The 56,893-nt window shown below is 60.4% G+C and carries 53 protein-coding genes and 1 other RNA gene (2 of these 54 cut by a window edge); 37 read left to right on the forward strand and 17 right to left on the reverse strand.

Translation table 11 applies throughout. From position 1 onward, the window contains the following. Positions 1-2,070 carry the 5' portion of a S9 family peptidase gene (locus GTP23_RS19655; protein WP_161036653.1) on the reverse strand. Its footprint begins 141 nt before the window's first position, so only the first 2,070 of its 2,211 coding nucleotides appear in the window; it begins with the start codon at positions 2,068-2,070; its stop codon lies off the left edge, out of view. Between the two features lie 141 nt (positions 2,071-2,211). Next, positions 2,212-3,603 (reverse strand): MATE family efflux transporter, encoded by a 1,392-nt coding sequence (locus GTP23_RS19660; RefSeq protein ID WP_161036654.1) that lies wholly within the window; start codon positions 3,601-3,603, stop codon positions 2,212-2,214. Positions 3,604-3,785: 182 nt separating this feature from the next. Between GTP23_RS19660 and GTP23_RS19665 the strand changes: the two genes are divergently transcribed. The 10 genes from GTP23_RS19665 (at position 3,786) to GTP23_RS19710 (ending at position 12,502) form a co-directional block, all read left to right on the forward strand. Beyond that, positions 3,786-4,493 carry a beta/gamma crystallin family protein gene (locus tag GTP23_RS19665; RefSeq protein WP_161036655.1) on the forward strand — a complete coding sequence of 236 codons (708 nt, stop codon included), beginning with the start codon at positions 3,786-3,788 and terminating at the stop codon, positions 4,491-4,493. 46 nt (positions 4,494-4,539) lie between these two features. Then, on the forward strand, positions 4,540-4,878 hold the full coding sequence (locus tag GTP23_RS19670) for a beta/gamma-crystallin (RefSeq protein WP_161036656.1): 339 nt from the start codon (positions 4,540-4,542) through the stop codon (positions 4,876-4,878). A gap of 728 nt (positions 4,879-5,606) precedes the next feature. After that, positions 5,607-6,572, forward strand: coding sequence for a hypothetical protein (locus GTP23_RS19675; protein WP_161036657.1), 966 nt, complete (start codon positions 5,607-5,609; stop codon positions 6,570-6,572). Then, positions 6,569-7,606 carry a hypothetical protein gene (locus GTP23_RS19680; protein WP_161036658.1) on the forward strand — a complete coding sequence of 346 codons (1,038 nt, stop codon included), beginning with the start codon at positions 6,569-6,571 and terminating at the stop codon, positions 7,604-7,606. Before GTP23_RS19675 ends, GTP23_RS19680 begins: the two co-directional genes overlap by 4 nt. A 68-nt stretch (positions 7,607-7,674) precedes the next feature. Beyond that, positions 7,675-8,289, forward strand: a complete 615-nt coding sequence (locus tag GTP23_RS19685) for a hypothetical protein (protein WP_161036659.1) — start codon at positions 7,675-7,677, stop codon at positions 8,287-8,289. A gap of 73 nt (positions 8,290-8,362) precedes the next feature. Beyond that, positions 8,363-9,328 carry a zinc ribbon domain-containing protein gene (locus tag GTP23_RS19690; RefSeq protein ID WP_161036660.1) on the forward strand — a complete coding sequence of 322 codons (966 nt, stop codon included), beginning with the start codon at positions 8,363-8,365 and terminating at the stop codon, positions 9,326-9,328. A gap of 67 nt (positions 9,329-9,395) precedes the next feature. After that, a complete protein-coding gene (locus GTP23_RS19695) occupies positions 9,396-10,715 on the forward strand; it encodes an SPFH domain-containing protein (protein WP_202412258.1) in 1,320 nt (439 codons plus the stop codon). 15 nt (positions 10,716-10,730) lie between these two features. Continuing rightward, on the forward strand, positions 10,731-11,084 hold the full coding sequence (locus GTP23_RS19700) for a DUF4339 domain-containing protein (protein ID WP_161036662.1): 354 nt from the start codon (positions 10,731-10,733) through the stop codon (positions 11,082-11,084). A 2-nt stretch (positions 11,085-11,086) separates the two neighbouring features. Continuing rightward, the gene (locus tag GTP23_RS19705; protein ID WP_161036663.1) at positions 11,087-11,431 is read left to right on the forward strand and encodes a hypothetical protein; all 345 of its coding nucleotides are present in this window, start codon (positions 11,087-11,089) and stop codon (positions 11,429-11,431) included. Between the two features lie 165 nt (positions 11,432-11,596). Continuing rightward, a complete protein-coding gene (locus GTP23_RS19710) occupies positions 11,597-12,502 on the forward strand; it encodes a DnaJ C-terminal domain-containing protein (protein ID WP_161036664.1) in 906 nt (301 codons plus the stop codon). A gap of 82 nt (positions 12,503-12,584) precedes the next feature. Here GTP23_RS19710 and GTP23_RS19715 read toward each other — a convergent pair whose 3' ends face one another. Further along, positions 12,585-13,559 (reverse strand): LysR family transcriptional regulator, encoded by a 975-nt coding sequence (locus GTP23_RS19715; RefSeq protein ID WP_229256190.1) that lies wholly within the window; start codon positions 13,557-13,559, stop codon positions 12,585-12,587. A gap of 118 nt (positions 13,560-13,677) precedes the next feature. Between GTP23_RS19715 and GTP23_RS19720 the strand changes: the two genes are divergently transcribed. The 4 genes from GTP23_RS19720 (at position 13,678) to GTP23_RS19735 (ending at position 18,842) form a co-directional block, all read left to right on the forward strand. Next, positions 13,678-14,289 carry an FMN-dependent NADH-azoreductase gene (locus GTP23_RS19720; protein WP_161036665.1) on the forward strand — a complete coding sequence of 204 codons (612 nt, stop codon included), beginning with the start codon at positions 13,678-13,680 and terminating at the stop codon, positions 14,287-14,289. Positions 14,290-14,448: 159 nt separating this feature from the next. Beyond that, the gene (locus tag GTP23_RS19725; protein ID WP_161036666.1) at positions 14,449-15,312 is read left to right on the forward strand and encodes a cysteine hydrolase family protein; all 864 of its coding nucleotides are present in this window, start codon (positions 14,449-14,451) and stop codon (positions 15,310-15,312) included. Then, positions 15,309-16,502 (forward strand): nicotinate phosphoribosyltransferase, encoded by a 1,194-nt coding sequence (pncB, locus tag GTP23_RS19730; protein WP_161036667.1) that lies wholly within the window; start codon positions 15,309-15,311, stop codon positions 16,500-16,502. The genes GTP23_RS19725 and pncB overlap by 4 nt, the downstream gene beginning before the upstream one ends. Before the next feature lie 27 nt (positions 16,503-16,529). Continuing rightward, positions 16,530-18,842, forward strand: coding sequence for a putative bifunctional diguanylate cyclase/phosphodiesterase (locus tag GTP23_RS19735; RefSeq protein ID WP_161036668.1), 2,313 nt, complete (start codon positions 16,530-16,532; stop codon positions 18,840-18,842). Here GTP23_RS19735 and GTP23_RS19740 read toward each other — a convergent pair whose 3' ends face one another. Together GTP23_RS19740 and GTP23_RS19745 are read right to left on the reverse strand one after the other, a co-directional pair. Continuing rightward, the gene (locus GTP23_RS19740; protein WP_161036669.1) at positions 18,843-19,145 is read right to left on the reverse strand and encodes a hypothetical protein; all 303 of its coding nucleotides are present in this window, start codon (positions 19,143-19,145) and stop codon (positions 18,843-18,845) included. 40 nt (positions 19,146-19,185) lie between these two features. Then, positions 19,186-19,485 (reverse strand): antibiotic biosynthesis monooxygenase family protein, encoded by a 300-nt coding sequence (locus GTP23_RS19745; RefSeq protein WP_161036670.1) that lies wholly within the window; start codon positions 19,483-19,485, stop codon positions 19,186-19,188. A gap of 262 nt (positions 19,486-19,747) precedes the next feature. Here GTP23_RS19745 and ssrA point away from each other — a divergent pair. After that, positions 19,748-20,107, forward strand: a transfer-messenger RNA (tmRNA) gene (gene ssrA, locus GTP23_RS19750). A gap of 289 nt (positions 20,108-20,396) precedes the next feature. Here the strand turns inward: ssrA and GTP23_RS19755 are convergent. After that, positions 20,397-20,846 carry an STY0301 family protein gene (locus GTP23_RS19755; protein WP_161036671.1) on the reverse strand — a complete coding sequence of 150 codons (450 nt, stop codon included), beginning with the start codon at positions 20,844-20,846 and terminating at the stop codon, positions 20,397-20,399. Further along, on the reverse strand, positions 20,843-21,256 hold the full coding sequence (locus GTP23_RS19760) for a BPSL0067 family protein (protein ID WP_161036672.1): 414 nt from the start codon (positions 21,254-21,256) through the stop codon (positions 20,843-20,845). The genes GTP23_RS19755 and GTP23_RS19760 overlap by 4 nt, the downstream gene beginning before the upstream one ends. 438 nt (positions 21,257-21,694) lie before the next feature. On the opposite strand from GTP23_RS19760, the gene GTP23_RS19765 reads away from it, so the two are divergent. The 3 genes from GTP23_RS19765 to GTP23_RS19775 all read left to right on the forward strand — a co-directional run bounded on the left by GTP23_RS19765 (position 21,695) and on the right by GTP23_RS19775 (position 23,362). After that, positions 21,695-22,270, forward strand: coding sequence for a PAAR domain-containing protein (locus GTP23_RS19765; protein ID WP_161036673.1), 576 nt, complete (start codon positions 21,695-21,697; stop codon positions 22,268-22,270). Between the two features lies 1 nt (position 22,271). Next, a complete protein-coding gene (locus GTP23_RS19770) occupies positions 22,272-22,832 on the forward strand; it encodes a transglycosylase SLT domain-containing protein (RefSeq protein WP_161036674.1) in 561 nt (186 codons plus the stop codon). A gap of 203 nt (positions 22,833-23,035) precedes the next feature. After that, entirely contained in the window at positions 23,036-23,362 is a 327-nt protein-coding gene (locus GTP23_RS19775; protein WP_161036675.1) for a hypothetical protein, read from the forward strand. Between the two features lie 102 nt (positions 23,363-23,464). Here the strand turns inward: GTP23_RS19775 and GTP23_RS19780 are convergent, their stop codons facing one another. The 3 genes from GTP23_RS19780 to ompA all read right to left on the reverse strand — a co-directional run bounded on the left by GTP23_RS19780 (position 23,465) and on the right by ompA (position 25,677). After that, positions 23,465-24,157, reverse strand: a complete 693-nt coding sequence (locus GTP23_RS19780; protein ID WP_161036676.1) for an HAD family hydrolase — start codon at positions 24,155-24,157, stop codon at positions 23,465-23,467. A gap of 14 nt (positions 24,158-24,171) precedes the next feature. Further along, positions 24,172-24,867, reverse strand: a complete 696-nt coding sequence (gene ubiG / locus GTP23_RS19785) for a bifunctional 2-polyprenyl-6-hydroxyphenol methylase/3-demethylubiquinol 3-O-methyltransferase UbiG (protein ID WP_155434655.1) — start codon at positions 24,865-24,867, stop codon at positions 24,172-24,174. A gap of 90 nt (positions 24,868-24,957) precedes the next feature. Continuing rightward, positions 24,958-25,677, reverse strand: coding sequence for an outer membrane protein OmpA (ompA, locus tag GTP23_RS19790; protein WP_161036677.1), 720 nt, complete (start codon positions 25,675-25,677; stop codon positions 24,958-24,960). A gap of 446 nt (positions 25,678-26,123) precedes the next feature. On the opposite strand from ompA, the gene gyrA reads away from it, so the two are divergent. The 17 genes from gyrA to GTP23_RS19875 all read left to right on the forward strand — a co-directional run bounded on the left by gyrA (position 26,124) and on the right by GTP23_RS19875 (position 45,385). Beyond that, a complete protein-coding gene (gene gyrA, locus GTP23_RS19795; RefSeq protein ID WP_155434657.1) occupies positions 26,124-28,769 on the forward strand; it encodes a DNA gyrase subunit A in 2,646 nt (881 codons plus the stop codon). Positions 28,770-28,877: 108 nt separating this feature from the next. Then, positions 28,878-29,429 (forward strand): DUF2059 domain-containing protein, encoded by a 552-nt coding sequence (locus GTP23_RS19800; protein ID WP_161036678.1) that lies wholly within the window; start codon positions 28,878-28,880, stop codon positions 29,427-29,429. A 10-nt stretch (positions 29,430-29,439) separates the two neighbouring features. Beyond that, on the forward strand, positions 29,440-30,537 hold the full coding sequence (serC, locus tag GTP23_RS19805; RefSeq protein ID WP_161036679.1) for a 3-phosphoserine/phosphohydroxythreonine transaminase: 1,098 nt from the start codon (positions 29,440-29,442) through the stop codon (positions 30,535-30,537). Positions 30,538-30,540: 3 nt separating this feature from the next. Further along, positions 30,541-31,614: a prephenate dehydratase gene (gene pheA, locus GTP23_RS19810; protein WP_155434659.1), complete on the forward strand. Its 1,074-nt coding sequence runs from the start codon at positions 30,541-30,543 to the stop codon at positions 31,612-31,614. Between the two features lie 148 nt (positions 31,615-31,762). Further along, the gene (gene hisC, locus GTP23_RS19815) at positions 31,763-32,872 is read left to right on the forward strand and encodes a histidinol-phosphate transaminase (protein WP_161036680.1); all 1,110 of its coding nucleotides are present in this window, start codon (positions 31,763-31,765) and stop codon (positions 32,870-32,872) included. 57 nt (positions 32,873-32,929) lie between these two features. Continuing rightward, positions 32,930-33,832, forward strand: a complete 903-nt coding sequence (locus GTP23_RS19820; protein WP_161036681.1) for a prephenate dehydrogenase — start codon at positions 32,930-32,932, stop codon at positions 33,830-33,832. A 24-nt stretch (positions 33,833-33,856) separates the two neighbouring features. After that, positions 33,857-35,170, forward strand: coding sequence for a 3-phosphoshikimate 1-carboxyvinyltransferase (aroA, locus tag GTP23_RS19825; protein WP_161036682.1), 1,314 nt, complete (start codon positions 33,857-33,859; stop codon positions 35,168-35,170). Between the two features lie 5 nt (positions 35,171-35,175). After that, positions 35,176-35,841 (forward strand): (d)CMP kinase, encoded by a 666-nt coding sequence (gene cmk / locus GTP23_RS19830; protein ID WP_155434663.1) that lies wholly within the window; start codon positions 35,176-35,178, stop codon positions 35,839-35,841. 172 nt (positions 35,842-36,013) lie between these two features. Continuing rightward, positions 36,014-37,693, forward strand: coding sequence for a 30S ribosomal protein S1 (gene rpsA, locus GTP23_RS19835; RefSeq protein WP_155434835.1), 1,680 nt, complete (start codon positions 36,014-36,016; stop codon positions 37,691-37,693). A gap of 9 nt (positions 37,694-37,702) precedes the next feature. After that, positions 37,703-38,008: an integration host factor subunit beta gene (locus GTP23_RS19840; RefSeq protein ID WP_161036683.1), complete on the forward strand. Its 306-nt coding sequence runs from the start codon at positions 37,703-37,705 to the stop codon at positions 38,006-38,008. A gap of 156 nt (positions 38,009-38,164) precedes the next feature. Further along, positions 38,165-38,467, forward strand: a complete 303-nt coding sequence (locus GTP23_RS19845) for a LapA family protein (protein WP_155434665.1) — start codon at positions 38,165-38,167, stop codon at positions 38,465-38,467. Positions 38,468-38,476: 9 nt separating this feature from the next. Then, positions 38,477-39,652, forward strand: coding sequence for a lipopolysaccharide assembly protein LapB (gene lapB / locus GTP23_RS19850; protein WP_161036684.1), 1,176 nt, complete (start codon positions 38,477-38,479; stop codon positions 39,650-39,652). Positions 39,653-39,665: 13 nt separating this feature from the next. Then, complete coding sequence (locus tag GTP23_RS19855) at positions 39,666-41,033, forward strand: UDP-glucose dehydrogenase family protein (protein WP_161036685.1); 1,368 nt, start codon at positions 39,666-39,668, stop codon at positions 41,031-41,033. Positions 41,034-41,043: 10 nt separating this feature from the next. Beyond that, positions 41,044-41,985, forward strand: a complete 942-nt coding sequence (gene rfaE1 / locus GTP23_RS19860) for a D-glycero-beta-D-manno-heptose-7-phosphate kinase (protein WP_161036686.1) — start codon at positions 41,044-41,046, stop codon at positions 41,983-41,985. 114 nt (positions 41,986-42,099) lie between these two features. After that, positions 42,100-42,459, forward strand: coding sequence for a ComEA family DNA-binding protein (locus tag GTP23_RS19865; RefSeq protein ID WP_161036687.1), 360 nt, complete (start codon positions 42,100-42,102; stop codon positions 42,457-42,459). Positions 42,460-42,599: 140 nt separating this feature from the next. Beyond that, complete coding sequence (locus GTP23_RS19870; protein WP_161036688.1) at positions 42,600-43,982, forward strand: M28 family peptidase; 1,383 nt, start codon at positions 42,600-42,602, stop codon at positions 43,980-43,982. A gap of 65 nt (positions 43,983-44,047) precedes the next feature. Beyond that, positions 44,048-45,385, forward strand: coding sequence for an MBL fold metallo-hydrolase (locus GTP23_RS19875; protein ID WP_161036689.1), 1,338 nt, complete (start codon positions 44,048-44,050; stop codon positions 45,383-45,385). 45 nt (positions 45,386-45,430) lie between these two features. Here the strand turns inward: GTP23_RS19875 and GTP23_RS19880 are convergent, their stop codons facing one another. Next, positions 45,431-47,194: an FAD-dependent oxidoreductase gene (locus GTP23_RS19880; RefSeq protein WP_161036690.1), complete on the reverse strand. Its 1,764-nt coding sequence runs from the start codon at positions 47,192-47,194 to the stop codon at positions 45,431-45,433. A 272-nt stretch (positions 47,195-47,466) separates the two neighbouring features. On the opposite strand from GTP23_RS19880, the gene cysM reads away from it, so the two are divergent. Further along, complete coding sequence (gene cysM / locus GTP23_RS19885; RefSeq protein ID WP_161036691.1) at positions 47,467-48,369, forward strand: cysteine synthase CysM; 903 nt, start codon at positions 47,467-47,469, stop codon at positions 48,367-48,369. 59 nt (positions 48,370-48,428) lie between these two features. Here cysM and GTP23_RS19890 read toward each other — a convergent pair whose 3' ends face one another. From GTP23_RS19890 to GTP23_RS19915, 6 genes are all read right to left on the reverse strand, one after another. Then, positions 48,429-48,767, reverse strand: a complete 339-nt coding sequence (locus GTP23_RS19890) for a hypothetical protein (protein WP_155434673.1) — start codon at positions 48,765-48,767, stop codon at positions 48,429-48,431. Positions 48,768-49,191: 424 nt separating this feature from the next. After that, positions 49,192-50,313, reverse strand: a complete 1,122-nt coding sequence (gene mltB, locus GTP23_RS19895; protein WP_161036692.1) for a lytic murein transglycosylase B — start codon at positions 50,311-50,313, stop codon at positions 49,192-49,194. Further along, positions 50,304-52,304 carry a transglutaminase TgpA family protein gene (locus tag GTP23_RS19900; protein ID WP_161036693.1) on the reverse strand — a complete coding sequence of 667 codons (2,001 nt, stop codon included), beginning with the start codon at positions 52,302-52,304 and terminating at the stop codon, positions 50,304-50,306. Before GTP23_RS19900 ends, mltB begins: the two co-directional genes overlap by 10 nt. Beyond that, positions 52,301-53,314 carry a DUF58 domain-containing protein gene (locus GTP23_RS19905; RefSeq protein ID WP_161036694.1) on the reverse strand — a complete coding sequence of 338 codons (1,014 nt, stop codon included), beginning with the start codon at positions 53,312-53,314 and terminating at the stop codon, positions 52,301-52,303. Before GTP23_RS19905 ends, GTP23_RS19900 begins: the two co-directional genes overlap by 4 nt. A 5-nt stretch (positions 53,315-53,319) precedes the next feature. After that, positions 53,320-54,240, reverse strand: coding sequence for an AAA family ATPase (locus tag GTP23_RS19910; protein WP_161036695.1), 921 nt, complete (start codon positions 54,238-54,240; stop codon positions 53,320-53,322). Between the two features lie 73 nt (positions 54,241-54,313). After that, positions 54,314-56,320 (reverse strand): alpha/beta hydrolase family protein, encoded by a 2,007-nt coding sequence (locus GTP23_RS19915; protein WP_161036696.1) that lies wholly within the window; start codon positions 56,318-56,320, stop codon positions 54,314-54,316. A gap of 135 nt (positions 56,321-56,455) precedes the next feature. On the opposite strand from GTP23_RS19915, the gene GTP23_RS19920 reads away from it, so the two are divergent. Next, positions 56,456-56,893, forward strand: the 5' portion of a protein-coding gene (locus tag GTP23_RS19920) for a histone deacetylase family protein (protein ID WP_155434679.1). The gene runs 489 nt beyond the window's last position; only the first 438 of its 927 coding nucleotides appear in the window; its start codon is at positions 56,456-56,458; the stop codon falls past the right edge of the window.

The raw sequence follows: 56,893 nt of genomic DNA on the forward strand, positions 1-56,893 counted from the left end.
CGCATCGATCATGCGCGTGGTGTTGGTGAACAGCACGTTGTCATCGGCCATGCCGTGGATCAGCAGCAGTGGCGATTTCAGGCCATCGAGGTGGGAGTACACGCCGGCCGTGACATAGCCTTGCGGATTCTCTTTAGGCGTGCCCATGAACTGTTCCGTGTAGTGGGTGTCGTACAGCGCCCAGTCCGTCACTGGTGCAACGGAGACGCCCATGGCGATCTTGTCCGAAGCCTGCGCCAGCAGGCGCAGCGTCATGAAGCCGCCATAGCTCCAGCCGAACACGCCGATGCGCTTGGCATCCACATAGCTCTGCTGGCCCAGCCATTCGATACCGGTCAGCTGGTCTTCCACTTCCACTTTGCCCAGATCGTGGTAGTTGGCATCGGTGAAAGCGCGTTCGCGGCGCGACGAACCACGGTTGTCCAGACGCCAGACGATGAAGCCCTGCTGGGCCATGTACTGGTCGAACAGATTGCCCCAGCGGCGTGCAACGTGCTGCGAGTGCGGGCCGCCGTAGGTGGACAGGTAGACCGGATACTTCTTCATCACGCTAAAGCCCTCAGGCTTGATCATCGAGTAGTACAGGGTCTGGCCGTCTTTCGATTTCAGCGTGCCGTATTCGGTTTTCAGGTGGGCATCGAGGTATTTGCCATATGGGTGGCTGGCATTGAGTTCATTGCGCTCCAGCCAGCTCACCATGCTGCCATCCGGACGGCGGATGCTCACTTGCGGCGGCAGGTCGGGATTCGAATAGGTATCGACAAACACTTCGCCATTGCGCGCAAAGGCGGCATCGTGCCAGCCGTCGCCCTGCGTCACGCGGGCCGGCTTGCTGGCGCTGCTGCCATCGAGTTTCAGCGCATAGGTCTGGCTGTCCACTACCGCATCGCGGTTGGACTGCACGAACACGCGGCCGCTCTTTTCATCCACGGCCAGTACGCGGTCTATGCCCCATTCGCCGCTCGAAATGGCGTGCTGCAGTTTGCCGCTCATGTCGTACAGATACAGGTGCTTGCGGCCCGTGCGTTCGGACGACCAGATGAAGCGGTCGCCGGACAGGAAGCGCAGGTCGTCGAAGATGCTGACCCAGGTCGGCGAAGTCTCGGTCACCAGCACGCGCTGCGCCAGCGTGGCGGCATCGACGGCGATCAGTTCAAGCTTCTTCTGGTCGCGGCTCTGGCGCTGGAACAGCAGGGCCTTGGCGTTGCCGCTCCAGTCGGCACGTACCAGATAGATGTCGGGATTGCTGCCCAGATCGACGTTGCGGATTTCGCCCGTGACTGGCGAAACGATGTGCAGGCTGACCAGCGCATTCGGATCGCCGGCAGCAGGGTAGCGCTGCTCGACCACGTCGGTGCGGTCGGCAAAGATTTCGAAACGGCGTGCCACGGGTACTGGTGCTTCGTCATAGCGCTTGTAGGCGATGGCGCTATCGTCCGGGGCCCAGTAGTAGCCACTGGTCTGGCCCATTTCTTCCTGCGCCACGAATTCGGCTTCGCCGTTATGCACGGTGTCCTTGCCATCGGTGGTCAGCTGCTTTTCCTTGCCCGTGCTCAGATCGATCACATACAGGTTCTGGTCGCGCACGAAGGAAACGTAGCGGCCTTTCGGCGAAATTTTCGGATCGAGCACATTGCCACTGGCGACCATGCGCGCTGCATCGGGCTTGCTGGCATCGATCAGATACAGGTTGCCGGCTATCGGCACCAGCAGCTGCTTGCCGTCAGGCGACCAGCTGTAGCTGAGGATGCCTTTCAGGCTGGCCGTGCGCTCGCGTTCGCGGCGGGCTTTTTCGGCAGCCGACAGGTTCTCGTCCGGCACCAGTATTTTGGAATCGACCAGACGGTGGGTGGACTTGTCCTTGAGGTTGAATTCCCACAGGTCGAGCTGGAACTGGTTGTCTTCGCGGCCGCGCAGGAAAGTCACGCGGGCGCCGTCGGGCGACACTTTCAGGCTGCGCACACCGGGGCCGCTCAGCGACGGGTCGGAATGCAGTCGGTCTAGCGTGAGTTTTTCAGCAGAAGCCTGGGCTCCGGTCAGGAGTGCCAGAAAACAGAGTATGAAGCGCATGGCGGGAAATAGTCTCAGGTTGACGGAATCCGAGACGATACCAGAGCGGGACTGTCATGGCGAGATGGCAATGTTCTGAATCTACGGGCGAAAACCGTTTTTCCTTCGGCGTCCGGTATGCGGATTTCGCCCCCTGTGCGGCTACTGCGGCTGGCCCTGCGCACGCTGCAGCGACAGCCGGTGCAAAGCCCAGCTCAGCAGCAGAGCGGCCACTGTCAGGCCGATTACCAGTGCGATCCAGAAGCCCTGCGCCGCCATGGGCTGGGCCGGACGCCAGGGCAGCCATTCCGGCGCCAGCCCCAGCCAGCAACCGAGCGGCAGGGCAAAGCCCCAGAAGGCCAGTAGCTGGATCTGCATGGGCTGGCGCGTTACCTTGTAGCCGCGGATGGCACAGGAGGTGGCCACCTGAGTGGCGTCGGACAGCTGGAACAGCGCGGCCAGCAGCAACAGGGAAGCGCACAGGGCCTGTACGGCCAGGTCGGAAGTGTAGGCGGCAGCAATCTGCGTGCGCGCCAGCACGATGAACAGGGCCGACAGGGCACCGAAGGCCAGCGACATGAACACGCCCACCCACGCCACAAAGCGGGCCCGCTGCGGATTGCCTTCACCCACGGCATGGCCGACGCGGGTGATCAGGGCGATGCCGAAACTGAGCGGCACCATGAACACCAGTGATGTGAAATTGAGGGCGATCTGGTGTGCCGAAATCTGCACGGCACCGAAGCGGGCGACCAGCAGGCTGATGGAACCGAAGGCACTGACTTCGGCAAAATAGGTGATGCCTATAGGCAGACCGAGCTTGAGCATATTGCGGATTTCCGGCCAGTGCGGGCCTTCCCAGTGGGTGAACGGGTAGGTGGCACGGTAGGCCGGCGCAAAGCGCATCCACGCCAGCATGGCAAACAGCATCAGCCACATGCACAGGGCAGTGGAAATGGCGCAGCCTACGCCGCCCACGGCGGGCAGGCCCCAGTGGCCGAAAATCAGCAGCCAGTTGCTCAGCACGTTAAAGGCCAGCCCCAGCAGGGCGATCACCATCACCGGCTTGGTCTGGTTGATGCTGGTGCTGTAGCCATACAGGGCACGGTAGGCGGCAAATGGCGGCAGGCCGAAGCTGATGATGTGCACGAACAGGGAGGCCTGCTCATGCACATAGGGCGTCAGCTGCAGGTGCTCGAACAGCAGCGTGGCCAGATTGGCCAGCAGCATGGCCAGCACACCGATGCCGGCTGCCTTCCATAGCGACTGGCGCACGGCATGGGGAATCTTACCCAGCTCGCCACCGCCCACATCGTGTGCGACGATGCTGTTTATCGCCATCATGATGCCGCTCACCGTCACCAGAATAATCGACCAGATCGAGGTGCCCAGCGCCACTGCCGCCAGTTCGTCGGCACTGGCGTGGCCCGTCATGGCCACATCGGCCACGCCCATGCCCACGGTGGCCAGCTGGCCGATCAGCATGGGCCAGGAGAGGGCCCACAGTGCAGCGATTTCGTGACGGAGATTGTGCGGGGTAAATTTGTGCGGCATAGGCAAGAGTGGCGCGACGGCAAAGCAGTTGTGTGGCGGTCATTCTAGCGCGCAGCCTGCGGCTTTGTCTTACAAATTCTTGCAAATTGAGCATGGCCGGCCGTCAGCCTGTGCGCTGGCTTGCGCGTTAGGGGTGCATGGCAACTTGCCAGTGTGCCGATACCTAGCTCATACTCACGATCATGAAAATCTCTCTGCTCCGTTTTATCCGCGCCGCCTTCGTGCTGGCGCTGCCCGTCGCCGTCGCCCAGGCTGGTGAAATCACGCTGTACACCCATGCCAATTTCAATGGGCCGGCCATCACGCTGCGCGGCGAAACGCCCGATCTGGTGCCCTACAATTTTAACGACCGTGCTTCCAGCGTGGTGGTGCGTTCCGGCACGTGGCAGCTGTGCGAGCATGCGGATTTCCGTGGTCGCTGCATGGTGGTCGAACGGGGCGAATATCCGGTGCTGGCCGGCTTTAACGACATGATTTCGTCGGCGCGTGAAATCGGCGGTCGCGGCGAGTGGAATGGCCGCAATGACCAGAACGAGCGCAACGAACACAATGACCGCTGGGACCGCAACGACCGCAATGACCGTGGCGAGCGTCACGGCCGCCGCTGGGAGCGCGACGACGAGCGTAGCCATGGTTATGGCCGCGAACCGATAGAGCTGTTTTCCCAGTCCGGCTTCAATGGTGCCCGCCTCGGCATCCGCAACGAAGTGCGCACGCTGGTCGATTACGATTTCAACGATCAGGCGGGTTCCATCATCGTCAATGAAGGACGCTGGGAACTGTGCGAGCATGCCGATTTCGGCGGCCGCTGCATCGTACTGGAACCGGGCCGCTACGAATACCTCGATAACATGAATAACCGCATTTCCTCGCTGCGCCGTATCCGCTGAGCGGGATGCGCTATCATGCAATCCAGTTAATCGTCCGGGAGCCGTGATGAGGAAACCGCTGTTCGCTGCGTTCGCCCTGAGTGCCAGCCTGTGCGCGCAGGCCGGCGAAATTACCTTGTACACGCGGGCGAATTTCGGCGGTCCGGCCATCAAGCTGCACGAATCCGAGCCCGACCTCGACAAGCTCGGTTTCAACGACCGTACTTCCAGTGTGGTGGTGCAGAGCGGCCGCTGGCAGGTGTGCGAGCACAAGCAGTACAAAGGGCGCTGCAAGCTGCTGGAGAAGGGCGAGTATGCCCAGCTACAGGATTTCAATAATATGATGTCTTCGGTGCGCGAGCTCGACGAGCTGGCGCAGCATAAGAGTCAGCCTGACCGTCCCTAAATCTCCCGTGCCGGCGGGCCGTGCGGCTCTTCTTCGCTTCTGGCGTTTCATGATGCGCGAGTTTGAATGGGCGCATGCCTCCTCAAGATCAAGTACGGCCGGCCTGGGCACATCTGCCTGCGCCGCTTGTGGCAAAACTTCCGCATCCAGACTTATTACGCAACACCGAGAATATCGCAGTAGTCGATATTGACGTAATAATGAGCTAACAGTTTATCGGATGGCGCATACCTTAAAGCATTGATTTTAAAAGTGCCGATCACAGACGGCTTCTGATCTTTAAAATCAGTGTGATTTTTGGAGAGAATCTGGCACGCAGAAAGAATGCCGAAATATCGTCTTGATAGTGTTGCTAAAGAAAATCATTCTGGCTACACTGCTATAAAATTTGTAGCGATATGCGGATCATTCGCTCGGCTTGTGCTGCCTTATCCTGGCGATTGTCCGGATGATCGCTGTCATGCTAAGAAAATGGTTCTAATTTTTATAACTATTTTTTAATAGCCGCTGGCGGGTACGATTTAATGCGCAAATATATTATTTCTGTTGCATCGCTTATTCTCTTCCAGAGTATTCCAGTCCATGCCGAGCCAGTCAGTGTTTCGATTGCCGGGTTTGCCTTTGCGGGTAGTTACGATCGCGCGCCGGAACGTTTTCCTATTACCTATAAACTCTTTTCTGCCCAGCAGTCAGCCGCGCAGCATGCAGGCTCCTACACGGCTCTGGTGGTGGAAAAGGCCTCCGCGCTCAAGAATCCTGATTTCAAGTTCACTCCCGGCGAATTAGTCGCGCTCAATAACGACCGCAGCCTGATGGCGGCGCTGGTATTGACGGGGGAAACCATAGCCACCGAACGTTACGGCGCCTACTACAAGACGTTTGTAAATCTGCGTGGCGATACGATGATTTTTGATTACAAAAACAAATCCATCGTGCGTAACTGTCCCGTCAGCGTGGTGCTGTTCGATGCTACGCCCCAGCCACCGAGCGAGCAGCGTCTGGCGGGCTTTGTCGATAACCTGATCCGCCGGCCAGATGAGCGTGGCCTGATCAGCCAGTTCGACCGCTGCCTGCAGCAGGCCAGCCTGCCGCGCGATGGCGTGCGTACGGTGCAAGTGCGCAGCAGCGAAGTGAGTGCCGAAGCACTGGCGGCGTTCCCGCCTTCGCTGCGCGAGCATCCCGAGGCGGTGCGCGCGATTCTGATGGATACCCTGGCTTCGACGCTGACGGCACGCACCGGCATTTCCATGCTGCCGTCCAGCATAGGCCATGCGGTAGGAGGCGTGATGTCCATGCGTCTGCAGAATGGCGATGACATCAAGATCAAACTGGCGGAAGGCGATTACGTCTTCGATATCAAGCTCAACAAATTTGCCAAGATCAAGACGGCGGAAACCAATGTGAGTGCCACCTATGTGTATGGCGCCTATATGCGGGTCAACTTCTCCGAGCCGCTGCTGAATACGGCGTTTATCAGCACGGATCTGAAAAATGGCGAGGTCGCGGTTCTGCCGGCCGGCCAGATCAGCAACGATGATTTCGCCGCCTACCAGGATGCGATCCGGGGCCTGTACAACAAATTTGCCGACGCACTGGCCCAGCCCGGCTCCACATGGCTCAAGACTGCTGCCTCCGAACCAGCTATCGAGGCACAAATGGCCGCCGCCCGGGAAACTTTGAGGAAGACCAAATGAAGAAAATCAGTCTCTGTATCGCTGTGCTGCTGTTCCCGCTGTTGGCGCTGGCGCAGATCGTTGAATCCAAGGGCGCGGGAACGCTGTCCTATTCCGGGCCTAGCGTACCCCAGGAAGTCAAGGACAAGGCGTATGTGAAGGCCCAGGTGTCCGCCATCGAACGCTATTTCGCCGCCAGTGGCGAGGCCGAAGCGCAGAATTTCGACGCTATTCAGGACAAGATCGAAGAGAACCTGGAGAAGTTCATCCTCAATACCACCGTGCTCAACGAGCAGGATATGGGCAGCCAGCATAAATATTCGGTGGCCGTGCGGGTGGAGCTGAATCTGGCCCGCCTGCGCAATACCCTGCGTGCCTCCAGCGCTGCCGGCAAGGCGAATAACGGCGCCAAGTCGCAGCTGGTGTATCTGTTTGTCGGCCGCGAGGCGGCCAGCGTGCGCACTTTCGATGCGCGCGTATTGCAGCGCACCGAGGCAGAAGTGACCCGGTCGGGTTCGGCCAAGGGGACCGAGCGCGCCGCGGTGCAGGTGGAATCGGGCGGCAGCTCGCAGCAGAAAGCGGATGAAGTCAATTATCGCCTGCTGCCGATCACCAATACGGCGACGGCCATTACCAATCTGTTTTCGCAAGGCGGCTATCAGGTAGTGGATCCGGCCTATGTGATCGGCGATGGCGATTTCAAGGCAGTCAACAAGGACTTCTCCAGCGGTAATGACCTGAGCCCCGCCACGCTGCGCTCGGTGGTTGCAACGCTGCGTAAAAACCGCATTCCCTATCTGGTCATCGCCACCCTCGACGCCGGCGCTCCCAGCAAGGATCCGGCCACGGGACTGGCCCGCAGCGCCGTCAATGTGACAGCACGGGTGCTCGACCTGAGCAACCAGTTCCCGCGCGAAGTGGCCTCGGTGCCAGCCAAATCGTATTTCGGCGTCGGCCCGGACAATTCCGTGGCACGCGATCAGGGGCTGAAAGAAGCGGCGCTGGCAGCAGCGCGCGAAGTGATCAGTCGTCTCAATGCGGTAGGGGTGCAATAAACATTCTGGGGCCCGCTCATATGCTGACGGAGCGAGGCCGGTTTTGATAGTCGGCGGGAGATGTAGATATGCGTAAGAACATTTTGGGAACGATGCTGGCGCTGGCCATGGTAACGCTTGCAGCTCCTTCATATGCCCAGTTTGGCGGCCTCGGGAATGCGCTCGGCGGCGGCAGTAGCAGCAGTGGTGTATCGGCAGACAGCCTGGTCAAGAGCTACGTCGGTGGTGCCCAGCAGGTGATGAATGCGGATACCTTTTTCCTGAAAGCGCTGGGGCGCAAGGAAGAGGCCGAGCGTTCCGAGCTGGAAGCAAAAAACCTGACCAGCGGCGCCACGGTATCGGCCTTGCAGGATGCCGCCAAGGTGCAGTCGGAAAGCAGCAAAGCGCTGCAGGCTGCAATGGGCGGTGAAAAAGTCACCATGAGCGCAGACAGCAAGAAGTTATATGCCCAGGGTCTGGTGGAACTGGTCAAGGGCCTCAAGACCTATGTCGGCATGAGCGGCGATCTGAAAGGCTTCAAGCCTAGCGTCAGTTCGCTCGGTTCCGGCGCGGCGGCGGCTGCTTTCATCATCAAATCGATGCCGGACACCCTGTCCGGCCTGAAAGGGACGCTGAAGCGTTCGATCGACTTTGCCAAGGAAAACAAGATCGAAATTCCTACCGACGCGACCAACATGCTGTAAAGCCTGAAGGCGCGGCTGCAAGCGCGGCCGCGCCTGATTTTCCCTAACTCCCTTATCATCGAGAGCGATGCCCATGAGTTCCTCTGCCGACTTTTCCTCCACGCAGAAACGCGGAAACATCCATAAATGCCCTAGTTGCGGCGCCCAGTTGTCGGCCTTTGTTTCGGCATGCCAGTCCTGTGGCCACGAATTTACTGATATCGAGGCGAATCGTTCCATCACCGCGCTGACTGACCGTTTCGAGCAGATCGAGCGCGAAGCGGATGAACGCGGTCTGAGCGGCCGCAATCGCGAGAAAGCCATACTGGAAAAGCGCGCCCGCGTGATCCGTGATTTCCCCGTGCCGAATTCGCGCGAGGATTTGCAGCAGCTGATGTTCTTCATCCAGCCCAAGATTGTTGCCAGTGTCCAGCCTGATCCGAATATCGAAGACTGGCGCAGCAAATTTATCGAAGTGCTCAATCGTGCCCGCAACGCCTACAAGGACGACGCCAATATGCTGGCCGAATTCGATCGCGTCGAAGCCAGCCTGAGCGCCTCGGTGGGCGAACACCTGCAGATCAAGGCGAAACGCAATCCGCTGCTGTTTGCCTTGCTGGGCGGGGTGGTCATCCTCGGCGCTGTCGCTGCCGTCAGCTCGCAGATGGACAGCCGCAAGCAGCACCAGTGCGAAGAACAATATACCCAGGATGCCCAGAGCGAACAGGCGCGGCTGGAGAAGCTGATGCAGAGCGCGGAGCAGAGCTATCAGGGTAAAGCTTACCCTCAGGCGCAGGCCGTGGCGGGCAAGGTGCGCTGGGAACTGGCCGCTACCACCTGCAAGGTGGAGGAGAACCAGAAGGCCGGCTCGCTGTGGGATGAGAAGCGCGCCGGGTTGCTGGCCATGATCCAGAAGTCGGTCGACGCCGATCAGGCCGCAGCGCAGGCGGCGGCGGACCGGGTTTCGGCCGAGAAGCAGGCTGTCGAGCAGAAGGAAGCGCAGGTAGCCCGCATCAAGGCGGAAAAAGAGCAGGCGCAGGCTGTCGAGAAAAAGTGGTAGCACGGTATAGCTGTTGACGGGAGGAAGGCGAGAGATGGGCATATTCGGTAAAAAAAGCGAAGGCGGGATGCTGGATGTCATCCGCTGTGACCAGCAGGATTACCTGATCTGGAAGTGGAGTCCGGGCGGGGTGGTAAATAGCACCAGCAAGGAAAATGCGATACGCTGGGGCAGCAGTCTGCGTGTCAAGGATGGCGAAGTGGCGGTGTTTGTGTACAAGCAGCAGGACGGCGCCACCCAGGATTTCATCGTCGGTCCCTACGACGAGACCATCAAGACGGCCAACTTCCCCGTCATCTCCAATCTGATCGGGCTGGCCTATGCGGGCCAGTCGCCGTTCCAGGCCGAGGTGTATTTCATCAACCTGCAGGGGCAGCAGGACATACCGTTCGGGGTGCCTTATTTCCAGGTGGCGGACCCGCGCTATCCGGACTTCCCGGTGCGTATGGCCGCCCGTGGTTCGATCAAGTTCAACATCACCGACTACCGCGCCTTTATCAAGCTGCATCGCCTGATCAGCTTCGATATCAAGCAGTTCCAGACGCTGGTCCGCGATGCGGTGATCAAGTATGTCAAAGGGATCATCAACAACGTGCCGATCGATCATGGCATCCCCGTGCTGCAGATCGAACGCAAGCTGCTGGAGATTAATGATCTGATCGAGCCGCGTATCGCGCGCGCTTTCAAGGATGATTTCGGGGTGAATCTGGTGCGCTTCGACCTGTCCACCATCGAGGTGGACAAGGAGAGCGAAGAGTACGTGGAACTGCGCAGCATCAGCGCGAATCTGGAAGTGCAGATGCGCCAGAAGCAGAACGAAATCAATATGCGCAACCTCGACCAGACGCAGGCGATCAATGCCCACAATATGGAAGAGAGCTTGCGTATCCAGCGCGAAGCAGCAGAGAAATTCCAGTCCCTGCAAACGGAAACCCAGCATCTGGCCGCACACCAGATCAACCAGCAGACCAGGGTGCTGCAGGCTGCCGCAGAAAATCTGGGCAGCATGAGCACCATGCCTGGCGCGGGCGCAGGCGCGGGCTTTAATCCGGTGGGCATGATGACGGGCCTGGCCGTGGGCGGCGTGATGGGCGGCCAGATGGCCAATATGATGAACGCGGCCGGCCAGACCATACAGCAACCGCCACCGCCACCGCAGATCCAGTACAACGTCAGCGTGAATGGCGCCAGTACCGGCCCGTATAACTTCCCTCAGCTGGAAGCGATGGTCAGGGCCGGCCAGCTGACAACCCAGATGCATGTGTGGAAACCGGGCATGGCCGGCTGGGAACTTGCCGGTGCCGTGGCCGAACTGGCAGCGCTGTTTGCGCCTGCACAGCCGCCGGCACCGCCACCACCACCTCCGCCACCGCCACCGATGGCTTGAAACGGGAGACCGCGTATGAACGACGATAATTTTTTCTCGATTAACCGGCTGGTGGAATTCGGGCTAGGCGTGGCAGTGGCCAGGCAGATGACCGAATCCATGAACCAGGCGCTGAGCGCGACCCGGATTCCGGGCATCCATACGCCGCCGGCAGCGCCCACGCTACACCACTACCATGTGCTGCTCGACGGTAAGCCTGCCGGGCCCTTTACGGAGCAGGAGCTATCACGCCTGATTACCAGCGGGCAGTTGAGCAAGGATAGTCACGTCTGGCGGCCCGGCATGGCGAAGTGGGACAAGGCCGAGAACGATGCTTATATTCTGCGGCTGGTGGCGTTGTCGCCGCCGCCGTTTTCTGCGGAGGGCTAACGATGCGCATACATCCGGTGAATTTTCTGATCGCTCTACTGATCAGTGCATTGCTGACGCTGGGGCTGGTATCGCTCGATGCGAATCTGCTGAAAGGGGCAATAGGGATAGGCAGTTTTATTTTCTCGGGCACCACGCTGGCGCTGGCGCTGGGCGTCACTATCGAGAATGCCCGGGCGGCAGTCAATCTGAAAGTGCTGTCGCTGCTGTTCTTTGTGCTCGGCCTGGGCGTGAATCTGCTGTTTGCGTTCCTGTGGTCTTCGCTGGTGGGTTATGTCATCTGCTGCGGCATCGCCTATCTGGTCTATCTGCTGCTGGCCCAGTCCCTGTACGGGGCCAGACAGTAAGCGGGCGCTCACGGCGCTGACTGGCACGATGGCGATCTGCTGCTGTGCGTCGCCGCAGCAGAAGATCGATACGCCAGCATGGCCGTGCTCAAGGTCTGGTAGTATCAGCTTGCACGTTTGGCATTCTTGCCCGGGCGTGGCATATGCTAATACGGAGCGCGCGAAGTGGAATACAAGGATTACTACCAGACGCTGGGTGTAGCCAAGACGGCAAGCGAAGACGAAATCAAGAAGGCTTACCGCAAGCTGGTACGGAAATACCATCCCGATGTCAGCAAGGAAGCCAATGCCCAGCAAAAGACCCAGGAGCTGAACGAAGCCTACGGCGTGCTGGGCGACGCGGAAAAGCGCGCCGCCTACGACGATCTGGGGCGTGGCCACCACTACCGTGAAGGCCAGCAGTTCCGCCCGCCGCCGGACTGGGGCCGCACCCATGGCGGTGGCGGAGGCTTTGGCGGCATGGATAGCGATTTCTTTGCCGACCTGTTTGCCAATCTGGGCGGCGGCCGGCGCCGTCAGGCACCACCGCGCAAAGGCGACGATAGCCATGCCAGCATCGCCATCGATGTGATGGACAGCTATCAGGGCGCCAGCCGCAACATTACCGTCTACGTGACGGAAGCCGATGGCTACCGCAGTGAACGCACGCTGACGGTGAATATCCCCAAGGGCATCAGCGCGGGCCAGCAGTTGCGTCTGTCCGGTCAGGGGCAGGGCGGTGCCGGTGGCCCCGGCGATCTGTATCTGGAAGTCGAGTTCCGTCCCCATTCGCGCTACCGCGTCGAAGGGCGCGATGTGTATGCCAGCGTGCCGGTAACGCCGTGGGAGCTGGCGCTGGGCGGTGAAATCGAAGTGAACACGCCGTCCGGCAAGCTGACGGTGAATGTGCCGGCCGGTTCGCAGACGGGACGCAAGCTGCGCCTGCGCGGACGTGGCCTGCCGGCCAGGGAGGCGGGCGACCTGTACTTGCTGCTGGAAGTGGTGCTGCCACCGGCCACCAGCGAGAAAGGCCGCGCCGTGTATGAAGCCATGGCACGCGATCTGGCCTTCAATCCGCGCGCCGGCGATTGACACGCTGGCATAGGCGCGCTGGCGGTGGTGCGGGCGGCTGGCGCAAGATATCAGCTCAGCGCCGCACGCTACGTGGGCCGGATTAGCGCCGGCGTAGCGTCAGCGGTGCCGGTGCGCGCTGCGGCGCGGCCGCACATTCGGCCTGCGCTGCATCGGGCGCCGCATCTTCCAGCTCGAGGAATTGCTGCATCAGCCAGCGCGTGGCCGGTCCCGGTTCCTCGTCGCCACGGCGGATCACGTACAGCGGAAAGCTGAAGGAACTGCCTTCGCTTACATCGAGCTGCACCAGCTTGCCGTTATCCAGATCCCACTGAATGAATTCGACGGGCATATTGCCCCAGCCTATGCCGCTGCGCAGCAGCGCATGTTTGGAACTGAGGTCACCCAGCCGCCAGTCACGCAGCGCGCGCACACCGAAATCCTGTCCCTTGGTCAGCGTACTGCGGTCGGTCAGCACCAGCTGGGTATGTTCGCGCAGCACGTCGTTGGGTATCTTGCCCTTGATCTGGGCCAGCGGGTGCTCGGGCGAGACCACCGGCACCATGGTGACAAAGCCGCAGCTTTGTCTTTCGATCGTGTCCGGTGCACCGGGCATCCAGCCGCTGATGCCGATGTGGCACTCGCGCTCCATCACCAGCTGGGTCACAGCGCCCAGCGCTTCCGTGCGCAGGCGCATGGCCACAGTGGGGAACTCGTTCTGGAAAGCGTGCAGGATGCGCACCAGTTTGCAGGTCGAGAACATCACGTCGACCACCAGCGAGACTTCCGCTTCCAGTCCGGCCGACAGGGCTTTGGCACGCGCGCGCATGCCATCCACCTTGAGCGAGACGGCGCGTGCATCGGCCAGCAGGGCCTTGCCCGCTTCCGTCAGCACCGGTTTGCGCTTGCTGCGGTCGAGCAGGGCGATGTTCAGCTGGTCTTCCAGATTGGCGATGGTGTAGCTGATCACGGACTGGGTGCGGTGCAGGGCGCGTGCCGCATGGGCAAAGCCGCCATGGTCGATGACGGCAATGAAAACACGGAGCTGGTCTAGCGAGGGCAGGCCGGGATCGCGCATGGTGTACTTTCTGTTATCGATTTTATCGATGAATATGATTTAAATTAAGCCTATTTCGTCGATAATAAACTCGAACTATCATGCCTGCAATCCCTCTCCCTTTGAAAAGGAATTGAACATGGCAAACTTACTTCACATCGATAGCAGTGTACGTCAACAAGGTTCCCTATCGCGCCAGCTGGGCGGCGAATTCCTCGCCAAATGGCAGGTCGCCAATCCGGACGGTAAAGTCGTTACGCGCGATCTGGCCGCCAACCCCGTGCCGCACTTGACCGAACAGATGCTGGGTGCTTACTTCACGCCGGCCGAGCAGCGCAATGCCGAGCAGGCCCACACCATCAAGACGTCCGATGCGCTGGTGGACGAACTGCTGGCCGCCGACACCATCGTGATCGGCGCACCGATGTACAACTTCTCCGTACCCTCGGGCCTGAAAGCATGGATAGACCACGTGGCCCGCGCTGGCCGCACCTTTAAATACGGCCCTAACGGCCCTGAAGGTCTGGTGCACGGCAAGAAGGTGATCGTATTCGTCGCCTCGGGCGGCGTCTACAGCGCCGGTCCTGCCGCCGCCTATGACCACGTCACCACCTATCTGCGCACCGTGCTGGGCTTCCTCGGCATGACCGATGTCAGCTTCATCGTGGCCGAAGGCGTGGCCATGGGCGAAGCGGCAGTGGAAGCTGCACTGAGCCAGAGCCGCAACCAGCTCGAGGCAATAGCCGCCTAAGCTGTCTAGACAACACAGTCCAACTCCCTGGCGGTTGCGTGCCGCAGGGAGTTTTTTTGTTTTGAGCGTGCGGTTTGTTCTGCGATTTTCTCCGTCTTCGTTGATAATTGCGGTTACGCAAGGTTCGTTCTGCATTTCTGTGTCTGTTCTGGAGTCCCCATGTCGAGGAAGTTGCATTTGCTGATCATCGATCCGCAAAATGATTTTTGTGATCTGCCGGCGGCCTATTGCCCGGTCGATCCCGTCAGCGGTCAGGTGCGCGCGCCCGCGCTGCCCGTCGCCGGCGCTCATCAGGACATGCTGCGTCTCGCCCGGCTGATCAACTACGGCCGCGAAGCGCTGAGCGACATCAGCATCACGCTCGATTCGCACCACCGCTACGACATTGCCCACCCCACCTTCTGGCAGCGCGCCGATGGCAGCGCTGTCACGCCGTTCACTGAAATCAGTGCGGCGACCGTGCGCGCCGGCGAATTCCAGCCGCGCCAGCCGGTTGCGCTGCCCCGTGTGCTGCACTACCTCGACCAGCTGGAAGCGACGGGACGCTACCGTCTGATGGTCTGGCCGCTGCATTGCGAAATCGGTAGCTGGGGCCATAACGTGCATGAAGACGTGCGCCAGGCCTACGCCCAGTGGGAAGATGCGCAGCAGCGCGTGGTGCACAAGCTGAACAAGGGCAGCAATCCGTGGACCGAGCACTATTCGGCCGTGATGGCGGAAGTGCCCGATGCCGACGATCCGGCAACGGCACTGAACACGGCATTTATCGCCCGGCTGGCCCAGTCCGAGCGCATCTACGTGGCCGGCGAAGCGGGCAGCCACTGCGTCAAGGCCACGGTGGAGCACATCGTCGCCCACATCGGTGCCGACAAGGTGGCGCGGCTGGCCCTGATTACCGATTGCATGAGCCCCGTGGCGGGCTTCGAGGCCGCCTATCAGGACTTCCTGCTAGCCATGCAGGCACGTGGCGTGCGCCTATTGAGTGCAGCGCAGGCACAGGCGGAACTGGTGGCCAGCGCATGACGGCGCCGGTAGTCCGCAGTCTGCTGGAAACAGACCTGTATAAATTCACCATGTGGCAGGCGCTGCTGCATGGCCACCCCAACTCGCACACCGAGTACGAATTCGTCTGCCGCAACCAGCCGGTTTATCCGCTCAGCGAGCTGCGGGAAGAACTGGAGCGCGAGCTCGATCATCTGTGCAGCATGAGCTTTAGCGACGAGGAATTGCGCTACCTGCGTACGCTGCGCTACATCAAGAGTGATTTCGTCGACTTCCTCACCGTGTTCCGCTTCCAACGCCGTTTCATCACGGTGGGCACGGATGGCGATACCCTGACCATACGCGCCAGCGGACCGCAGGTGCACGTAATGGGCTTCGAAATCTACGTGCTGTACATCGTCAACGAGCTGTATTTCCGCCGTTTCGACCAGAGCGCAGCACTGGCCGAGGGGCGCGCCCGCCTGCAGGCCAAGGTCGCCGCGCTCAAGGCCTTCGGCCAGCAGCCGGCACGGCGTAATCCCTTCGAGTTCTCCGATTTCGGCACCCGCCGGCGCTATTCGGGCGTCTGGCATGATGAGGTGGTGCAGTGTCTGGCGCGCCAGGTGCCCGAGTATTTCAAGGGCACCTCGAATGTGTATCAGGCCATGCGTTTCGGGCTGGTACCTATCGGCACCATGGCGCATGAATACATGCAGTCCTTCCAGGCCTTCGGCGTGCGTCTGCGCGACTTCCAGAAAGCTTCGCTGGAAGCCTGGGTGCAGGAATACCGCGGCGATCTGGGCGTGGCCCTGACCGATGTGGTGGGCATGGATGCCTTCCTCAATGACTTCGACCTGTATTTCGCCAAGCTGTTCGACGGCCTGCGCCACGATTCCGGCGATCCCGTGGTCTGGGGCGAAAAGGCGCTGGCCCACTATGCGCGCCTGCGCATCGACGCCAACACCAAGCGGCTGGTGTTTTCCGACGGCCTGAATCTGCACAAGGCGTTCGAGCTGTACGGCCATTTTGCCGACCGCATCATGACCGGCTTCGGCATCGGCACCCATCTGACCAATGACATGGGGCTGGAGCCGCTCAACATCGTCATGAAGCTGGTGGCCTGCAATGGTCAGTCGGTGGCCAAGCTGTCCGATTCACCCGGTAAAACCCTGTGCAAAGATGAAACCTTCCTGGCCTATCTGCGCCAGGTTTTCCAGCACCATAACAGTTGAATGGCCTAGAGCAGATACGTCGTTAAGATGACAGTCACCCACTACCTATACCTGATCAATGCAGGGGTGTTCAGCATCATGGGCAGTTGCTTGCTGCTGATCTGGCGCCGTCACCGCAGCCAGACCTTTGCGCGCGATATGGGGCTGGCCACGCTGTGCGCTGTACTGCTGCCTATGAGTTATCTGCTGCATCTGCTACTGCCAACGCAGCTGACGCTGCTGCCGCCGTTGCTGGCGCTGCTGGGCGCCATACCCAGCCTGCTGTTCCTCGCGTCTGGCGTGCTGCGACTGGCCGGGCGCAAGCTGTCGCCGTTGCCGGCCATTACGCTGGCGGTGCTGGCGATCTTGACACTGATGCTGCCCCAGTCCGGCCACAAGCTGTTCTACTGGCCGATGGCGTACATGCTGGTGCTGTGCGTGATGGGGGCGCTGGTGATACGCTGGCTGTGGCGGCTGGAGGGACTGGAGCGCTGGGTGGGCCCGTTGCTGATTCTGCTGGGCCTGAACCAGCTGTTCCTGATTATCTATGCCGAACAGGGGCTGGCCGCCAACATCCTGTGGGCCACCCTGATCCGTACCGCAATCGGCGCGATATTCGCGCTGGCCGCGCTGGAAGGCGCGATCCGCGAATCGGCGCGGCTGGCCGTGCGCTTCCAGCAGATGACGGAACATACGGTGCAGGGCGTGCTGGTGACGGACAGCGAACGCATACTGTACGCCAATCCGGCCGTGCGTAATCTGTACGGCGTGCCGCTGGGGCAGGGCGCCTATGCCAGCCTGCGCGAGCTGCCGGCCGGGCTGTTCTGCGAGCAGACCATGCTGCGTTTCCACCAGATGCTGCAGACGGGCCAGCAGGATGTGGCGCACTGGGAAGACCGCTGCGAAGTGGCGGGCGGCCGTACGCTGGAACTGCGCTTCGAAGCCTGGCGGGTGGAATGGGATGGCCAGCTAGCCACGCAGATACTGATTACCGACGACAGCGAACGCAATGCCAGTGCACGCGCCCTGCTGCATCAGGCTAGCCACGACGAGCTGACGGGCCTGCCCAACCGCAGCGTGCTGATGCGCCACCTGCGCGAGTACTGCTATCTGGCCGACGGCTCCATGCAGTGCACGCTGGTAGTGCTGAATATCGACCGCTTCAAACTGTTCAATCAGAGCCAGGGCGATCTGACGGGTGACCAGCTGCTCAAGGCGTTTGCTGCCGCACTGGCGCAGGCGCTCGGTGAAACGGGCGAGCTGATGCGGTTAGGTGGTGACGAATTCGCCATCATCGATCCTTCCGGCGGTGACTTGCGCGGCATTGCCGAGCGCCTGCGCACGGCCTGCATGCAGGCGCTGAAAGTGCCGGGCGGCGAATACTTCATCGACGCCTCGATGGGCATGGCCGTGTTCCCCACCCATGCCGACAGCGCCGAAGCCCTGCTGCGCGCGGCCAACGCCGCCATGTATCAGGCCAAACGCACGCCGGGCACCTCGCTGGCCATGGCCGAGCAGCGCTTCGTGCAGATGTCGCGCGATACGCTGGCGACGGAACAGGCGCTGCGCAAGGGCATACGCAACCACGAGTTCTATCTGGAATACCAGCCCAAGATCGATGCTGCCAGCGGCAAGCTGCTGGGCTTCGAAGCGCTGGCGCGCTGGTTCCGTCCCGAAGTGGGGCAGGTCAGTCCGGTGGAATTTATCGCCGTGGCCGAGCGTACCGGGCTGATAGGCGAACTCGGTTCCAGCCTGCTGGAGCAGGCCTGCTGCCAGATTGCCCGCTGGCGTAGCGAGCTGGGCGCCTGCGTGCCGGTGGCGGTGAATGTCTCGCCGGTACAGCTGCTCAATCCCGGCTTCCCGCAGCGCGTGAAAGCGCTGCTCGAGCATACCGGCATACCGGCCGAGAGCCTGACGCTGGAAATTACCGAGAGTGCGGCGGTGGATAATCTGGAAGACACGCGCCAGCAGCTGACGGTGCTGGAAGAGCTGGGCATCAAGGTGGCGATGGACGATTTCGGCACGGGCTTCTCGTCGCTGAGCATGTTGCGCCAGCTGCCGCTTAGCACAGTGAAAGTCGACCGTGGTCTGATCGAACCGCTGCCTGCACCCGATGCGGTGGCCGTGGTACGGGCCATCTGCCAGCTGGCGGCGGCACTTGATCTGGAAGTGGTCGCGGAAGGCATAGAAACACTGGAACAGGCGATCACCGCGCGCGACGCCGGTTGTCACGTGTTCCAGGGGTATTTCTACGCCAAGCCGCTGGCCATGGCCGAAGCAGGCGCATGGATGGAGCGCCTGTATGCCGAGCAGGCTGGCGCTAGCAGCACCGGGGGCAGCGCCGCTAGCGTTGCCGGCTGATCAGGCGTGGCGGGCGCCAAAGCCGGCCATGATGGCATCGGCCTTATCCCGCTCATCCTCATCGTAGATATCCAGCGTCAGCATGGCGCCGCTGCGCTCGCGCGCCGCAGCCGCCGCTGCCGCGCCGCCGGGCGTCAGGGCATCGAGGATGTTGCCTACCGTGCTGGTCGGCACACTGGCAGGCAGCGGTTTATGCTTGGTCAGCTGAATGCAGGACTGCGGAAAACCGCTGGCCAGCAGGGCGCTACGGGCGCTTTCGGCGTCCGTGACTTCGGCAAAATTGCGGTGGATGGTACGGGTCATGATGTGGTGCCTCCTGTCAGGAATTGCACGTACGGATGGCTTAGAAGCCGTTGACCACGGTATTGAAATGTTCCACTTTCGGTGGCTGGGCAAAATAGCCGCCTACCAGACCGCGCCACGTTACAAAGCCTTCGCTGCCACGGAAATCGACGACGTGGTTATCCAGTGTTTCCCAGCCCACTACCAGATGGTAGGTGTCGGGCACTTCGATGTCGCGGTCGAGGCGCATGGAAATGCAGCCCTTGGCGGCTTTGAAGACGGGGATGGCCTGGGTCACGGCAGCCTGGAAGGCTTGGTGCGCGTCGGGTTTGATGTACAGCTCGGCTACTTCGTAGATCATGGAACTTCCTTTCATGGTATGCCGCTATTGTGCCTCAAGCGTGGCGACACAGGTAGTACGGCTGTGCGCGGAGCGCGCGCATGCGAGGAAAAGGTGTTGGTGCCGGTATATTTCCCGACCGCCGGCGCCGGTAGTAGCGACCGTCGTGCGGTGCTAATGGGTGGTTCTATGTGAGAACTGTGGCCATGATAGTGGTCAAATATGACGGGCGTTTGACGGGGATGCAGGCGGCTGGAAAAGGGAGTAGAATGGTGGTGTCTGTGGGGCCGACCTGGTTTCGACGTGGGTTGCAAAGCAGAACAGGGCATACCGAGGCCTGGTTACCTCGTAAATACACCCAGAAATCAATAACTGCAAACGATAACTCGTACGCACTGGCAGCCTAAGGGCTGTTAGCTCCTAAACGCTTCTTCCCTGGGGCGGACCGTTAAAAGTCATGGAGTCATTTACAGGGAATCGCGCTGTAACGGGTCACTTGAAGCAGCGCTAAATCTAAGGTGAATCGCCTGTCCATAACGTGCACATCCGTGCTGTACAGGTTAAATTAAATGATAGTGCTAAGTATGTAGAACTGTCTGTGGAGTGCTTGCGGACGCGGGTTCAATTCCCGCCGGCTCCACCACTAAATCCCAAAAAAAAGCCTCGGCGCTATGCGTCGAGGCTTTTTTTTTGGCCGCAGGCTGCAACGGGCGGGAATTGAACCCGCGGGACGCGGGGCCGTGCGGGGAATTCGGCGCGCAAGCGCGCCGCCCGCGCGGCGGGTTGCGCTTGCAAGCGCAACCCTCTCCGATTCGCCCGACTAGAAATCGCCGTAGGCGATTTCGCGCGAGCGCGAGCGAGCGCTGGCCGCCGCAGGCGGCGTGCAAAATTTCCTCATGGCACAGTTGAGCATACTTAGCCACTGACCGTAGTTACCTGCAAACGAGCTGCACGCTTTCCATGATGGGGCTTTTTGTGGAAATAGAGCTTAGAGTACATTCACTTGCACTCTCCGGCACCTGTTTGAACAGTTTAAGTGTTGCGCCGCTTCCGCCATAGCCACAGTACATCCACAGCGTGTGCCCATGGGGTAAATCAAAGCTCCAGTGTTGCGTCTCCGTGGTCTGTTTGCCTATCCTGCGACGGGTGTTGCCATCAGGGACAAGAAAAGCCAATTCTTCAGGCGCACCATGCAACATCCCTCCCTCGGTCAAATAAACAGGTCGAAGCATGTGCAATTCCCAGCCTGCTGGTGGGTGCTGTGATTGAATAGCATCTGGCTCTAATCGTTTTGGGCAGGAAATCGGCTGTTCGATTGCTAAGGCAATACCGTTAGCAAAAATTCCGAAAGCCGTAATGGCAAGAATGACGGATCTCATCATTCGATCACGAAGTAGGCAAGTGCGTTGTCGGATGGGTTTCTAAAGCTTCCATCTTTATTGCGCTGCTGGCGAGGCGGCGGAATGCGAATCAAGCGGGCAGAGATGACTGCTTTAGCTTTCCATTGATCCACAACCCAGATTCCACTCTGCATAACCTTCAAAACAATTGCAGCGTGGTTTCCATGCGCGAGATTCGGATAGCGTCCATTGACGAAGGTAGCGATCGCTGTGCCCTTTGCGATCTTAGTACCTAGTTCGAGCACATTTCCCCCAGCTCGCCATGATGAGGTCGGGGCTCCAATCAAACCCGGCACAAAATGTTTGATGAGTGCAACGCAGCTTCCATCGCCGACTGCTGCTGGAGGTGGGTCTGTATCCAGCGCGTCCACCTCCTTGTAGATGTAAGGCATACTCTTCTCCGTGTTGGATGGGTATGCCTGATTGTTTGCTGCAGAGTTACTGGCTACATTGTGTTAAGACAAGGTAGATAGTCGTTTGGCGAAATTGATCCTCTTTGGTTCGCTAGACAGTTTTGATGTTTAGTTTTTCCAGAGCAGATCAATGTGCGTCGGGCCTTTTATTTTGGCCGCAGGCTTTAGCGGGGCGGGAGCGAACGCTAGCAGTCGCAGGCGGCTTCACGCATCGTTGGCGCATGCATGTGGGTGAGGCATTGATCACGATTAGTTGAGAATAGTTGCTAGCTCTTGTCTCACCTCAAGTCCAGCTTGATACTTGTCGGTTAGCGTTATGAATTGTCGGGCATGCACTTCTTCATAGAATTCATATGAGTGTCATCTGGGGATGTTTATCAGAGGACTTCATATTTCTATCCAGCATTAGGAGGCGATGTGAAGAGATATACCATCACCGAAGGAGCGTACACAACTGCGGGCGGAACCGTAGTTGAGGGCAGTAGTCATGGGAAAATTTGTGGCAAACAAATAGCCCTTGAAGGTGACGTGGTGTTCTGTGTCGCCTGTCATTCGTTTGGCAAGATTAAATGTTCTGGTTTCAGACTTGCTGAGACATGGCAGGAGAAATTAGTCGCTCTTGAAAATGATTTGTGTCTATGTCGCTGCCTGATCAGTCCCACTCTTATCGCAAATCAGAAGCAACGCGCACAATCAGTTGGTCCGGATGCGTCTGAACATGTAGTTAATATGGACGCTATCGGGCAAGGGGCATCCAGAACAGGAACGGGGGCAATTAGTCACGATTTGTATTTTCAGTTAATTGATGATGTTTCTAGTCTGCCTCTTGTTCACTGGCCATATTCTATTGAGGTAAATGGGACTGTAGTAACGCAGGGAGAATCTGACGAGGAAGGATTTACCGATAGGGTAACAGCTGAGTCTGCAGTAGAAGCTGTGTTGCGAATCCATGAGTGCGCCATTCTTCCTGTTAATCCGGAATGGGATCGCTGAAATGACGAAAACACTTAGGGTAATAAAGCATCGCGCCAGATTGACTCATACCTCGGATACGAAGCCAGCAATTGTTAAGGTGGATGACTCGGCTCGATTGCGTGAGATTCGGGGGCTGGTAGAAAAAAATAATCGATCGGTTCTTGGTGTTGAATTAATAATTTGTCAAATATATATGGAGTCTCGCTTTGATGCTCGTGCTGGAGAGAGTCATGATGCACGTGGTCTAATGCAGATGCAGAAGCAAGGTGTTCAGCAAGTTTATAAATATCGAAAGCAGAAAGCGTTAGGACATATGCCGAGTGATCGGGAAACACAGCAGGAGTTTTCCCACGCGGCACGATTACATAGCAGCGATGATATTTTTGATGAGGCTACGAATATTCAACTTGGTACCGAATACATGCAGTACTGGCTCGATACTTCGAAGTCGATCGAAGAGGCCTATAAGCGTTATCGCGGGATAGGGAATGGCATCTATTTTAAGAAAATAAGCGCCTGCGCTGAAAGGCTGAAACTATCTCCTGATTCAATGCAGGTTCTTAGGGAGATCGGTCAGTGAACAGGTTTAATGCACTGCTTTATTCTTTACTGTTGGTAACGCCAGTCTGTACTGGTTCGCCCTGGGAGGTAGTTCGCACATGCCTATCAGCGCATGGTGCAGTTATAGCGTTACTGTCCCAATATACGGTCGATGGCAATAGATTTGGGTTGAGAATAGACGGAAAGGTCGTCCCAGCCTTTTCGGAAAGTGGAGAGCATGAAGTGTTGGGTACGCTGAATTATTCAGCATGTCGGCATCGGGTTTTGATATTTGATGTCAGTTATGGGCCGCCTTATCGGAAAGGTGTAGCAGTCCGGATAAACGCTTCTAGCGGCCAGATCGATCGGATTGATTTTGCAGAAAAGGCTAAGCCTAAATGGCTTTATCTGAGTAAATCACAAATAAAACTTGCTATTCCGAATATTGGAATCGAGCGGAAGGGTAAATATCTGATTTATGATTCATTAACATCGGCAGATGCTGAATTGTCGCCTCTTGCTTCGGATACCCTGCCGGATAGACGTGGGTACACGGTTCTGGAGTTGTGATTGGCGCACGGAAGAAAATTGATACTTACAGAATTGGATCTGCAGCTTGATGGATTGAATAATTAGGCCCTGTAGTTACTTGCCGGAGCTGGTAACTTCAGACTACGCAGCCAGCTCGGCCTGCTGGCGCAAACAATCGCGCAGCAGGGCAAGCAGTTGCAGCGGCTGCGTATGCAGATAGTCTGCCTGCCAGCTACGCGGCTCCTCGGCGCCGGCATAGCCCCAGCCAGCGGCAATGGTCAGCATACCTGCCGCTTTGCCCGCCTGAATATCGCGCAGATCGTCGCCCACATACCAGCACTGTTCCGGTGCTACGCCCAGACGGCGCGCCGCTTCCAGCAGCGGTTCCGGATGCGGCTTGGCATGCGCCGTGGTATCGCCCGAAATGGCGCAGCCGGCGTGGCCCAGCCCGATCTGCGGCAGCAGCGGATCGGTGAAACGCTGCGATTTGTTGGTTACCACACCCCAGCGCAGTCCAGCCGCTTCGATGCCATCGAGCAGCTCCTGCACGCCGTCGAACAGGCCGCTGTTGACGGCCATGGCGGCCTGATAGTTGGCGAAAAAGCCGTCGCGCAGCACGGCAAAGCCTTCATCTTCCGGCGTCAGGCCGAAGGCCGCACCTATCATGCCGCGCGCACCGGCCGAAGCGGTAGGGCGCAGCACATGGTAGGCGGTCGGCTCCAGTCCGCGCTCGGTGCGCAGCAGGTTGACGGCGGCGGCCAGATCGGGCGCCGTATCGGCCAGCGTGCCATCGAGGTCGAACAGAATGGCGCGCGGCGCAGCAGGGTGGCTCATGGGCTAGGTCTTTCTTACAGCGGACGGGTGGCAGCGACCAGATAGTTGACGCTGGTATCGTTGTTGAGCGAGTAGAACTTGGTGAGCGGGTTGTAGCCCATGCCCTTGAAGCCCGCCACATCCAGACCGGCGCTGCGGATGTATTGCGACAGCTCGGACGGGGTGATGAACTTCTCGTAGTCGTGCGTGCCCTTGGGCAGCATGCGCAGCAAGTATTCGGCACCGAGAATCGCAAACAGATACGATTTCGGGTTGCGGTTCAGGGTCGAGAAGAACACATGGCCGCCCGGTTTCACCAGCGTGGCCGCCGCGCGCACGATGGCGCCCGGATCGGGCACGTGCTCCAGCATCTCCATGCAGGTCACCACATCGTACTGGCCGGCTTCTTCGGCGGCCATGGCTTCGGCCGAAATCAGCTTGTAGCGCACTGCCACGCCCGATTCCAGCGAGTGCAGGTCGGCTACTTTCAGGGCTTTCTCGCCCAGGTCGATGCCCGTTACATTGGCGCCTTTGCGCGCCATCGATTCACTGAGGATGCCGCCACCGCAACCGATGTCGATCACTTTCTTGCCGGCCAGCGGCACGCGCGCATTGATCCACTCCAGACGCAGCGGATTGATTTCGTGCAGGGGACGGAATTCGGAAGTAGGGTCCCACCAGCGGTGGGCCAGGTCGGCAAATTTCTGCAGTTCTAATGGATCGGCGTTCATGGTGTTTTTCTCAAAAGCGAATCCCGCTATTCTAAATCAGCGGGCGTAAAAAAACCCGCCGAAGCGGGTTTTCCTTGATGCGGTGGGCAATTACTTGCTGGTGCCTACCACTTCGATTTCTACGCGACGGTTTTTGGCGCGGCCTTCAGCAGTTTTGTTGTCTGCTACAGGTTGTTTCTCGCCTTTGCCTTCGGTGTACACGCGGTTGGCTTCTACGCCTTTGCCTACCAGGTAAGCTTTGACAGCGTTAGCACGACGCTCGGACAGTTTCTGGTTGTAAGCATCGGTACCGACCGAGTCAGTGTGACCCACGGCGATGATAACTTCCAGATTGATGGTGCCCAGTTTCGAGCTCAGGTCGTCCAGCTTGGCTTTGCCTTCTGGTTTCAGGACCGATTTGTCGAAGTCGAAGAAGGCGTCAGCAGCGAAGCTCACTTTTTGAGCGGTCGGTACTGGTGCAACTGGCTTCGGTGCCGGTGCTGGTGCCGGTGCCACTGGAGCAGGAGCTGGTGCTGGTGGTGGCGGAGGTGCTACGCACTTGCCGTTTTCCAGTTTCTCTGGCTCTACGCAGATCGGCGCGTCGCAACCTGGCACGGCATCAGCCGGGGTCCAGTAGCCGGTACGCCAGCACAGGCCGAATGGGTCACGGGCGATTACGCCGCGGGCATCCTGCACATAAGCGCTCTTAGGCGTAGCTGCCTTGATGTCCTGGGTGACAGGCGCGTATGGTGGCGCGGTCGGCGCGGTCTGGGCGAAAGCCGAGCCGGCGAATGCAGCCGAGATGGCCAGCATCGAAATCAGTTTTTTCATCTTTTTCTTCCTTTCGGGGGTGATATCCGCAGAAAACTGCGCGACGTAGTGATACATAAGACCAATTTTACCACGCAGGGGCGTCGCTAGGCTTTCTCGATTGTGAAACATGCAATGAGGGTCTTATTCATTCTGCCACAAGCGATTTAGCGACGTTTGCGGGCTCCAACATGACTCCGCGCCGCTTTCGACCAAAATGTTGTTTAGTTGCAACGTGATTGTCGATAATAATTCCTCAATGTGTCATGAATATTACAAGGTGTTACAACCTGTTGTAGATCGCGCAACGCGCCTGAAAGTGGCACAGTGGCGGATTTGCGCAGGTCGCCTTGCGCGCATGGTAAAATCGTACGCTTGCCCATCCTTACGGAGGGCGGTGCAAGAGATGCAGTACCTGCGGCATACATTGCTTAATAAATCACAGTCATAGATCAGTCGACCCGCCAATGGATCAATTCGCAAAAGAAACAATCCCAATTTCCCTCGAAGAAGAGATGCGCAAGAGCTACCTCGATTACGCCATGAGCGTGATTGTGGGCCGCGCCTTGCCGGATGTGCGTGACGGCCTCAAGCCGGTGCACCGCCGGGTGCTGTTCTCGATGCATGAGTCGAATTACGTGTGGAACCGCCCCTACGTCAAGTGCGCCCGTGTGGTGGGCGACACCATGGGTAAGTACCACCCGCACGGCGATGCCTCGATTTATGACACGCTGGTCCGTATGGCGCAGGATTTCTCGCTGCGCTACATGCTGGTCGATGGTCAGGGTAACTTCGGTTCCGTCGATGGCGACGGCGCGGCAGCAATGCGTTACACCGAGTGCCGTCTGGACAAGATCTCGGCCGAACTGCTGGCCGATATCGACAAAGAAACCGTGGATTTCCAGCCTAACTACGACGGCAAGGAAAAAGAACCGACGGTACTGCCTACCCGTATCCCTAATCTGCTGATCAACGGTTCGTCCGGTATCGCGGTGGGTATGGCCACCAACATCCCGCCGCACAACCTGCACGAAGTGATCTCGGGTGCGCTGCACGTGCTGAACAACCCGCACTGCTCGATCGACGAATTGATCGAGCTCATTCCGGCACCGGACTTCCCGACCGGCGGCATCATCTACGGCGTGTCCGGCGTGCGCGATGGTTACCGCACCGGCCGTGGCCGCGTGGTGATGCGCGCCAAGACCCACTACGAAGAATACGGCAAGGATGGCGGCCGTACCGCCATCATCGTTGACGAGCTGCCGTATCAGGTGAACAAGAAGTCGCTGCTCGAGCGTATCGCCGAGAACGTGCGTGACAAGAAGCTGGAAGGCATTTCCGACATCCGCGACGAATCCGATAAATCGGGTATGCGCGTGGTGATCGAGCTGAAACGCGGTGAAGTACCGGAAGTGGTGCTGAACAATCTGTACAAGCAGACCCAGTTGCAGGATACCTTCGGCATGAACATGGTGGCACTGGTCGATGGCCAGCCGCGCCTGCTCAACCTGAAAGAGATGCTGCAGTGCTTCCTGTCGCACCGCCGCGAAGTGGTCACCCGCCGTACCGTGTTCGAACTGCGCAAGGCGCGCGAACGCGGTCACGTGCTGGAAGGTCTGGCCGTGGCACTGGCGAACATCGATGAATTCATCGCCCTGATCAAGGCCGCACCAACCCCGCCAGTGGCAAAAGCTGCCCTGATGGACCGTTCGTGGGATTCCTCGCTGGTGCGCGAGATGCTGGCCCGTACCAGCGAAGGCAGCACCATCGGCGGCATCGAAGCCTTCCGTCCGGAGCACCTGCCTAAGCACTACGGCATCCAGGCTGACGGCATGTACCGTCTGTCGGATGATCAGGCACAGGAAATTCTGCAGATGCGTCTGCAGCGCCTGACCGGTCTGGAACAGGACAAGATCGTCAACGAATACAAAGACGTGATGGCCGAAATCGCTGACCTGCTGGACATTCTGGCCACCCCGGCCCGCGTGACTACCATCATCACCGATGAAATGACCCATGTCGCCAACGAGTTCGGCGACCGCGCCAAAGATCCGCGCCGTTCCAGCATCGAGCACAATGCGACCGATCTGGGCACGGAAGATCTGATTACGCCGCAGGATATGGTGGTAACCCTGTCGCACACGGGTTACATGAAGGCCCAGCCGATTTCCGAATACCGTGCGCAGAAGCGCGGCGGTCGCGGCAAGCAGGCCATGGCCACCAAAGAAGAAGACTGGATCGATCAGCTGTTCATCGCCAACACCCACGATTACATCCTGTGCTTCTCCAACCGTGGCCGCATGTACTGGCTGAAGGTGTGGGAAGTGCCGCAAGGCTCGCGCAACTCGCGCGGCAAGCCGATCGTGAACATGTTCCCGCTGGCCGATAACGAGAAGATCACCGTGATCCTGCCGCTGTCGGGCGACAACCGTACCTTCCCTGAAGATCACTACGTGTTCATGTCCACCAGTCTGGGCACCGTGAAGAAGACCCCGCTGAAAGACTTCAGCAATCCGCGTAAGGCCGGCATCATTGCGGTCGATCTGGATGAGGGCGACTTCCTGATCGGCGCTGCGCTGACCGATGGCGCACACGATGTGATGCTGTTCTCCGACGCCGGCAAAGCCGTGCGTTTCGATGAAAACGATGTGCGTCCTATGGGCCGTAATGCCCGTGGCGTGCGCGGTATGAATCTGGACGAAGGCCAGCGCGTGATCGCGCTGCTGGTGGCCGAGAACGAGCAGCAGTCGGTGCTGACGGCAACCGAAAACGGCTTCGGCAAACGTACGCCGATTATCGAGTACACCCGTCATGGCCGCGGTACCAAGGGCATGATCGCGATCCAGACTTCGGAACGTAACGGCAAGGTGGTGGCAGCGACGCTGGTTGATTCCAGCGACGAAATCATGCTGATCACTACCGGCGGTGTGCTGATCCGCACCCGCGTGTCGGAAATCCGTGAAATGGGCCGCGCCACCCAAGGCGTGACCCTGATCGCGGTGGAAGACGGCACCAAGCTGTCCGGCCTGCAGCGCGTGGTGGAAACCGACATCGACGAAGTGGAACTGGAACCGGGGCCTGACGCCAAGCCGGCTGACGCCCAGCCCGAGTAAGTCAACGCCATAAGCCGGACGCTGTTCCGGCTGGCAGCGGGGTCAGGTTTATTGCGCGGATAAATGCGACAATGAAGCTGGCCCCTTTTTTTTTACTGTGGAGTGAAGATGAAAAAGATCGTAGTGAATACCGTAGCAACTGCTGTAGCAGCGCTGGCCCTGCTGGCCAGTGGCGGCGCTTATGCCCAGGCTACGGAAGCCTCCACGGCCGCCGCACGCGAGCTGTTTGAAGCGATGAACTACCGCACCATGATGAACGGCATGATGCAGCAGATGGCGCAGGGCATAGGCAACTCCATGCGTGCGGGTGCCGAAGCGGCCATCCGCAACAACCCGAAAGCGTCGGAGCAGGACAAGCAGGCTGCCATCATCAAGATGGAAGCAGAACTGCCGGCAGCCATCAAGCCGGTGCAGGAAATGCTGAGCGACCCGTCGCTGGTGGATGAAGTGCTGGCCGAAACCGTGCCGCTGTATGCGCGCACCTATACGGCCGACGAGCTGAAACAGATCACGGCTTTCTACCGTACGCCGGTGGGCAGCAAGATGCTGGCCTCCATGCCCAAGCTGATGGCCGAAGGCATGCAGATCGGCCAGCAGGTGGTGGCGCGCCGCGTCGGCCCGCTGATGCAGAAAATGCAGGAAAACAAAAAAACCAAATAAGGATCGCAACGTGACTCACATCTATAATTTTTCCGCCGGCCCTGCCGTACTGCCGAAGGAAGTGCTGACCCGGGCTGCTGCCGAAATGCTGGACTGGCATGGCAGCGGCATGTCGGTGATGGAGATGAGCCACCGCGGCCCCGAATTCATTTCGATTTATAAGGCAGCCGAGCGCGATCTGCGCGAACTGCTGGCAGTACCGGACAATTACAAGATTCTGTTCATGCAGGGCGGCGGTCTGTCGCAGAACGCCCTGATTCCGTTGAATCTGGTGGGCCACAAGCCGCAGCCAGCAACGATCGATTTCATTCATACGGGTTCGTGGTCGGGCAAATCCATCAAGGAAGCGGGCAAGTACGCCAGCGTGAATATCGCCGCCACAGGCAAGACGGGCGTGCCGCCCGTGGCCGAGTGGAAGCTGACGCCTGACGCCGCCTATCTGCACATGTGCACCAACGAGACCATCGACGGTGTGGAATTCGCCTTTGAAAATGGCGTGCCGGCCGGTCTGGCGGGCGTGCCTGACGAAGTGCTGCTGGTGGCCGATATGTCCTCGCACATTCTGTCGCGGCCTATCGACGTGTCGAAGTTCGGCCTGATCTTCGCCGGTGCACAGAAGAACATCGGCCCGGCCGGTGTCACCATCGTCATCGTGCGCGAAGACCTGCTGGGCAAGGCGCTGCCGGTCTGCCCGTCGGCTTTCGATTTCAAGCTGGTGGCCGATAACGAATCGATGTACAACACCCCGCCTACCTACGGCATCTATATCGCCGGACTGGTGTTCCAGTGGCTGAAACAGCAGGGCGGTGTAGCGGCGATGGAGCAGCGCGCCATAGCCAAAGCCGAGCTGCTGTATGCAGCGTTCGATGCGGACGACTTCTACCAGACCCGCGTCGAAAAACCTTACCGTTCGCGCATGAACGTGCCTTTCTACCTGAAGGACGAGAGCAAGAACGAAGCATTCCTGGCCGGCGCAAAAGCGCGCGGGCTGTTGCAGCTGAAGGGCCACAAGTCCGTCGGTGGTATGCGGGCATCGATCTATAACGCGATGCCTATCGAGGGCGTGCAAGCGCTCGTAGACTACTTAAACGAATTCGCTGGCCGATAATCCATGACAGACAAACTGAAACCCTTACGGGAACAGATCGATAGCATAGACGCGCAGATTCTGGATCTGCTCAACCAGCGCGCCCGCGTGGCGCAGCAGGTCGGCCATGTCAAGGCCGAAACCAATGCCCCCGTGTTCCGCCCTGAACGCGAAGCGCAGATCCTGCGCGGCGTGGCCGAGCGCAACCCGGGCCCTATGGGCAATACCGAACTGCAGACCATCTGGCGCGAAATCATGTCGGCCTGCCGTTCGCTGGAAAAACGCGTGACTATCGCCTTCCTCGGCCCCGCCGGTACGTATAGCGAGCAGGCCGTGTACCAGCAGTTCGGTACGGCCGTCGATGTGCTGCCTTGCTCGTCCATCGACGAAGTGTTCCGTGCGACGGAAGCGGGCACCGCCGAATTTGGCGTGGTGCCGGTGGAGAATTCCACCGAAGGCGCGATTGGCCGCACGCTGGACCTGCTGCTGCAGACGCCGCTGACCATCAGCGGCGAAGTGTCGATTGCCGTGCGCCACAGCCTGCTGACGGGTACGGGCAATATGGATGGCGTCAAAGCCATCTGCGCCCATGCGCAGGCGCTGGCACAGTGCCAGATCTGGCTCAACAACAATTACCCGGATATCGAACGCCGCGCCGTATCGTCCAACGCGGAAGCGGCGCGCATGGCGCGCGACGACCATACGCTGGCCGCGATCGCCGGCGAGCGCGCCGGTGTGCGTTATGGCCTAGGCACCGTCAAGGCGAATATTCAGGATGATCCGCACAACCGCACGCGCTTTGCCGTGATCGGCTATCTGCAGGCTGGCCCGTCCGGCAAAGACCGTACTTCGCTGGCACTGGCTGCGCCGCACAAGGCTGGCGCCATGTATGGCCTGCTCGGTTCACTGGCGCAGTATGGCGTGTCGATGACGCGCTTTGAATCGCGTCCGGCCCGCACGGGTAGCTGGGAATACTATTTCTACGTCGATGTGGAAGGCCATGTGCAGAACGAAGCCGTGGCCAAGGCACTGGAATCGCTGCAGAGTAACGCGGCCTTCTTCAAGGTGCTGGGTTCCTATCCCGTCAGCCTGACCTGAGCGCAGTCGTTTAGGCGTTCAGTCACGCACAGAATTGCGGGCGGGCAGACACCGCCGAGTCTACCCGCCGCGAGTTGGCTGATGCCGTGAGGTCGGCATCAGCGTCGTTTTATTAATCGAGTATTTAACGAGATAACAGAGAGAGACTATGTCCAACAATTACGGCCCAGACTACGTTCGCGCAATCGCCCCCTACCAGGCGGGCAAGCCCATCGCCGAGGTGGCACGCGAATTCGGCCTCGACGAAGAGGCTATCGTAAAACTGGCATCGAACGAGAACCCGTTCGGTGTACCCGCATCGGCTGTGCAGGCCATGAACGCTGCGGCGGCAGAACTGGGGCGCTATCCCGACGCCGCCGGCTTCGACCTGAAAGGCGCGCTGTCCAGGCGTTACGACGTACCGGCTGACTGGATCACGCTGGGTAACGGCAGTAACGATATTCTGGAAATTGCTGCCCACGCTTTCGTCGAGCGCGGCCAGTCGGTGGTGTACTCGCAATACTCGTTCGCCGTGTACGCACTGGCGACGCAGGGCGTCGGTGCGCGCCATATCGTGGTGCCGGCCAAGAACCATGGCCATGATCTGGATGCCATGCTGGCAGCCATCGAAGCGGACACCCGTCTGGTATTCATCGCCAACCCGAACAACCCGACCGGTACTTTCATTCCGGCCGCCGAGATTACCGCCTTCCTTGACAAGGTGCCGGCCCATGTAGTGGTCGTGCTGGATGAAGCCTACAACGAATTCCTCGCGACCGAGAACCAGTTCGAATCGGCCGAGTGGGTGAAAAAATATCCTAACCTGATGGTGTCGCGTACCTTCTCCAAGGCCTATGGTCTGGCCGGTCTGCGCGTGGGCTTCGCCATTGCCCAGCCGCCGCTGACCGACCTGATGAACCGCATCCGTCAGCCGTTCAACGTCAATTCGCTGGCGCAGGCCGCGGCCATCGCAGCGCTGAACGACAAGGAATTCCTGCAGAAGAGTGCAGCCAACAATACGGCCGGCTATCAGCAGTTCGTCGCCGCTTTCGAGCAGCTGGGTCTGGAGTATGTGCCGTCCTACGGTAACTTCGTGCTGGTCAAAGTGGGCAGCGATGCCGGTGCCGGTGCGCGCGTGAATCTGGCGCTGCTCAAGCAGGGCGTGATCGTGCGTCCGGTCGGTAACTACGGCCTGCCGGAGTGGCTGCGTATTTCCATCGGCCTGCCGCAGGAAAACGCTGTGCTGATCGCGGCGCTGACCAAGGCACTGGCTGAATAAGCAGGTAAATCAGGCTGGCCTGAGCGGGCCAGCCGCTTGAAAGATAAAGCTGAATCAATGCTGAATAAAGTCGTCATCTTCGGTGTGGGTCTGATCGGTGGTTCGTTTGCGCGGGCGCTGAAGCAGGCCGGTATGGTAGGTTCGGTAGTCGGCATGGGGCGCTCCGCCGCCTCGCTGGCACGGGCGCAGGAGCTGGGCATTATCGACGTGATCGGTAGCGATATGGGGCAGGCGATGCAAGGCGCCGATCTCGTACTGCTGGCCGCGCCGGTGGCGCAGACGGAAGCGATCCTGTCGGCGCTGGCGCCGCACCTGCAGCCGGGCACCGTGGTGACGGACGCCGGCAGTACCAAGTCGGATGTGGTGGCTGCGGCGCAGCGTGCACTGGGTGCCAAACTGGCCCAGTTCGTGCCGGGCCACCCGATCGCCGGCCGCGAGACCAATGGCCCCGATGCGGCCATTGCCGATCTCTACGTCGGCAAGAAAGTAGTATTGACACCTCTGCCGGAAAACAGCGCGGCCGATGTGGAAACTGTGGCCGCCGCATGGCGCGCCTGCCACGCCATCATCCACCGCCTGTCCGCCGAGGAGCATGACAAGGTGTTTGCCGCCGTAAGCCATCTGCCGCACTTGCTGGCGTATGCGCTGGTGGACGACATCGCCAACAAGCCGCATGCAGACTTACTGTTCCAGTATGCGGCCAGTGGCTTCCGCGATTTCACAAGGATCGCCGGATCGTCGCCCGAAATGTGGCGCGACATTAGCTTGGCCAATCAGACGGCATTGTTGACGGAGCTGGATGCATATCTGGCACAATTAACGGGCCTGCGTGCCCGTCTGGCCGCTGGCGACGGCGCGGCGCTGGAGGGCATCTATAGCAATGCCCAGCGCGCCCGCCACCAGTGGATCTCCGCGATCGAGGCGGCCGAGCAGCCGCCCGCGCAAGACCAAGCTGAATAAGCACTGAATACATCAGGAACTCGCATGACTCACGAATACATAGATCTGGCCACGGTGGCGCACGCCGAGGGGGCCGTCCGTCTGCCCGGCTCGAAATCCATTTCCAACCGCGTGCTGCTGCTGGCCGCACTGTCGCAGGGCGATGTGCAGATCGTCGATCTGCTGGCCTCGGACGACACGGCCGTGATGCTGGCTGCGCTGCGCTCGCTGGGCGTGGAATGGCGCGAAGAGAAAACCGCTACGGGCACCATCCATCACGTCCAAGGCGTGGCAGGGGTACTGCCAAATGCCAAGGCCGACCTTTTCATGGGCAACGCTGGTACCGCTATCCGTCCGCTGACGGCGGCACTGGCCGTGATCGGTGGTGACTACACGCTGCACGGCGTACCGCGCATGCACGAGCGTCCTATCGGTGATCTGGTCGATGCGCTCAACGCGGCCGGCACCAATGTCGAATACACGGGCAACCCCGGCTTCCCGCCGCTGCACATCAAGCAGGGCAAGATCCACGCGCAGCGCCTGTCGGTGCGCGGCAATGTGTCGAGCCAGTTCCTGACGGCGCTGCTGATGGTGGCACCGCTGATGGCACGCGAACACGCGATTACCATCGAAGTGGAAGGCGAGCTGATTTCCAAGCCTTACATCGAAATCACCCTGAACCTGATCCGTCGTTTCGGCGTGCAGGTGGAGCAGGATGGCTGGGCTTCGTTCACGCTGCAGCCGGGACAGGTGTATCAGTCGCCCGGCGTGATCCATGTGGAAGGCGATGCCTCTTCGGCATCCTACTTCCTCGCCGCGGGTGCCATCGCTGGCGGTCCGGTACGGGTGGAAGGCGTGGGCAAGGACAGCATTCAGGGCGATGTGCGTTTTGTGGGTGCACTGGAACAGATGGGTGCCCAGATCACCATGGGCGACAACTGGATCGAAGCGCGCTCGAACGGCGTGCTGAAAGCCATCGACGCCGATTTCAACCACATCCCCGATGCCGCCATGACCATTGCCGTGGCAGCCCTGTATGCGGACGGCACCAGCACGCTGCGCAACATCGCCAGCTGGCGCGTCAAGGAAACCGACCGTATCGCCGCCATGGCCACCGAGCTGCGCAAGGTGGGTGCCATCGTGGAAGAGGGGCCGGACTATATCCGTGTGACCCCACCGGCCGTGATCCAGCCTGCTACCATAGACACTTATGACGATCACCGCATGGCCATGTGTTTCTCGCTGGTAGCGCTGGACGGCGCTGCCCGCAAGGGAAATGTGATGCGGATCAATGATCCTAAATGTGTCGCCAAGACTTTCCCTGAATACTTTGCTGCATTTGCGGCAATTGCAAAATAGTAAATATGCCTACATCCATCATTCCTGTGATCACCATCGATGGCCCGACCGCGTCCGGCAAGGGCACGGTTGCCCATCGTGTGGCAGATCAACTCGGTTTCCACTATCTCGACTCGGGTGCGCTGTACCGCCTGACGGCGCTGTCGGCCTTGCGCCGTGGCACCGATCTGGCCGACGAGCATGCGCTGGCCAAGCTGGCCGAGCACCTGCAGTGCAGTTTTCAGGGCGGCGACATCATACTGTCGCATGAAAACGTCACCGAGGCGATTCGTGCCGAAGCTGTAGGGAATGCTGCTTCCAAAATTGCAACCTTCCACGCTGTACGCCATGCGCTGCTGGGCCTGCAACTGGGCTTCCGCAAGGCGCCCGGTCTGGTTGCCGACGGGCGCGACATGGGCTCGGTGATCTTCCCGCACGCCGCGCTCAAGGTGTTTTTGACAGCCAGTGTGGCTGCGCGCGCGGAACGCCGGTATAAGCAATTGATAGCTAAGGGAATTTCTGCTAATATGGATGATCTGCTGAAGGATTTGCAGGCGCGCGACGAGCGCGACACCAATCGGGCGGTAGCGCCGCTGGTGCCGCCGCAGGGCGCACTGGTGCTCGATACTTCGGAAATCAACGCCGAACAGGCGGTGGCCCAGGTGCTGGCATGGTATGCCGCTGCCAAGTAATGGCACGCAAGTAAGCGCTCACAGCAGAACAGAACACGCAGTACCGTAACGAGTTAGTAGTGAGTATGTAGTAGCTAAGTAGTAGCAAGTAGCAGTACTTTTATCAACCCTAACCCAACTGAAGTCGCATTTCGCGAGCCTTGTTGGTAACCTGGAAGTCATAATGTCTAATATGGAAAGTTTTGCAGCCCTCTTCGAAGAGTCCCTGTCGCGTCAAGACATGCGTTCGGGCGAAGTGATCTCGGCTGAAGTCGTTCGTCTGGATCACAACTTCGTGATCGTCAACGCCGGCCTGAAATCGGAAGCATTCATCCCTGTTGAAGAATTCAAAAATGACCAAGGCGAACTGGAAGTCAAAGTAGGCGACTTCGTTTCCGTGGCCATCGAATCGCTGGAAAACGGTTTCGGCGATACCATCCTGTCGCGCGACAAAGCCAAGCGTCTGGCTTCGTGGCTGGCACTGGAAAAAGCCATGGAATCGGGCGAGATCGTTGTCGGTACCGTCAATGGCAAAGTCAAGGGCGGTCTGACCGTTCTGACCAACGGCATCCGCGCCTTCCTGCCAGGCTCGCTGGTAGACACCCGTCCAGTAAAAGACACCACCCCATTCGAAGGCAAAACCCTCGAATTCAAAGTGATCAAACTGGATCGCAAGCGTAACAACGTGGTTCTGTCGCGTCGCGCCGTTATCGAAGCTTCGATGGGCGAAGAGCGTCAGAAACTGATGGAAACCCTGAAAGAAGGCACCGTGGTGACCGGCGTTGTGAAAAACATCACCGACTACGGCGCATTCGTGGATCTGGGCGGCATCGACGGCCTGCTGCACATCACCGACCTGGCATGGCGTCGTGTACGTCACCCATCGGAAGTGCTGACCGTGGGTCAAGAAATCACCGCTAAAGTCCTGAAATACGATCAAGAGAAGAACCGTGTTTCGCTGGGCGTGAAGCAACTGGGCGATGACCCATGGACCGGTCTGTCGCGTCGTTACCCACAAGGCACCCGTCTGTTCGGTAAAGTCACCAACCTGACCGACTACGGCGCGTTCGTGGAAGTGGAACAGGGTATCGAAGGTCTGGTACACGTTTCCGAAATGGACTGGACCAACAAGAACGTTGCTCCTAACAAAGTTGTCCAACTGGGCGACGAAGTAGAAGTGATGGTTCTGGAGATCGACGAAGAGCGTCGTCGTATCTCGCTGGGCATGAAACAGTGCAAAGCCAACCCATGGGACGACTTCGGTGTTACCCACAAGAAGGGCGATAAAGTCAAAGGCGCGATCAAATCGATCACCGACTTCGGCGTGTTCATCGGCCTGGCTGGCAACATCGACGGTCTGGTACACCTGTCCGACCTGTCGTGGACCGAAACCGGCGAAGAAGCCGTGCGTCGCTTCAAGAAAGGTGACGAACTGGAAGCCATCGTTCTGGCTATCGACGTTGAGCGTGAGCGCGTATCCCTGGGCGTTAAGCAACTGGAAGGCGACCCATTCAACAACTTCGCTGCAATGAACGACAAAGGTGCCCTGGTTTCGGGTACCGTGAAATCGGTTGAGCCTAAAGGCGCCGTGATCCAGCTGTCGGAAGAAGTTGAAGGCTACCTGCGCGCTTCGGAAATCTCGCGTGACCGCGTGGAAGACGCTGGCACCCACCTGAAAGTGGGCGACACCGTTGAAGCGCTGGTCATCAACATCGATCGCAAAGCTCGCAGCATCCAGCTGTCGATCAAAGCGAAAGATAGCGCTGAGACCGCAGAAGCCATGCAAAAAATGGCTGCTACCGACAGCAACGCTGCTTCGGGCACCACCAGCCTGGGCGCTCTGCTGAAAGCCAAGTTCGATAACAAGAACTAAGACTAGTCGATGACCAAGTCCGAGTTGATCAACCGTCTGGCTGAGCGTTACTCTCAGCTGGTGGCGAAAGATGCGGAATATGCGGTCAAGACCATCCTCGATGCCATGACCAACGCTTTGGCGAGTGGTCAGCGCATCGAGATCCGTGGTTTTGGCAGTTTTGCCCTCAATAGCCGCCCCCCGCGTATCGGACGTAATCCGAAATCGGGTGATAAAGTGATGGTGCCGGAAAAACGGGTGCCGCACTTTAAGCCGGGCAAGCAATTGCGCGAACGGGTGGACGCCATGGTCGGGCAACCGATCATCGAGGACTAAGCGTCTGAAGGTTAGAAGAGAAAAGCGGCGTCTGCGGATGCCGCTTTTTTTATGCCCGTGGCCGTGTCGCCATGGGGGAAGTGTCGTAAATTTTTGCGCAAAGGCGTTTCTAGTGCATACTTGCGCTCTTGGAATTGATGAACAGGAAGCAGGCTGATGAAATTACTATCCACCCTGATAGGTTGCGTTCTTTTTGTCCTGTTTTTCGGCTTCGCGCTGAAGAACACGCAGGAGGTCGATCTGCACCTTTTCCTGCACTATGATCTGCACGGCCCGCTGGTGCTGATGCTGCTCGGCTTTTTTGTGGCCGGCGCCTTCCTCGGCGTGCTGGCGCTGACGCCGACAGTGTTCCGCCACCGCCGCGAAACCAATAAACATAAAACCACGATCACGACGCTGCAAAGCTCGGCGCTGCAGGCACAAGCCCAGCCGCAGCCGGATAGCGTCAAACCACAATAAATACAAAGCATGGAATTAGAACTCTGGTGGTTACTGGGTATCCCCGTCTTTTTCGGACTGGGCTGGGTCGCCGCACGCGTCGACATCCGTCAACTGGTATCGGAATCGCGCACGCTGCCGCGCGGCTATTTCAAAGGCCTGAATTTCCTGCTCAACGAGCAGCCCGATAAAGCCATCGATGCGTTCATCGAAATCGTGCGCATGGACCCGGAATCGGCCGATATGCACTTTGCGCTGGGGAATCTGTTCCGCCGCCGTGGCGAAACGGAACGCGCCATCCGCGTGCACCAGAATCTGCTGGCCCGTCCCGATCTGCCGCTGGAGCAGAAAGAGCACGCCCAGTATGAACTGGGCATGGACTATCTGAAGGCCGGCCTGCTGGACCGCGCCGAAGAAACCTTTAACGCCATGCTGCAAGGCCAGTACGCCGTACAGGCCCGTAAAGCCCTGCTGGAGATCTTCCAGCGCGAGAAGGAGTGGCAGCGTGCCATCGAAGCGGCGCTGGCGCTGCAGGAAGCCGGTGCCGGTTCGCGTCAGAAGGAAATCGCCCAGTTCTACTGCGAACTGGCGCAGGACGCGCTGGTACACCTGCATCCGCAGGATGCGCTGGTGCTGCTGGAGAAATCGCTGCAGGCCGACCGCGTCAACGTGCGCGCCACCATGCTGATCGGCGACGCCCAGCTGGCACAGGGTGATGTGGAAGCGGCCCTGCTGACCTGGCGCCGCGTCGAGCAGATCAGCGTGCCGCATACGGCGCTGGTCGCCCAGCGCATGATGGATGGCTATAGCAAAGTGGGGCGCGCACAGGAAGGCGTGAACCTGCTCAAATCCTATCTGGAACAGGCTTCCTCGATCGACCTGATCGAAGTGGTCTACAAGGCCGTGCTGGAACTCGATGGCGTGGGCGCGGCCAAGCAGCTGGTGGTGGATGAACTGCGCCGCACGCCGACCCTGCTGGGGCTGGACAAGCTGCTGGAAGCGCGCCTGATGGATGCGCCGGTGACGGTGGTGTCCGAGCTGTCCATGGTCAAGAATCTGGTACACGGTTATACGCAGAAGCTGGCGCGCTATCAGTGCAGCCACTGCGGTTTTAAAGCACGCCAGTTCTACTGGCAGTGCCCGGGATGCAGCCGCTGGGAGACCTACCCGCCGCGCCGCACCGAAGAACTCAATGTCATGAATTAAGAAGAGTAACACCATGAAAATTACAATTATCGGCACGGGCTATGTGGGTCTGGTGACGGGCGCCTGCCTGGCAGAGCTGGGCAACGATGTGTTCTGTCTGGACGTCGATCAGAAGAAGATCGACCTGCTCAACAACGGCGGTATTCCTATCCACGAGCCGGGGCTGGAAGAAGTGGTCGCGCGCAACCGCGCTGCGGGCCGTCTGCAGTTCTCCACCGACGTTGCCGCTTCGGTGGCACACGGTACGCTGCAGTTCATCGCGGTCGGTACGCCGCCCGATGAAGATGGCTCGGCCGACTTGCAGTACGTGCTGGCTGCTGCCCGCAACATCGGCAAGTACATGACGGAATTCAAAGTCATCGTCGACAAATCCACCGTGCCGGTAGGGACGGCCGACCGCGTCAAAGCGGCCGTACAGGACGAGCTGACGGCGCGCGGCGCCGAGGTGAAGTTCTCCGTCGTGTCGAATCCGGAATTCCTCAAGGAAGGCGCTGCCGTCGAAGACTTCATGCGTCCTGACCGCATCGTGATCGGCTACGACAACACGCCGGAAGGCGAAAAGGCTCATGGCCTGATGAAGAAGCTGTACACCCCGTTCAACCGTAACCACGAACGTACTTTCTGGATGGATGTGCGTTCGGCCGAGTTCACCAAATATGCGGCCAATGCCATGCTGGCCACCCGCATCTCGTTCATGAACGAGCTGGCCAATCTGGCCGATCAGGTGGGCGCCGATATCGAAGCCGTACGTCACGGCATCGGTTCCGATCCGCGCATCGGCCACAGCTTCCTGTACGCCGGTGCTGGCTATGGCGGCTCCTGCTTCCCGAAAGACGTGCAGGCGCTGGAACGTACGGCACGCCAGTACGATCAAGATCTGCTGATCCTGCGCGCGGTGGAAGCCGTCAACGACAAGCAGAAGCTGGTGCTGGGCCAGAAAGTGGTCAAGCGCTTCGGTGCTGACCTGAACGGCAAGCACTTTGCCGTCTGGGGGCTGGCCTTCAAGCCGAACACCGACGATATGCGCGAAGCGCCAGCCCGTGTGCTGATCCGCCAGCTGATCGATGCCGGTGCCACCATCGCCGTGTACGACCCGGTCGCCATGGCCGAAGCCAAGCGCGTACTGGCGCTCGACCTGAGTGCCGAGGAACTGGCCCGCATCCGTTTCGCCAGCAGCCCGATGGATACTCTGACCGATGCCGAAGCACTGGTGATCGTGACGGAATGGAAGGCCTTCCGCAGCCCGGACTTCGACCGCATCAAGGCTGCGCTCAAGCACTCCATCATCTTCGACGGCCGTAATCTGTTCGAGCCGGAAGTGATGGCCGAAGCAGGCTTCGAGTACCATGGCATCGGCCGTTCCATCCTGACCCGCGCATAACGAGGCTGCCGTGACGACGAGTGTGACTGTAGCGCCGGCACTGGATCAGGTGCGCATACTGGTAGTGGGCGACGTGATGCTGGACCGTTACTGGTTCGGTGATGTCAGCCGCATTTCGCCGGAAGCGCCGGTGCCTATCGTGCGTATCGAGAAGCGCGAAGCGCGTCTGGGCGGCGCCGCCAACGTGGCGCGCAATGCCGCCGCGCTGGGCGCCCATGCCGGCCTGCTGGGCGTGGTGGGCGACGACGAGGCGGGCGACGAAGTGGCGCAACTGCTGGAGAGCGGCGGCATCCATAGTTATCTGAAACGCGACGCGGCCATTTCCACCATCATCAAGCTGCGCGTGATCGGCCGCCAGCAGCAGATGGTGCGTATCGATTTCGAAGAAGCACCGACCGATACCGTGCTGCGCGATAAGCTGGTGCAGTTCAAGGCCCTGCTCAATGACTACGATGTGATCGTGCTATCCGACTATGCCAAGGGCAGTCTGGTGAATGTGGCCGACATGGTCACTTCGGCCCGTGCGGCCGGCAAGGTAGTGATGGTCGACCCGAAAGGCGACGATTTCACGCGCTACATGGGCGCTACGGTGCTGACGCCGAACAAATCGGAAATGCGCCGTATCGTCGGCGACTGGCGCAGCGAGGAGGAGCTGACGGCCAAAGCGCAGCAGCTGCGCAGCGACCTGAAACTCGACGCGCTGCTGCTGACCCGTTCGGAAGAGGGCATGACGCTGTACACCGAAGGCGAGCAATTCCACATGCCGGCGCAGGCACGTGAAGTGTTCGACGTGTCCGGTGCCGGTGATACCGTGATCGCCACCATGGCGGCCATGCTCGGTGCTGGCGCCAGCTGGCAGGAAGCCGTGCAGACGGCCAACCGCGCCGGCGGCATCGTGGTCGGCAAGCTCGGTACGGCCACCGTCACGCGCGAGGAACTGTTCCCCGCTTGATCTGGCGCAGGTTCGGCAGTCTTTCAGGGCGTCAGCGCGTCAACCGCGCTGGCGCCCTGTCGTTATGGGGCTTCAAGGTGCGATGGTCGCCCTTGCAACCCAACGGAGAGAGACATGATGCGGAAACTGATACTGGCTGTTGCCACGCTGGTGGCCAGCATGAGCTTTGCGTTCGCGCAGGTGGATGTCAACAAAGCCGATGCGGCCGCGCTGGATGGCGTGAAAGGCATAGGACCGGCCAAGACCAAGGCCATACTGGAAGAGCGCAAGAAGGGCGAGTTCAAGGACTGGGCCGATCTGGAGCAGCGCGTCAAAGGCATAGGCGGCAAGAATGCGGCCAAGCTGTCGGCGGCCGGGCTGGTGGTCAACGGCAAGTCGATGGATGGTGCCCCGGCGATGGCCACGCCGGCCGGCAAAACCAGCAAAGCCAGCAAGGCGGACAAGCCGGCATCGGCTGCTTCCGCTGCCAAATGAGGCGCAGGCCGGCAAAGCGGCTTTAGCCAGACCCTTGCCCGCAGCGCAATGCTGCGGGTTTTTGTTTGAGAATTGTTTCAGGGCGAAAATTCGTGCTGGCGACGTGAGAAGATAGCCGGATATTTTCCACGGAGACAAAGATGCACCTGAAACCGCTGACCCTGAGTGTGGCCGTGCTGGCTGCCCTGACGACCTATGCTGCACAGGCAGCGACTGCCGCCGATGGCCCCGATACGCGCCGCCATCAGGCCCAGATAGACCAGATCGTCAAACAGATTTCGCCCCAGCGCATCGAAGGCTATGTGCGCAAACTGGTCAGCTTCCGTACCCGCCATACCATGTCCGATACCGTCTCCGAAACGGAAGGCATAGGCGCGGCACGGCGCTGGATCAAGAGTGAGCTGGAGCGCTGCGGCGCTGCGGCGGGCGGCAAGCTGCAGGTAGCGTTCGACAGCCATATCGCGCCCGTTTCGGCGCGCATCAGCCGCCCTACGGAAATTGTCAATGTGGTGGCCACGCTGCCCGGTACGCAGGACGCTGCGCGCGAGCGCATGTATGTGGTCAGTGGCCACTATGATTCACGCAATACCGATGTGATGGATGCTAATGGCGATGCACCGGGCGCCAACGATGATGCTTCCGGTACGGCGGCGGTGATGGAAATGGCCTGCGTGATGGCGCGCTACCAGTTCGATGCCACGCTGGTGTTCATGACGGTGGCAGCGGAAGAGCAGGGCTTGCTGGGCGCGGCGCACTGGGCCGAACAGGCCAAACAGAAGAATCTGAACATCGCCGGTATGTTCACCAACGATATCATCGGCAGCTCGCACGATGAACACGGCAAGATCGATAACAAACAGGTGCGCCTGTTTGCCGAAGGGCTGCCGGTGCAGAAGGAAAACAGCGAGGTGGTGCGTACGCTGATCCAGACGGGTGGCGAGAACGATTCGCTGTCGCGCCAGCTGGCGCGCTCCGTCAAGGAATCGGGCGAGCGCTATGTGTCTGGCTTCAAGGTCAACGTGATCCAGCGGCGCGACCGCTATCTGCGCGGCGGCGACCACATGCCCTTCCTCGAACGCGGTTATGCGGCGCTGCGCTTTACCGAACCGGCAGAAGACTTCAACCACCAGCACCAGAACATCCGCACGGAAAACGGTGTACTGATAGGCGATCTGCCGCAGTACAACGACTATGCCTATATTGCACAGGTAGCCCGCGTCAACGCAGCGGCGCTGGCCACGCTGTCGCTGGCGCCGGCCGCACCGGCCAGGGTGCAGGTACGCACGTCCAAGCTGCAGAACGATACCGAGCTGGTATGGCAAGCCAATGCCGAGCCGGATCTGGCCGGCTACCGCGTGGTCTGGCGCGAAACGGGCGCGGCCGACTGGCAGGGCAGCCGTTTCGTCGGCAAAGCCACGGAAGCCACGCTGGCGCTATCCAAGGATAATTACTACTTTGGCGTGCAGGCCGTGGACCATGACGGCAACGTCAGCCCTGCCAGCTATCCTGTGCCGCTGCGCTAGGCTGCAAGACGGGGCAGGGCGGCGCAAAGCGCCAGCTCTGGGCCCGAATTTGTTACCATGGCGGGATGACCCTGAAGATCTCCCGCATACTGCATGCCGGCTATGTGTTTGAATGCGCAGGCCGGCGCATCGTTTTCGACCCCGTGTTCGAAAATCCGTTTAGCCGCAACTGTCACGCTTTTCCTTCCGTGCGCTTCGATCTGGCGCAGATCCGCAAGCTGCAGGTGGACGCCGTGTTCATTTCGCACTTCCACGACGATCACTGTTCGTTCGAAAGTCTGGACTTGCTCGACCGGGCTACGCCGATTTATCTGTACTGCCTTTTTGACGAGCTGTTCGATCTGATACGAGAGCTGGGGTTTAGCAATGTGCATGCGCTCAAGGTAGATGAGCCGGTGCATCTGGGGCCGTTCGAAGTGATACCGCGCCGTGCGCTCGATGCCGATGTCGATTCGATGTTCCATGTGCGCGCTGCCGGTTTGAATGTACTCAACGTGGTCGATGCGTGGATGGACCCGGAAACGCTGGAACAGCTGGTACCGTACGCGCCTTGGGATATGGTGCTGTGGCCATTCCAGACTATGCGCGAAGTGGATGTGATTGCGCCCGGCCGCGCCAGCCGCACCAGCAGTGGCGCGCCGGAGTTGCCCGAGGAATGGCCGCAGCAGCTGCAGGCGCTGGCGCCGCGCTATGTGGTGCCCAGCTCCTGCCAGTTCGTGCAGGAGCCCTGGTCGTGGTACAACCACGCGATGTTCCCTGTGACCTATCGCCAGTTTGCTGCGGCGCTGGCCGAGTGGCTGCCACACACACAGGTAGTGCGCATGAATCCTGCCGTCAGCTTCGAGCTGAGTGCGCAGGGACTGGCAGCAGCGGCGCCGCTGCCATGGGTGATACCGGTGGGCGAGCAGGATGTGGATTTCGATTACCGGCCGGAGCTGGTGCCGCCGCCGACGGCGCAGATTGCCCGCCACTTCGCGGCGCTGACGCCAGAGCAGACGGCGCTGGCGCTGGATTTCTGCCGCACGGGCCTGCTGCATAAATACCGCGAAATGGAACTGCCCGAGGATAGTTACTTCGCGGCGGCCTGCGGCTGGCAGCTCAGCGTGTACGACCACGAGGGCAGGGCGCAGCAGTTCCGCTACCGCATCCATGGCGACGAGATTGCACTGGACGACAGCATCGCCACGCCGCAGTGGCAGACCGAGATACCGCTGGCCAAGCTGTATGCGGGACTGGCGCTGGGCGAGTCGCTGACGTCGATGTATGTACGCATCAACGGCGCGCCGCCCGAAGCTGATGTGGTGGATGATCCGCTGATCCGCTGCCTGTTCAATGATGCCTTCGCCGCCTATCAGGCGGCCCAGCTGCGCCGCATACAGGCGCGCACCGCAGCGGCAGACTAGCGGCCCGGTGTCTAGCCGTCAGGCCGGCGTCGCGCCAAGGGCTAGCTAGGCTTTCGTCAGCGGCAGGCTGGCAAGGAAGGCGTGGATCTGCGCCACCACGGCTGCGCCTTCGCCCACAGCGGCAGCTACCCGCTTGGTGGAGCCGGCGCGTACGTCGCCTATCGCGAACACGCCCGGTACGCTGGTTTCCAGCGCCGCCCGTTCTGGCAGGTCTGGCGGATACACGCCCTGACTGAAGTTGGCGCGGCACTGGGCTTTGGTGACATCGAAACCGGTACGGATAAAGCCGTGCTGGTCGACGTCTACGCCGCAGTCGTGCAGCCAGTCCGTATTCGGATCGGCGCCTATGAACAGGAACACGCGGCACACGGGGTAGTCGGTTTCCAGTGCGCTTGGTGCATGGCGTACTCTTACCTGCCGCAAGCCTTCTTCATCGCCTTCCAACGCGACAATTTCGCTTTGCGTGTGCAGGGTGATATTCGGCGTCGCCTCGATCCGTTCGATCAGATAGCTGGACATGGTGGAAGCCAGGCTGTCCTTGCGGATCAGCATGTGCACATGCCTGGCCTGAGTAGACAGGAACACGGCCGCCTGTCCGGCCGAATTGCCGCCGCCGACGAGGATGATCTGTTCGTTCTTGCACAGCTTGCCCTCTATCGGCGAAGCCCAGTAGTACACGCCTTTGCCTTCGAACTGGCGCAGATTGGCCAGCGAAGGACGGCGGTAGCGCGCGCCGCAGGACAGCACCACCGTGCGCGCCTGCAGGCGCTGCAGGCTGCCGCACATTTCCACTTGTAGCGGGTAGGTATCGCACAGCAGCCGTCCGGCCGGTGCGGGGATCGCCACTTCGACGCCGAACTTCTGCGTCTGCACATAGGCGCGGCCGGCCAGCGCCCGTCCCGTGATACCGGTGGGGAAACCGAGGAAGTTTTCGATGCGGGCGCTGGCCGCTGCCTGCCCGCCCGAAGCGCGGGTTTCCAGCACCAGCACGGACAGGCCTTCCGACGCCGCATACACGGCCGCCGCCAGCCCTGCCGGTCCGGCACCGACGATGATCACATCCCACACCTTGTCGCTATCGAGCTGGGGCAGCATGCCCAGACAGCGGCCGATATCGACCACGCTGGGATTGAGTTTGACCGCGCCATCGGGGCAGACCACCAGCGGCAGTTCTTCCGGCTTGGGCTGGTAGTGCGCGAGCAGGGCCGCGGCCTGCGCGCTGTGTTCGGGATCGAGTGCTTCGTACGGGTGGCCATTGGCGGACAAAAAACTCTGCAGCGTATGCAGGCGGCCATGGCCGCGCGGCGCCACCAGCAAGGGGCCGCCGGAATTGAGCGACAGCAGGCCGACACGGCGCAGGATCAGGGCACGCACGATGCGTTCGCCCAGATCAGCATGGGCGATCAGCAGGGCGCGCAGCGATTCCGGCTGGATCAGCAAGACTTCGGTTTCGCCCATCGCCCGGCCGTTGGCCAGCGAGGGCCGGCCCGATAGCTGCGCCACTTCGCCGCCGAACTGGCCGGCCTGATGGAAGGTGATGTGGGCGGTATTGCCCAGCCCGTCGTAGCGGCTGACTTCGATCTGGCCTTGCAGCACCAGCACCAGCCCGAAGCTGGTCTGGCCGGCGCGGAAGATCCAGTCGCCATCGCCGAACTGGCGCACCGTACCGAAACGCAGCATGTGCTTCACATCGCTTTCGCTCAGGGTGGGGAAGATCTGGTGACGGCGGGTGTCGAGGTCGATGCCGGGACCGGAGACAGGGTCGTCGGCAGTAAGTTCAGGCAGCATTTCCGGGCTCTTGTTGGGCATATCAGTCCTGCTCAGAAAGTGGTGGTGAGAGTGTAGCCAGTCTAGCGGAAGCGGCGCGGCAGGTGTGTGAACTTGCACCCCCGTACCAGCATAAAAACCGGGTCTGTTGCAGTTTGACGTGCGGTTTTCGTATATGGCTGGGCGTTGCAATTCGGAAAACCTGCTAGCAGCCGTGAATAATGCAAGTTTCCCCGCGGCAGAGCGGGGTTTCAAGCAAGGCGGGCGCTTATGGGATTAGAATGGGGTTTTAGCTGGCACGAACGAACAATAAGATGGCTTACAAAACCCTGGAAGATACGATAGGCAACACCCCGCTGGTTCAGCTGGTCAACCTGCCCGGTGCCGACGCACGGGCGCGCAACAACATTATTCTGGGCAAACTGGAAGGCAATAATCCGGCCGGTTCCGTCAAGGACCGGGCTGCCATGTCCATGCTCAAGCGCGCCGAGGAGCGCGGCGATATCAAGCCCGGCGATACCCTGATCGAAGCCACCAGTGGTAACACGGGCATCGCGCTGGCCATGGCGGCTGCGCTGCGCGGCTACAAGATGCTGCTGCTGATGCCGGAAAACCTGAGCGTGGAACGGCGCCAGAGTATGGCGGCCTATGGTGCCCAGATCATGCTCACGCCCAAGACGGGCGGGATGGAATATGCGCGTGACATGGCCGAGCAGCTGCAGAAGGATGGCAAGGGCATTATTCTGGACCAGTTCGCCAATGGCGATAATGCGCGTGCCCACTACGAAGGCACGGGGCCGGAAATCTGGCGCGATACGGAAGGCCGCGTGACCCACTTCGTCAGCGCCATGGGCACCACGGGCACCATCATGGGCGTATCGCGCTACCTGAAGGAGCAGAACCCCGCCGTGCAGATCATCGGTGCCGAACCGGAAGAAGGTTCGTCCATCCCCGGCATCCGCAAATGGCCGGAAGCCTATCTGCCGAAAATCTATGACCGCAGCCGTGTCGATCAGGTGGAAGCCGTGTCGCAGGCGGCAGCCGAACGCATGGCACGCCGGCTGGCGGCGGAAGAGGGCATCTTCTGCGGCATTTCCGCCGCCGGTGCCTGCGAAATCGCCCTGCGCATTTCGCAGACGGTAGAAAACGCCACCATCGTGTTCATCGTCTGCGATCGCGGCGACCGCTACCTGTCCACCGGCGTATTCCCCGCCTAAAAAACAAAACCCTCATCGCCGTTGCCGGGGATGAGGGTGATTTGCAGGACAGGTGCCGATTAGCTCTGGCCGCCGCCCGATTCGCCTTCTTTCGGTTTGAACTGCTTGTCGCTGATACGGAACTTGTTACGACGGTCGCCCATCAGGTAACGCAGGTCGCGAATGCTCAGGTCGCTCACTTCGTGCATACGGATCAGCAGCGAAGCACCGACTGGCAGACGGTGGTGACGGATCTTGCTGATCACTGGTGGCGCAACTTCCAGTGCGCGCGACAGTGCTGCGTCGTTTTTCAGGCGCAGGTTTTCGATCAGGGTATCCAGCAGGCGGTTGGGATTGTATTGCAGCAGATCATCGCCATCCGCATCGTTGTTCATGTCTATGCCGACTTGGTTTGTCATGATTTCGTTTTTTCCTTCTGTAAAGTTGTCCTGCAAAGTACAACACTCGGAGCTCGCTTAGCTGCGTTCACGTTCTTCCTTACCAGGAACGAATTCACACACGGACGGATTCCGGGATAACAATTTTCATAATATATACACAATTGTACCTAACTCATACCCATAAGCAACAAGAATCATGCTGCTCATGCGTACTGTTGTCGCTCTGCAACATTGTGTGAGAATTATACACCGGCCTTCATGTTATGCTGGCTGCGCTCACAATTATTGAATCCATAAGCTTAATTATAAGACAATAAGCTTGTGTTCCGCGTAGGTATATTCCTCAACTACCGCAAGTTTGTCGAAAAAATTTCTTCGTGTCAACTAAACAATACAGTTGGCAAGTCCATATTCCAAGACCCGTTACGCTTCTTTACATCCGTTAGCGCAGCTGCTTGATGGCGCGGCCTAATTCCAGTACCGACATGGCATAGAAATAACTGCGGTTGTACTGGGTGATGGCGAAGAAATTCCCGTTTGCTAACCAGTATTCTGTGGGCTCTGCGCCATTTTGCAAGTCCACCAGGCCATATTTTGTGACTTCCGGTGGCATGGTGTCGGTGCTGACGCCGGCAGCTTTCAGTTCATTCCAGCTATAACTGGCGACCAGTCCCTGATTCAGCATGCGCTCCCATTGCAGATGGGGCGCCACGCTAGCCGGATAGACTATGGCGCCGTTGAGTTCGCGCTGCCAGCCGTGCGCGACGAGGAAGGCGGCGACACTGCCGATGGCATCGCTCGGCGAATTGAGCAGATCGATCTGGCCATCCCCATCGAAATCGACGGCAAACTTGATCACGCTGTTGGGCATGAATTGCGGCATGCCGATGGCGCCGGCGAAGGAACCACGCAGGCTGAACGGATCGAGATTGTTCTTGCGGGCGAATTGCAGCGCCGCTTCCAGTTCGCGCCGGAAGAAGGCCATGCGCTCCGTGCGGGCCGGCGCTTCGGGATAGGCAAAGGCCAGCGTGGTCAGGGCATCGAGCACGCGGAAGCGGCCCGTGTTACGGCCATACACGGTTTCTACGCCGATGATGCCGACGATGACTTCGGCCGGCACGCCATACAGGCTTTCCGCCCGCTCCAGTGCGGCGCTGTTCTCGGCCCAGAACTTCAGGCCGGCGTTGATGCGCACCGGTTCGATAAACAGCTTGCTGTAGGCCTGCCAGTTTTTCGGCTTGCCCGGCGGCGCAGGCTTGATCAGCTGGACGGCGGAATCGACGAAGCGCACTTGCGCCATCAGCGTATTGAGTTCTGCCCGGTCCCAGTGATTGCGTGCCGCGACTTCATCGAGGAAGCTGCTGACTTCCTTCCAGTCGCCGAAGTTGACGAACTCGCCTTCGTAATCGACGGCGGGCGCTTTTTTCTTCGCGGGTTTCTTTTTATGGGCAGCAGCCTTGCTGGCTTTGGCGGGCTGGTGCTGGACGGGCGCGGCGCAGGCATTGCCCAGCATGGTGGCGGAAAGGCCCAGCAGCAGGGCGGTGATCAACGGCTTTATCGACATAGAACTAACAGTTTCCTCAGCATCGCCAGCGATGCAGTACGTGATTCGGGGCTATCCGCGCCATAGCGCAGACGGCTGTAGAGCAATAAAAATTCCTGCAGGGCGGCTTGCTGCGCTGCGCTCGCGGGGCGCAGGCGCAGCCGCTGCGCATAGGCTTGCGGCCCTTCATGCGGAGCGCGGGCAAAGCCGCGGCGTGCCTGCTGGCGGCAGAACTGCGCATATAGCTGCGTGAGCGGATCGCGCGGGCGACGCCGGCGCAGCCACACCAGCCCACACAGTAGCATTGCCACGCCCAGTGCGCCAGCACCATAAGGCCATAAATTGCTGGCCTGTGTGCTGCTGGCCAGCGTGCTGTCGAGCAGCGCCTGCTGGCGTTCCGGGCTGTAGTCCAGCACCCACTGGTTCCACTGGTTGTTGAGGGCGGCGAACTGGAAGCGCAGCGATGTGAGCAGGGAGGCCGCTTCGCCGCTCAGGCTTTGCAGCAGCGCGTTGCTGCCGCGCCCGGGTGACGCCAGCTGGCCCGCTCCTGCGATGCGCTGGGGCGCCACGGCTGCCGTGGGGTCGGCGCGCTGCCAGCCGACGCCGGCCTGCCAGAATTCGGCCCAGGCGTGGGCATCGGACTGGCGCACACTGAGTACACCATCGACCGGGTTGAATTCGCCGCCCTGATAGCCAGTGACCACACGCGCCGGCACGCCCATGGCGCGCAGGGTGAACACGAAGGCGCCGGCGAAATGTTCGCAGAAGCCGGCTTTGCTATCGAACAGGAATTCATCGACGGCATGGCGGCCCAGCAGGGCCGGTTCCAGCGTATAGCTATAGCCGCTGCTGCCCAGCAGCTGCAACAGCCTTTGCACCAGCGCGGGAGCGGCCGCATGGTCGGCCGCAAGTCGTGCCGCCAGTGCCAGCGTGCGCGGATTGTAGCCGTCCGGTAGCTCCAGCCAGCGCTGCAGCGAGGCGGGGCTGGCGTCGGCCTGCAGGCGGTATGTCAGCCATGCGCGGCTGCGGTAGCGCAGCCTTTCGCCCGGGGTGCGGGTGGTGACGAACTCCATTTCGTCGGTGTCGACCACCCGATAGTTGTCCAGCTCCAGCCGTGGCCCGCTCAGTTCCAGTGCCGGCAGATACGGCTGCTGCTGGACTTCCAGCGTGAGTTCGTAGGCGAGCGCCGGATTGCGCACGCGGATATCGAGGTCGGCACGGTGCAGGCCGCGGGCGGGATGCACGCGCGTCCAGCTGCGGCCATCGTAGTCGCCCAGTACGATGCTGCGCCAGTACAGCTGGGACGGCGACGGATGCGGTCCCTGAAACTGCACGCGAAAAGCCAGTGCATCCGAGCGGGCCAGTGCGGAGATGCTGCCCGGCGCCATGCTGTCGGACAGGCCGGAACTGCCCGTATGGGCATCGCCGGGCAGACCCCACAGGGGGCCGCTGATGCGGGGGAAACCGAGAAACAGCAGCAGCGCCAGCGGCGCGCCGAATAGCAGCAGGCGTCCGGCCAGCGCCAGACGCTGGCGCAGCGGCGGCTGGTAGGCGCCATACTGGAACGATAGCTGGGCACCCAGCATCAGCGTCAGCGCCAGTATGCTGTGCAGCGCCATCAGCATGGACTGGCTGTAGAAGTAGTTACTGAGCAGGACGAAGTAGCACAGGAAGATCACCACCATCACATCGCGGCGGGCGCGCATTTCTAGCATTTTGAAGCCGAGCAGCAGGGTCAGCATGGCCACCCCCGTGTCCCGTCCCAGCCAGGTGTGGAATTCCGCGTGGACGCCGGCCATGGCGGCAAGCGCCACGGGCAGCAGTAGCCAGATCGGCGGCAATCGCCAGTCTGCACAGGTCAGCAGGGTGCGCCAGCCCAGCGTGAGGGCAAAGGTCAGGCTGATCCACCATGGCAGATGCAGGGTATGCGGCAGCAGGACCGCCAGTGCGGCCAGCAGCAGGAGCATGGTATCGCTCTGCTCGTGGTTCAGGTTTTGCAGCAGCTGCTTCATGCCTCGGACTCGTGCGCGGCGGGGCTATGGCCATATAGAGCCAGTGCGCGCAGGCAGGCACTCTGCTGGGCCGCACCCAGTGCGGCAGGAATATAGACCTGATCGAGCCGCAGGCTGTAGGGTTGGGCGGATGCTTGCGCCGCCAGCACCCAGGCGCACAGGCGTGACAGCTTGCGCTCCAGTGGCAGTTGCGGCGGCAGCGTGGCCAGATCGAATATCAGCGGGCTGGCGCTGGCCCCTTCGAACTGCTTGGCCAGCAGCGGCAGTTCCGGCCTGCTGGCGTGACGGGCGATCTGGCGCCAGGCCAGATGGCGGGGGCTGTCGCCCGGACGGTAGTCACGCAGGCCGGCCAGATGTTCGCTGCCGGTGCGGCTGCGGCCATGGCCGGCACAGCTGTCCGCCGCGGGGAGGGGAAGCGGCGGCTGTTCCGGTGCCGGATAGACCAGCACCTGCAGGGCCGGCTGCCAGTAGCTCCAGGCGCGGAACAGACCGAGTGGAAAGCGCGTCACCAGCCGTATGCGGCTGGCCGCCTGCCAGCCGCGCGTGCTGGTTGCAGCGTGCAGCAGCACGCTGGCGCCGGCAGGCACGGTGCCGACGTCGCAAGGCTGCACGCTGACGCCATCGTCCTGAAATCCCAGCCAGACTGCATAGTGCCGGCGTGCGCGGGCAGGCGCCAGTTCGACCCGGAAGCTGGCCGTTTCGCCAGCAAATACGGGCGCCGTGTGGCCCGGCGTGAGCTGCAGGCCGGCCAGATTGTGCGCGGTGGCGACCATGTCGGCCAGCACGCAGGCGCCGAGCAGAAAGGTCAGCGCATAGCCCAGACCGAGGTTGTAATTGAGTGAGCCTAGCAGCATCACCATCAGCAGCAGCGCGCATTGCAGGCCGGCGCGGGTGGGGAGGATGTAGATGCGGCGCATACCCAGCGTCATGCTGCTGGCCGGCGCGCCGCCCAGATGGTATAGCCAGCGGGCGTGCAGGGCACTGCGGAATCGCTGCAGTAGCGCCGTCATGGTGTTCAGACTGGCACAGCGAGCCGTAGGCGTTGCACCAGTTGCGCGCCAGTCTGGACGCCGCCCTGTGCCGATGGCAGGGGGCGCAAGCGGTGTACGCAGACCGGCTCCAGCACGAGCTGCACATCTTCGGGCAGCACGTGGTCGCGGCCGGACAGCATGGCCCATGCGCGCGCCGCATGCAGCAGGGCGATGGCAGCGCGCGGGCTGAGACCTTCGGCACACCAGGCGCTATTGCGCGAGGCGGCGGCCAGCGCCTGCACGTAATCGATCAGGGCCGGCGCCGCATGAATCTGGCGCACGGCCTGCTGCGCTGCCAGCAACTGGGCCGGCTGCATCTGCGGCTGCAGGTTTTTCAGCAGCTGGCGGCGGTCTTCGCCCATCAGCAGGGCGCGTTCGGCGGCGGCGTCGGGATAGCCCAGCGAAAGGCACATCAGGAAGCGGTCCAGCTGTGATTCGGGCAGCGGATAGGTGCCGATCTGGTGGCCGGGATTCTGCGTGGCGATCACGAAGAACGGTGCAGGCAGGGGACGGGTGACGCCGTCGCTGGTGACCTGCTGTTCCGCCATGGCTTCCAGCAGGCCGGATTGGGCCTTGGGCGTGGCGCGGTTGATTTCATCGGCCAGCAGCACTTGCGTAAAAATGGGGCCGGGGTGGAACACGAAGGCGCCCTGTTCGCGCTGGTAGATGGCGATGCCGTTGACATCGGCCGGCAGCAGATCACTGGTGAATTGCAGGCGGTTGAAATTCAGGCCTAGCGACAGGGCCAGTGCGTGCGCCAGCGTGGTCTTGCCCACGCCGGGCAGGTCTTCGATCAGCAGGTGGCCGCCTGCCAGCAGGCAGGTGAGGGCCAGACGGATTTGCCGGTCTTTGCCGACAATGACAGTGCCAACCTGACGGGCGACGGCTTGCAGTTGCTGGTGCATGGTAGCGATGGACGGTTGCTCTGCCTCGATTCTAAGCGAGAAACCGCGCCAGCGATACCATGGCAGCCTGCTGTTAGTTGGCGTGCTTCAGATTTTTATCGAGGAAGCTCTCGACCTTGCTCCAGAAGTCGATATTGTTGTCGTCGTGAAGCCAGCCATGACCTTCGTTATCGTATATCAGGTAGCTCACATTGGCATTGCCGGCCTTGACGGCATTGGCAAATTTGCGTGCATGCTCGAGTGGCACGCGGCGATCCCTGGCGCCGTGGGCCATCAGCAGCGGCTGTTTCAGCTCGGCCGCGCGCAGCAGCGGCGAAGTGGCACGGAACTGTTCCGCATCCTGCTCCGGATCGCCGATCAGCGTGCGTGCGCCATAGCCTAGCCAGTCTTGCGACATATCCGATTCGGTGGAGCTGAACATCAGATTGATGTCGGTGACGCCGGCCCACTCCACGCCGCAGCGGAATACCTGCGGTTCCTTGATCAGTCCCATCAGGGTGGCGTAGCCGCCGTAGCTGGCGCCCATCAGCGCGATGCGCCGGCTGTCGGCCCAGCCCTGTTTTACGGCCCACCGGGCGGCGTCGGTCAAATCATCCTGCATGGACAGGCCCCATTGGCGCCAGCCAGCTTGGAAGTGCTGGGCGCCGAAGCCGATACTGCCGCGGAACTCGGGCTGGATGACGACATAGCCGCGCGAGGACAGGAAAGCGGCCTGGCTATCCCACTCCCAGGAGGAGCCGCGCATCTGCGGGCCGCCGTGGACCAGCACGATGGCCGGTTGCGGGCCGGCTGGTTTGCCGGCCGGCAGGGTGACATACACGGGAATGCGGTGGCCATCGCGCGCCTGGTAGTGGTGGAAGCTGCGCGCCCCCACCTGCGTCATGGCGATGTTGGCGCGGGTGCTGCCCAGCCCTATCAGGGCGCCGCTGGCACGGTTGTACAGGATGTATTGCAGGGGCTGGCGATCCGAAACGGCAGCAATCAGCAGCACGGGGCTGGCGCTGCAATCCTGCGCGCAGGAGACGCTGTTGATGGTGCTCGGCAGCGCCGCATCGATTTTGGCCTGTTCCGCCTTCAGTTTCGGATCCAGCCAGACGGTGGTGGCCGCATCCGTATGCAGCTGGAAGCCCAGCAGCCTGCCGGTGGCACGGTCGATCTCGGGGGCGCCCGTGAAATCGAAGCCCGGGGTTTCGACGATGGGTTCTGCACCCATCTGTTTGGCTTTCAGGTCATAGCGGAACAGCGCGCCGTAGTCGTTGTAGGTGGCGCGCACGAACAGGGTATTGGCGCCATCGAAGAACAGGGGCTGGAAGCGCTGATCGGTATAGCAGACACCGTTGCTGAGCTCCTTCCATTCGGTGTCTTCGGGATTGCGGAAGTAGCTGATGCAGCGCCCCTTGATGGTGGAGGAGACTACCCGTGGCGCATCCTTGCTGTCCGTGATCCAGTGCTCGGCGGCTTCCGGCTGGTTGCCCTCGAAAGCCTTGCGCAGGATCTGGGTGCGGGTGTTCAGGCGATACAGGCGCGAGTGGTCAGGCAGAAGGTCGGTACTGTTCCAGATATGCTTTTCGACCAGAATGTCGTCCGAGCCATCATGGGCCGTATCGTAAAAGCCGTATTCGGCCGTCAGCGTGCGGCTGGTGTTGCGGCTGCCCAGGCTTTCCTGACGGTAGTCCCAGTTACCGGCGATCAGGTGGACGCGGTGCTCGCCATCGCGGTCCGCGGCGAATTCATCCCAGTTACCGTCGAATTCGATCTGCATGTTCTTGACGGTGAAGCCGAGGCGCTGTTCATTGATCCAGTGCACGCTGACGATTTCGGCGTGCTCCACGGCATTGCGGGTGATAACCTTGAACTGGGTGAGGTCGGCCGTTTCGCGCACCACCAATGCCTGGGTCCCGTCTGGCAGTCTCACCGTGCTGGCGATATAAGCGCCTTTGGGTGACAGGGCAACATGGCTGATTTCATCGGCTTTGAAAAAGTTCGCGACGTCCGGCAAGGCTGGCGGCGCAGCGTGGATGGCCGGACTCAGCAGGGCGGCAAGCAGTCCCAGTTGGCGCAGTATGGCAGGGAAACGCATAGGAGATCTCGGAGGAGTTATTAATTATTTGATAATCATATTGGCCTATTGATTTATTGTCCACTGAGACATTATGGCAAGTATGGCTTTGTGGCTTCTATGGTAAATTGGGCGATACGAGTAGAACCACGCGATATGACCACTGCTATTTACAGCCATCCTGATTGCGCCCGTCACGACATGGGCGACTGGCACCCCGAGTCTCCGGCGCGCCTGCAGGCGATTGCCGATCAACTGATCAGCGCCCATGTGAACGATCTGTTCGAGCACCGCGAAGCACCGCTGGTGGCGCTGAGCGATCTGGAACGCAATCACAGCCGCAACGCCATCGCCATCGTGCGCGACAACGTGCCGGCCGAAGGCGACACCTATCCCATCGATGGCGACACCACCCTGAACCACTACAGCTGGAGCGCGGCCCAGCGTGCGGCCGGCGCGGCCGTGGCGGCCACGGATGCTGTCATCGATGGCGAAATCGAGAACGCCTTCTGTGCTATCCGCCCGCCCGGCCACCATGCGCGGCCGATCGAGCCCATGGGCTTCTGCCTGTTCAACAATGTCGCCGTGGCGGCC

Source organism: Duganella fentianensis (genome assembly GCF_009857835.1).
GTDB classification, from domain to species: domain Bacteria; phylum Pseudomonadota; class Gammaproteobacteria; order Burkholderiales; family Burkholderiaceae_D; genus Rugamonas; species Rugamonas fentianensis.

What these genes read in the sequence shown, in the direction of transcription:
- hisC (WP_161036680.1), top strand. Translation starts at nt 31,763, where the DNA reads ATGTCCAACAATTACGGCCCAGACTACGTTCGCGCAATCGCCCCCTAC.
- GTP23_RS19715 (WP_229256190.1), bottom strand. Translation starts at nt 13,559, where the DNA reads ATGCGCGATCCCGGCCTGCCCTCGCTAGACCAGCTCCGTGTTTTCATT.
- GTP23_RS19915 (WP_161036696.1), bottom strand. Translation starts at nt 56,320, where the DNA reads ATGCGTTTCCCTGCCATACTGCGCCAACTGGGACTGCTTGCCGCCCTG.
- GTP23_RS19700 (WP_161036662.1), top strand. Translation starts at nt 10,731, where the DNA reads ATGAACGACGATAATTTTTTCTCGATTAACCGGCTGGTGGAATTCGGG.
- GTP23_RS19870 (WP_161036688.1), top strand. Translation starts at nt 42,600, where the DNA reads ATGCACCTGAAACCGCTGACCCTGAGTGTGGCCGTGCTGGCTGCCCTG.
- GTP23_RS19820 (WP_161036681.1), top strand. Translation starts at nt 32,930, where the DNA reads ATGCTGAATAAAGTCGTCATCTTCGGTGTGGGTCTGATCGGTGGTTCG.
- rpsA (WP_155434835.1), top strand. Translation starts at nt 36,014, where the DNA reads ATGGAAAGTTTTGCAGCCCTCTTCGAAGAGTCCCTGTCGCGTCAAGAC.
- aroA (WP_161036682.1), top strand. Translation starts at nt 33,857, where the DNA reads ATGACTCACGAATACATAGATCTGGCCACGGTGGCGCACGCCGAGGGG.
- cysM (WP_161036691.1), top strand. Translation starts at nt 47,467, where the DNA reads ATGGCTTACAAAACCCTGGAAGATACGATAGGCAACACCCCGCTGGTT.
- GTP23_RS19695 (WP_202412258.1), top strand. Translation starts at nt 9,396, where the DNA reads ATGCTGGATGTCATCCGCTGTGACCAGCAGGATTACCTGATCTGGAAG.
- GTP23_RS19865 (WP_161036687.1), top strand. Translation starts at nt 42,100, where the DNA reads ATGATGCGGAAACTGATACTGGCTGTTGCCACGCTGGTGGCCAGCATG.
- pncB (WP_161036667.1), top strand. Translation starts at nt 15,309, where the DNA reads ATGACGGCGCCGGTAGTCCGCAGTCTGCTGGAAACAGACCTGTATAAA.
- GTP23_RS19755 (WP_161036671.1), bottom strand. Translation starts at nt 20,846, where the DNA reads ATGATGAGATCCGTCATTCTTGCCATTACGGCTTTCGGAATTTTTGCT.
- GTP23_RS19690 (WP_161036660.1), top strand. Translation starts at nt 8,363, where the DNA reads ATGAGTTCCTCTGCCGACTTTTCCTCCACGCAGAAACGCGGAAACATC.
- GTP23_RS19665 (WP_161036655.1), top strand. Translation starts at nt 3,786, where the DNA reads ATGAAAATCTCTCTGCTCCGTTTTATCCGCGCCGCCTTCGTGCTGGCG.
- GTP23_RS19800 (WP_161036678.1), top strand. Translation starts at nt 28,878, where the DNA reads ATGAAAAAGATCGTAGTGAATACCGTAGCAACTGCTGTAGCAGCGCTG.
- lapB (WP_161036684.1), top strand. Translation starts at nt 38,477, where the DNA reads ATGGAATTAGAACTCTGGTGGTTACTGGGTATCCCCGTCTTTTTCGGA.
- ompA (WP_161036677.1), bottom strand. Translation starts at nt 25,677, where the DNA reads ATGAAAAAACTGATTTCGATGCTGGCCATCTCGGCTGCATTCGCCGGC.
- cmk (WP_155434663.1), top strand. Translation starts at nt 35,176, where the DNA reads ATGCCTACATCCATCATTCCTGTGATCACCATCGATGGCCCGACCGCG.
- GTP23_RS19670 (WP_161036656.1), top strand. Translation starts at nt 4,540, where the DNA reads ATGAGGAAACCGCTGTTCGCTGCGTTCGCCCTGAGTGCCAGCCTGTGC.
- GTP23_RS19900 (WP_161036693.1), bottom strand. Translation starts at nt 52,304, where the DNA reads ATGAAGCAGCTGCTGCAAAACCTGAACCACGAGCAGAGCGATACCATG.
- GTP23_RS19855 (WP_161036685.1), top strand. Translation starts at nt 39,666, where the DNA reads ATGAAAATTACAATTATCGGCACGGGCTATGTGGGTCTGGTGACGGGC.
- GTP23_RS19910 (WP_161036695.1), bottom strand. Translation starts at nt 54,240, where the DNA reads ATGCACCAGCAACTGCAAGCCGTCGCCCGTCAGGTTGGCACTGTCATT.
- GTP23_RS19725 (WP_161036666.1), top strand. Translation starts at nt 14,449, where the DNA reads ATGTCGAGGAAGTTGCATTTGCTGATCATCGATCCGCAAAATGATTTT.
- GTP23_RS19770 (WP_161036674.1), top strand. Translation starts at nt 22,272, where the DNA reads ATGACGAAAACACTTAGGGTAATAAAGCATCGCGCCAGATTGACTCAT.
- GTP23_RS19875 (WP_161036689.1), top strand. Translation starts at nt 44,048, where the DNA reads ATGACCCTGAAGATCTCCCGCATACTGCATGCCGGCTATGTGTTTGAA.
- GTP23_RS19720 (WP_161036665.1), top strand. Translation starts at nt 13,678, where the DNA reads ATGGCAAACTTACTTCACATCGATAGCAGTGTACGTCAACAAGGTTCC.
- GTP23_RS19845 (WP_155434665.1), top strand. Translation starts at nt 38,165, where the DNA reads ATGAAATTACTATCCACCCTGATAGGTTGCGTTCTTTTTGTCCTGTTT.
- GTP23_RS19705 (WP_161036663.1), top strand. Translation starts at nt 11,087, where the DNA reads ATGCGCATACATCCGGTGAATTTTCTGATCGCTCTACTGATCAGTGCA.
- GTP23_RS19780 (WP_161036676.1), bottom strand. Translation starts at nt 24,157, where the DNA reads ATGAGCCACCCTGCTGCGCCGCGCGCCATTCTGTTCGACCTCGATGGC.
- gyrA (WP_155434657.1), top strand. Translation starts at nt 26,124, where the DNA reads ATGGATCAATTCGCAAAAGAAACAATCCCAATTTCCCTCGAAGAAGAG.
- GTP23_RS19745 (WP_161036670.1), bottom strand. Translation starts at nt 19,485, where the DNA reads ATGATCTACGAAGTAGCCGAGCTGTACATCAAACCCGACGCGCACCAA.
- GTP23_RS19660 (WP_161036654.1), bottom strand. Translation starts at nt 3,603, where the DNA reads ATGCCGCACAAATTTACCCCGCACAATCTCCGTCACGAAATCGCTGCA.
- GTP23_RS19880 (WP_161036690.1), bottom strand. Translation starts at nt 47,194, where the DNA reads ATGCCCAACAAGAGCCCGGAAATGCTGCCTGAACTTACTGCCGACGAC.
- GTP23_RS19735 (WP_161036668.1), top strand. Translation starts at nt 16,530, where the DNA reads ATGACAGTCACCCACTACCTATACCTGATCAATGCAGGGGTGTTCAGC.
- mltB (WP_161036692.1), bottom strand. Translation starts at nt 50,313, where the DNA reads ATGTCGATAAAGCCGTTGATCACCGCCCTGCTGCTGGGCCTTTCCGCC.
- GTP23_RS19685 (WP_161036659.1), top strand. Translation starts at nt 7,675, where the DNA reads ATGCGTAAGAACATTTTGGGAACGATGCTGGCGCTGGCCATGGTAACG.
- pheA (WP_155434659.1), top strand. Translation starts at nt 30,541, where the DNA reads ATGACAGACAAACTGAAACCCTTACGGGAACAGATCGATAGCATAGAC.
- GTP23_RS19680 (WP_161036658.1), top strand. Translation starts at nt 6,569, where the DNA reads ATGAAGAAAATCAGTCTCTGTATCGCTGTGCTGCTGTTCCCGCTGTTG.
- GTP23_RS19905 (WP_161036694.1), bottom strand. Translation starts at nt 53,314, where the DNA reads ATGACGGCGCTACTGCAGCGATTCCGCAGTGCCCTGCACGCCCGCTGG.
- GTP23_RS19740 (WP_161036669.1), bottom strand. Translation starts at nt 19,145, where the DNA reads ATGACCCGTACCATCCACCGCAATTTTGCCGAAGTCACGGACGCCGAA.
- GTP23_RS19840 (WP_161036683.1), top strand. Translation starts at nt 37,703, where the DNA reads ATGACCAAGTCCGAGTTGATCAACCGTCTGGCTGAGCGTTACTCTCAG.
- GTP23_RS19890 (WP_155434673.1), bottom strand. Translation starts at nt 48,767, where the DNA reads ATGACAAACCAAGTCGGCATAGACATGAACAACGATGCGGATGGCGAT.
- GTP23_RS19760 (WP_161036672.1), bottom strand. Translation starts at nt 21,256, where the DNA reads ATGCCTTACATCTACAAGGAGGTGGACGCGCTGGATACAGACCCACCT.
- ubiG (WP_155434655.1), bottom strand. Translation starts at nt 24,867, where the DNA reads ATGAACGCCGATCCATTAGAACTGCAGAAATTTGCCGACCTGGCCCAC.